The 56,713-nt window shown below is 62.1% G+C and carries 50 protein-coding genes (1 of these 50 cut by a window edge); 23 read left to right on the forward strand and 27 right to left on the reverse strand.

Annotated elements, in window-relative coordinates; translation table 11 throughout:
• The first annotated feature begins 186 nt into the window (after positions 1-186).
• From AC1RT4_RS17735 to AC1RT4_RS17745, 3 genes are all read left to right on the forward strand, one after another.
• Entirely contained in the window at positions 187-3,462 is a 3,276-nt protein-coding gene (locus AC1RT4_RS17735; RefSeq protein ID WP_493086632.1) for a transglutaminase family protein, read from the forward strand.
• A gap of 88 nt (positions 3,463-3,550) precedes the next feature.
• Positions 3,551-6,037: a circularly permuted type 2 ATP-grasp protein gene (locus AC1RT4_RS17740; protein WP_493086634.1), complete on the forward strand. Its 2,487-nt coding sequence runs from the start codon at positions 3,551-3,553 to the stop codon at positions 6,035-6,037.
• Positions 6,037-6,927 (forward strand): transglutaminase family protein, encoded by an 891-nt coding sequence (locus tag AC1RT4_RS17745; protein WP_493086636.1) that lies wholly within the window; start codon positions 6,037-6,039, stop codon positions 6,925-6,927. Before AC1RT4_RS17740 ends, AC1RT4_RS17745 begins: the two co-directional genes overlap by 1 nt.
• A 64-nt stretch (positions 6,928-6,991) precedes the next feature.
• On the opposite strand, the gene AC1RT4_RS17750 is transcribed toward AC1RT4_RS17745, so the two are convergent.
• A complete protein-coding gene (locus AC1RT4_RS17750) occupies positions 6,992-7,171 on the reverse strand; it encodes a hypothetical protein (protein WP_007950694.1) in 180 nt (59 codons plus the stop codon).
• A gap of 68 nt (positions 7,172-7,239) precedes the next feature.
• Entirely contained in the window at positions 7,240-7,827 is a 588-nt protein-coding gene (locus tag AC1RT4_RS17755; RefSeq protein ID WP_273901521.1) for a cytokinin riboside 5'-monophosphate phosphoribohydrolase, read from the reverse strand.
• Between the two features lie 341 nt (positions 7,828-8,168).
• Between AC1RT4_RS17755 and azu the strand changes: the two genes are divergently transcribed.
• Positions 8,169-8,615 carry an azurin gene (azu, locus tag AC1RT4_RS17760; RefSeq protein WP_064593127.1) on the forward strand — a complete coding sequence of 149 codons (447 nt, stop codon included), beginning with the start codon at positions 8,169-8,171 and terminating at the stop codon, positions 8,613-8,615.
• A 55-nt stretch (positions 8,616-8,670) separates the two neighbouring features.
• On the opposite strand, the gene nadE is transcribed toward azu, so the two are convergent.
• The 3 genes from nadE to AC1RT4_RS17775 all read right to left on the reverse strand — a co-directional run bounded on the left by nadE (position 8,671) and on the right by AC1RT4_RS17775 (position 11,739).
• Positions 8,671-9,498, reverse strand: a complete 828-nt coding sequence (gene nadE, locus AC1RT4_RS17765) for an NAD(+) synthase (protein WP_007950678.1) — start codon at positions 9,496-9,498, stop codon at positions 8,671-8,673.
• 4 nt (positions 9,499-9,502) lie between these two features.
• Positions 9,503-10,726, reverse strand: coding sequence for a nicotinate phosphoribosyltransferase (gene pncB / locus AC1RT4_RS17770; protein ID WP_085685119.1), 1,224 nt, complete (start codon positions 10,724-10,726; stop codon positions 9,503-9,505).
• Positions 10,727-10,833: 107 nt separating this feature from the next.
• Complete coding sequence (locus AC1RT4_RS17775; RefSeq protein ID WP_007950669.1) at positions 10,834-11,739, reverse strand: LysR family transcriptional regulator; 906 nt, start codon at positions 11,737-11,739, stop codon at positions 10,834-10,836.
• A 161-nt stretch (positions 11,740-11,900) separates the two neighbouring features.
• Here AC1RT4_RS17775 and amaB point away from each other — a divergent pair, with 161 nt between their 5' ends.
• The 9 genes from amaB (at position 11,901) to AC1RT4_RS17820 (ending at position 22,750) form a co-directional block, all read left to right on the forward strand.
• A complete protein-coding gene (gene amaB, locus AC1RT4_RS17780) occupies positions 11,901-13,391 on the forward strand; it encodes an L-piperidine-6-carboxylate dehydrogenase (RefSeq protein WP_127796763.1) in 1,491 nt (496 codons plus the stop codon).
• A gap of 89 nt (positions 13,392-13,480) precedes the next feature.
• Positions 13,481-14,764 (forward strand): L-pipecolate oxidase, encoded by a 1,284-nt coding sequence (amaA, locus tag AC1RT4_RS17785; protein ID WP_493086640.1) that lies wholly within the window; start codon positions 13,481-13,483, stop codon positions 14,762-14,764.
• 364 nt (positions 14,765-15,128) lie between these two features.
• On the forward strand, positions 15,129-16,262 hold the full coding sequence (locus tag AC1RT4_RS17790; protein ID WP_007950664.1) for an ABC transporter substrate-binding protein: 1,134 nt from the start codon (positions 15,129-15,131) through the stop codon (positions 16,260-16,262).
• 146 nt (positions 16,263-16,408) lie between these two features.
• Entirely contained in the window at positions 16,409-17,323 is a 915-nt protein-coding gene (locus tag AC1RT4_RS17795) for an ABC transporter permease subunit (protein ID WP_007950661.1), read from the forward strand.
• Between the two features lie 3 nt (positions 17,324-17,326).
• Entirely contained in the window at positions 17,327-18,628 is a 1,302-nt protein-coding gene (gene livM / locus AC1RT4_RS17800) for a high-affinity branched-chain amino acid ABC transporter permease LivM (RefSeq protein WP_007950660.1), read from the forward strand.
• On the forward strand, positions 18,625-19,497 hold the full coding sequence (locus AC1RT4_RS17805; protein WP_007950657.1) for an ATP-binding cassette domain-containing protein: 873 nt from the start codon (positions 18,625-18,627) through the stop codon (positions 19,495-19,497). The genes livM and AC1RT4_RS17805 overlap by 4 nt, the downstream gene beginning before the upstream one ends.
• Positions 19,494-20,210 (forward strand): ABC transporter ATP-binding protein, encoded by a 717-nt coding sequence (locus tag AC1RT4_RS17810; RefSeq protein WP_007950655.1) that lies wholly within the window; start codon positions 19,494-19,496, stop codon positions 20,208-20,210. The genes AC1RT4_RS17805 and AC1RT4_RS17810 overlap by 4 nt, the downstream gene beginning before the upstream one ends.
• 739 nt (positions 20,211-20,949) lie before the next feature.
• A complete protein-coding gene (locus AC1RT4_RS17815) occupies positions 20,950-21,714 on the forward strand; it encodes an SDR family oxidoreductase (protein WP_011332209.1) in 765 nt (254 codons plus the stop codon).
• Positions 21,715-21,844: 130 nt separating this feature from the next.
• The gene (locus AC1RT4_RS17820; RefSeq protein WP_493086644.1) at positions 21,845-22,750 is read left to right on the forward strand and encodes a cation diffusion facilitator family transporter; all 906 of its coding nucleotides are present in this window, start codon (positions 21,845-21,847) and stop codon (positions 22,748-22,750) included.
• Between the two features lie 39 nt (positions 22,751-22,789).
• On the opposite strand, the gene AC1RT4_RS17825 is transcribed toward AC1RT4_RS17820, so the two are convergent.
• The 7 genes from AC1RT4_RS17825 to AC1RT4_RS17855 all read right to left on the reverse strand — a co-directional run bounded on the left by AC1RT4_RS17825 (position 22,790) and on the right by AC1RT4_RS17855 (position 27,944).
• A complete protein-coding gene (locus tag AC1RT4_RS17825) occupies positions 22,790-23,917 on the reverse strand; it encodes an AGE family epimerase/isomerase (RefSeq protein WP_493086646.1) in 1,128 nt (375 codons plus the stop codon).
• A 100-nt stretch (positions 23,918-24,017) separates the two neighbouring features.
• Complete coding sequence (locus AC1RT4_RS17830; RefSeq protein ID WP_493086648.1) at positions 24,018-24,590, reverse strand: HupE/UreJ family protein; 573 nt, start codon at positions 24,588-24,590, stop codon at positions 24,018-24,020.
• Between the two features lie 27 nt (positions 24,591-24,617).
• A complete protein-coding gene (gene ureG, locus AC1RT4_RS17835; RefSeq protein WP_007950645.1) occupies positions 24,618-25,232 on the reverse strand; it encodes an urease accessory protein UreG in 615 nt (204 codons plus the stop codon).
• Between the two features lie 22 nt (positions 25,233-25,254).
• Positions 25,255-25,929: an urease accessory protein UreF gene (locus tag AC1RT4_RS17840; protein WP_039766717.1), complete on the reverse strand. Its 675-nt coding sequence runs from the start codon at positions 25,927-25,929 to the stop codon at positions 25,255-25,257.
• A complete protein-coding gene (ureE, locus tag AC1RT4_RS17845) occupies positions 25,926-26,426 on the reverse strand; it encodes an urease accessory protein UreE (RefSeq protein ID WP_007950631.1) in 501 nt (166 codons plus the stop codon). Before ureE ends, AC1RT4_RS17840 begins: the two co-directional genes overlap by 4 nt.
• Before the next feature lie 204 nt (positions 26,427-26,630).
• Positions 26,631-27,263, reverse strand: coding sequence for a TetR family transcriptional regulator (locus tag AC1RT4_RS17850; RefSeq protein ID WP_007950628.1), 633 nt, complete (start codon positions 27,261-27,263; stop codon positions 26,631-26,633).
• Between the two features lie 174 nt (positions 27,264-27,437).
• On the reverse strand, positions 27,438-27,944 hold the full coding sequence (locus AC1RT4_RS17855) for a hypothetical protein (protein WP_127796770.1): 507 nt from the start codon (positions 27,942-27,944) through the stop codon (positions 27,438-27,440).
• 382 nt (positions 27,945-28,326) lie between these two features.
• On the opposite strand from AC1RT4_RS17855, the gene AC1RT4_RS17860 reads away from it, so the two are divergent.
• Positions 28,327-30,402 (forward strand): AsmA family protein, encoded by a 2,076-nt coding sequence (locus AC1RT4_RS17860; RefSeq protein ID WP_085609210.1) that lies wholly within the window; start codon positions 28,327-28,329, stop codon positions 30,400-30,402.
• 65 nt (positions 30,403-30,467) lie between these two features.
• On the opposite strand, the gene AC1RT4_RS17865 is transcribed toward AC1RT4_RS17860, so the two are convergent.
• Both AC1RT4_RS17865 and AC1RT4_RS17870 read right to left on the reverse strand, forming a co-directional pair.
• A complete protein-coding gene (locus AC1RT4_RS17865) occupies positions 30,468-30,998 on the reverse strand; it encodes a ferritin-like domain-containing protein (RefSeq protein WP_064379129.1) in 531 nt (176 codons plus the stop codon).
• Between the two features lie 98 nt (positions 30,999-31,096).
• A complete protein-coding gene (locus tag AC1RT4_RS17870; protein ID WP_493086652.1) occupies positions 31,097-31,999 on the reverse strand; it encodes a LysR substrate-binding domain-containing protein in 903 nt (300 codons plus the stop codon).
• Positions 32,000-32,118: 119 nt separating this feature from the next.
• Between AC1RT4_RS17870 and AC1RT4_RS17875 the strand changes: the two genes are divergently transcribed.
• From AC1RT4_RS17875 to AC1RT4_RS17885, 3 genes are all read left to right on the forward strand, one after another.
• The gene (locus tag AC1RT4_RS17875; protein ID WP_085609212.1) at positions 32,119-32,757 is read left to right on the forward strand and encodes an FMN-dependent NADH-azoreductase; all 639 of its coding nucleotides are present in this window, start codon (positions 32,119-32,121) and stop codon (positions 32,755-32,757) included.
• A complete protein-coding gene (locus AC1RT4_RS17880) occupies positions 32,758-33,063 on the forward strand; it encodes a DMT family transporter (protein ID WP_007950617.1) in 306 nt (101 codons plus the stop codon).
• A 91-nt stretch (positions 33,064-33,154) separates the two neighbouring features.
• The gene (locus AC1RT4_RS17885; RefSeq protein ID WP_493086655.1) at positions 33,155-34,045 is read left to right on the forward strand and encodes an alpha/beta fold hydrolase; all 891 of its coding nucleotides are present in this window, start codon (positions 33,155-33,157) and stop codon (positions 34,043-34,045) included.
• Here AC1RT4_RS17885 and AC1RT4_RS17890 read toward each other — a convergent pair.
• Positions 34,042-34,935 carry a DMT family transporter gene (locus AC1RT4_RS17890; protein ID WP_273897073.1) on the reverse strand — a complete coding sequence of 298 codons (894 nt, stop codon included), beginning with the start codon at positions 34,933-34,935 and terminating at the stop codon, positions 34,042-34,044. The two genes, AC1RT4_RS17885 and AC1RT4_RS17890, sit on opposite strands and share 4 nt — an antisense overlap.
• Before the next feature lie 98 nt (positions 34,936-35,033).
• On the opposite strand from AC1RT4_RS17890, the gene AC1RT4_RS17895 reads away from it, so the two are divergent.
• The 3 genes from AC1RT4_RS17895 to AC1RT4_RS17905 all read left to right on the forward strand — a co-directional run bounded on the left by AC1RT4_RS17895 (position 35,034) and on the right by AC1RT4_RS17905 (position 37,309).
• Entirely contained in the window at positions 35,034-35,828 is a 795-nt protein-coding gene (locus AC1RT4_RS17895; RefSeq protein ID WP_045121624.1) for an AraC family transcriptional regulator, read from the forward strand.
• A gap of 63 nt (positions 35,829-35,891) precedes the next feature.
• Entirely contained in the window at positions 35,892-36,197 is a 306-nt protein-coding gene (locus tag AC1RT4_RS17900) for a PsiF family protein (RefSeq protein WP_064379136.1), read from the forward strand.
• A 98-nt stretch (positions 36,198-36,295) separates the two neighbouring features.
• Positions 36,296-37,309: an AI-2E family transporter gene (locus tag AC1RT4_RS17905; protein WP_493086658.1), complete on the forward strand. Its 1,014-nt coding sequence runs from the start codon at positions 36,296-36,298 to the stop codon at positions 37,307-37,309.
• A gap of 50 nt (positions 37,310-37,359) precedes the next feature.
• On the opposite strand, the gene AC1RT4_RS17910 is transcribed toward AC1RT4_RS17905, so the two are convergent.
• Positions 37,360-38,634, reverse strand: coding sequence for an Hsp70 family protein (locus tag AC1RT4_RS17910; protein WP_493086660.1), 1,275 nt, complete (start codon positions 38,632-38,634; stop codon positions 37,360-37,362).
• Between the two features lie 293 nt (positions 38,635-38,927).
• Between AC1RT4_RS17910 and AC1RT4_RS17915 the strand changes: the two genes are divergently transcribed.
• Together AC1RT4_RS17915 and AC1RT4_RS17920 are read left to right on the forward strand one after the other, a co-directional pair.
• Entirely contained in the window at positions 38,928-39,878 is a 951-nt protein-coding gene (locus AC1RT4_RS17915; protein ID WP_007950610.1) for a DnaJ C-terminal domain-containing protein, read from the forward strand.
• A gap of 23 nt (positions 39,879-39,901) precedes the next feature.
• Positions 39,902-40,207: a chaperone modulator CbpM gene (locus AC1RT4_RS17920; protein WP_007950609.1), complete on the forward strand. Its 306-nt coding sequence runs from the start codon at positions 39,902-39,904 to the stop codon at positions 40,205-40,207.
• Positions 40,208-40,211: 4 nt separating this feature from the next.
• Here the strand turns inward: AC1RT4_RS17920 and AC1RT4_RS17925 are convergent, their stop codons facing one another.
• Positions 40,212-41,339, reverse strand: coding sequence for a sensor histidine kinase (locus AC1RT4_RS17925; RefSeq protein ID WP_493086666.1), 1,128 nt, complete (start codon positions 41,337-41,339; stop codon positions 40,212-40,214).
• Between the two features lie 179 nt (positions 41,340-41,518).
• Between AC1RT4_RS17925 and AC1RT4_RS17930 the strand changes: the two genes are divergently transcribed.
• On the forward strand, positions 41,519-48,544 hold the full coding sequence (locus tag AC1RT4_RS17930) for an NEL-type E3 ubiquitin ligase domain-containing protein (protein ID WP_493086670.1): 7,026 nt from the start codon (positions 41,519-41,521) through the stop codon (positions 48,542-48,544).
• A 49-nt stretch (positions 48,545-48,593) separates the two neighbouring features.
• Here AC1RT4_RS17930 and ureC read toward each other — a convergent pair whose 3' ends face one another.
• The 10 genes in view from ureC to urtB are tightly spaced (at most 43 nt apart) and all read right to left on the reverse strand, a layout consistent with a single transcriptional unit that may run on beyond the window.
• The gene (ureC, locus tag AC1RT4_RS17935; protein ID WP_474733317.1) at positions 48,594-50,294 is read right to left on the reverse strand and encodes an urease subunit alpha; all 1,701 of its coding nucleotides are present in this window, start codon (positions 50,292-50,294) and stop codon (positions 48,594-48,596) included.
• Between the two features lie 36 nt (positions 50,295-50,330).
• Complete coding sequence (locus AC1RT4_RS17940; RefSeq protein WP_493086674.1) at positions 50,331-50,636, reverse strand: urease subunit beta; 306 nt, start codon at positions 50,634-50,636, stop codon at positions 50,331-50,333.
• Entirely contained in the window at positions 50,636-51,169 is a 534-nt protein-coding gene (locus tag AC1RT4_RS17945; RefSeq protein ID WP_493086676.1) for a GNAT family N-acetyltransferase, read from the reverse strand. The genes AC1RT4_RS17940 and AC1RT4_RS17945 overlap by 1 nt, the downstream gene beginning before the upstream one ends.
• A 5-nt stretch (positions 51,170-51,174) precedes the next feature.
• On the reverse strand, positions 51,175-51,708 hold the full coding sequence (locus AC1RT4_RS17950) for a GNAT family N-acetyltransferase (protein WP_493086678.1): 534 nt from the start codon (positions 51,706-51,708) through the stop codon (positions 51,175-51,177).
• Between the two features lie 9 nt (positions 51,709-51,717).
• Entirely contained in the window at positions 51,718-52,020 is a 303-nt protein-coding gene (gene ureA, locus AC1RT4_RS17955) for an urease subunit gamma (RefSeq protein ID WP_007950602.1), read from the reverse strand.
• Positions 52,021-52,054: 34 nt separating this feature from the next.
• Positions 52,055-52,894: an urease accessory protein UreD gene (locus AC1RT4_RS17960; RefSeq protein WP_493086680.1), complete on the reverse strand. Its 840-nt coding sequence runs from the start codon at positions 52,892-52,894 to the stop codon at positions 52,055-52,057.
• 43 nt (positions 52,895-52,937) lie between these two features.
• The gene (urtE, locus tag AC1RT4_RS17965; RefSeq protein WP_007950600.1) at positions 52,938-53,636 is read right to left on the reverse strand and encodes an urea ABC transporter ATP-binding subunit UrtE; all 699 of its coding nucleotides are present in this window, start codon (positions 53,634-53,636) and stop codon (positions 52,938-52,940) included.
• A 13-nt stretch (positions 53,637-53,649) separates the two neighbouring features.
• Positions 53,650-54,519 (reverse strand): urea ABC transporter ATP-binding protein UrtD, encoded by an 870-nt coding sequence (urtD, locus tag AC1RT4_RS17970; protein WP_007950599.1) that lies wholly within the window; start codon positions 54,517-54,519, stop codon positions 53,650-53,652.
• Positions 54,516-55,595 carry an urea ABC transporter permease subunit UrtC gene (gene urtC / locus AC1RT4_RS17975; RefSeq protein ID WP_493086682.1) on the reverse strand — a complete coding sequence of 360 codons (1,080 nt, stop codon included), beginning with the start codon at positions 55,593-55,595 and terminating at the stop codon, positions 54,516-54,518. Before urtC ends, urtD begins: the two co-directional genes overlap by 4 nt.
• Positions 55,595-56,713, reverse strand: the 3' portion of a protein-coding gene (gene urtB / locus AC1RT4_RS17980; protein ID WP_493086684.1) for an urea ABC transporter permease subunit UrtB. 384 nt of this gene lie beyond the right edge of the window; 1,119 of the gene's 1,503 nt are visible here — the last part of the coding sequence; the start codon falls outside the window, past its right edge — the gene reads right to left on this strand; the stop codon is at positions 55,595-55,597. The genes urtC and urtB overlap by 1 nt, the downstream gene beginning before the upstream one ends.

Consider the following 56,713-nt stretch of genomic DNA (forward strand, 5'->3'; position numbering starts at 1 on the left):
CAACCTTCGGGTTGGCGTTTTGCGTTGTGCCTCGCAACATTTGCGTGCAACTGTGGCAAACCATTTCACCGCATCGCCCGATTTTGGTGCTGTACTGCCCTAAGCATTCCGGGAAAGCGCCCAAGCCTCTGCATGGCATAAGTCTTGCGCGCTTTCGAATACGCTTGGGCTCGCAGGAGGCACGCCGTGTCGATTCATGTCGCATTGCATCACGTCACGCATTACCGCTACGACCGCGCTGTCGAACTCGGCCCGCAGATCGTGCGTCTGCGCCCGGCTGCCCACAGCCGCACGCGGATTCTGTCTTATTCACTGAAAGTCTCGCCCGAGCAGCATTTCATCAACTGGCAGCAGGATCCTCAGGGCAACTACCTCGCACGGCTGGTGTTCCCCGAGAAAACCGCCGAGCTGCGGATCGAGGTCGACCTGCTGGCAGAGATGGCGGTGTTCAACCCGTTCGACTTTTTCCTCGAACCCTACGCCGAGAAAATCCCCTTCGCCTACGCCGCCGATGAGCGCAAGGAGCTGGCGCCGTACCTCGAAACCCTGCCGCTGACGCCGAAATTCAAGGCCTATCTGGACGCCATCGACCGCACGCCGTTGCCGGCCGTGGACTTCCTGGTGGCGCTCAACCAGCGTCTGAGCGAAGACATCAATTACCTGATTCGCATGGAGCCGGGAGTGCAGACCCCGGAGCACACCCTCGAACACGCCTCCGGCTCTTGCCGGGATTCGGCGTGGCTGCTGGTGCAACTGCTGCGCAATCTCGGGCTGGCGGCGCGTTTCGTCTCCGGTTATCTGATTCAACTGACCGCCGACGTGAAAAGCCTCGACGGCCCGTCCGGCACCGAAGTGGACTTCACCGACCTGCACGCGTGGTGCGAGGTGTATCTGCCCGGCGCCGGCTGGATCGGCCTCGATGCGACGTCGGGGCTGTTCGCCGGGGAAGGGCATATCCCGTTGGCCTGCAGTCCCGATCCATCGTCGGCGGCGCCGATCAGTGGCTTGGTAGAGCCTTGCGAATGCGAGTTCAGTCACGAAATGTCCGTGGAGCGAATCTGGGAAGCACCTCGGGTCACCAAGCCCTACACCGATGAACAATGGCTGGCGATCCAGGCGCTGGGCCGGCAGATCGATGCCGACCTGCTGGAAGGCGACGTGCGCCTGACCATGGGCGGCGAACCGACTTTCGTGTCCATCGACGACCCCGACGGTGCCGAATGGAACACCGCCGCGCTGGGCCCGGACAAGCGCCGGCTCTCCGCCGAACTTTTCCAGCGCATGCGCAAACATTACGCGCCCAAGGGGCTGGTGCATTTCGGTCAGGGCAAGTGGTATCCGGGCGAGCAACTGCCGCGCTGGTCGCTGAATTGCTACTGGCGCCGCGACGGCGTGCCGATCTGGCACAACACCGCATTGATTGCCGATGAACAGCAGGATTACGGCGCCACGGGTGAACTGGCCGGGCGCTTTCTGGCGAGTGTCGCCGAACGCCTGAAACTGCCGACACGCTTCGTATTCCCGGCCTACGAAGACCATTTCTATTACCTCTGGCGCGAGGGCGCCTTGCCGAGCAACGTCAGCGCCGAAGACTCGCGCCTGGAGGAACCGCTGGAACGTGCGCGACTGCGCAAGGTGTTCAGTCAGGGGCTGGACAAGGTCATCGGCCAGGTGCTGCCGCTGGCGCGCACCGCCAAGGGCGATCAATGGCAGAGCGGGCGCTGGTATCTGCGCGATGAACATTGCCGGTTGGTGCCGGGAGATTCGCCGCTCGGCTATCGCCTGCCATTGGGCTCGCAGCCCTGGGTGAAGGCCGCGGAGTATCCGTTCATTCATCCAAACGATCCGAATCAGGACTTCCCCGAGCTGCCCGAAACATCGCAGTTCAACGAACACGGTGAGCCCGCTCCGGCGGACGATCGTGTGCCGAAGATCGACGAGTCCGCCGACTGGCTGACCCGCACCGCGTTCTGCGCCGAGGCCCGGGAAGGCCGGTTGTACCTGTTCATGCCGCCGCTGGAGCGGGTCGAGGATTATCTGGAGCTGGTGGCCGCCATCGAAGCCACCGCCGAGGAGCTGCATTGCCCGGTATTGCTGGAGGGCTACGAGCCGCCGAGCGATCCGCGCCTGAGCAATTTCCGCATCACCCCGGATCCCGGCGTCATAGAGGTCAACGTGCAGCCTTCCGCGACGTGGGACGAGTTGGTCGAGCGCACCGAATTTCTGTACGAAGAAGCGCGCCAGACCCGACTGTCCACTGAGAAATTCATGGTCGACGGACGACACACCGGCACCGGTGGCGGCAACCATTTCGTCCTCGGCGGCGCGACACCGGGCGATTCACCGTTTCTGCGCCGTCCGGATCTGCTGCGCAGCCTGATCAGCTACTGGCACAACCATCCTTCGCTGTCCTACCTGTTTTCCGGCCTGTTCATCGGCCCGACCTCTCAGGCACCGCGAGTCGATGAAGCGCGCAACGATGCGTTGTATGAGCTGGAAATCGCTTTCGCGCAGATGCCGGCGCCTGGAGAGGAATGCCCGCCGTGGCTGGTGGATCGGCTGTTGCGCAATCTGCTGATCGACGTCACCGGCAACACCCATCGCGCGGAGTTCTGCATCGACAAGCTGTATTCACCGGACGGCGCCACCGGGCGCCTCGGTCTGCTGGAGTTGCGTGCGTTCGAGATGCCGCCCCATGCGCGCATGAGCCTGGCTCAGCAGCTGTTGTTGCGGGCGCTGGTGGCGCGGTTCTGGCGCGAGCCTTATGCGCCGCCGAAACTGGTGCGCTGGGGCACGGAGCTGCACGACCGCTTCCTGCTTCCGCATTTCATCGAGCAGGACTTTGCCGACGTCATCGTCGAACTCAACAACGCCGGCTATCCCCTGCGCGCCGAATGGTTCGCGGCGCATCTCGAGTTTCGTTTCCCCAAGGTCGGCGACTACGCCGTCAACGGTATCGAGCTGGAATTGCGTCAGGCCCTTGAACCCTGGCATGTGCTGGGCGAGGAGGGCGCGGCGGGCGGTACGGTGCGCTACGTCGACTCATCGCTGGAGCGCTTGCAGGTCAAGCTTACGGGGCTGCCGCCGCAGCGTTATCTGCTGACCTGCAATGGCATCCCGGTGCCGTTGCAACCGAGCGGGCGGGTGGGCGAGTTTGTCGCCGGCGTGCGTTTCCGCGCGTGGCAACCGGCCAACTGCCTGCAACCGACGATCCCGGTGCATGCACCGTTGGTGTTCGACTTGCTTGATACCTGGATGCAACGCTCGCTGGGCGGCTGCCAGTACCACGTCGCGCACCCGGGCGGGCGCAATTACGAAACGCTGCCGGTCAACGCCAACGAAGCGGAGAGCCGGCGCATGGCGCGTTTCTTCCGCATCGGACATGCGCCGGGGAAACTTCCGATACCCAATGTCGAAACGAACGACGAACTACCGATGACACTCGATTTACGACGTTTCTGAATCAGGCACGACGCCCGGATTTTTCGTATATCCGGGCGTCATGTGCCTGCGTTAGTCTGACCGTTCCTTGCCGGCTGCCGAGCTTTCCATGCCTGACCTGCTTGACCGCTACCCGCTGACAGCGGGCACCTATCACGAACTGCTCGACGACAGCGGGGCGGTGCGCCCGCACTGGCGGCGACTGGTCGACCAATTGCAGCGCAGCACCCCGGCGCAACTGGTGCAGCGTCAGGCGTTGCTGACCCGGCAGATTCAGGAAAACGGTGTCACCTACAACGTCTATGCCGACCCCAAGGGCGCGGATCGTCCGTGGGAGCTGGATCTGCTGCCCCATGTGATCGCCGCCGATGAGTGGCAACAACTGTCGGCCGGAATCGCCCAGCGTGCACGTTTGCTCAATGCGGTGCTGGCGGATCTGTACGGCCCGCAGCAGTTGATCCGCGAAGGCTTGTTGCCGGCGGAGCTGGTGTTCGGCCACAACAATTTTCTCTGGCCCTGTCAGGGCATTGCACCACCGGACGGGGCCTTTCTGCATCTGTATGCCGTGGATCTGGCGCGCACGCCGGACGGGCGCTGGTGGGTGACGGCGGATCGTACCCAGGCGCCATCGGGCGCCGGTTATGCGCTGGAAAACCGCACCATCGTGTCCCGCGCCTTCCCCGAGTTGTACCGGGATCTGAAAGTCCAGCATCTGGCCGGTTTCTTCCGCACCTTGCAGGAAACCCTGGCCCGTCAGGCTCCCTGCAACGATGACGCGCCGCTGGTGGTGTTGCTGACCCCGGGGCGTTTCAACGAAAGCTATTTCGAGCATCTCTATCTCGCCCGTCAGCTCGGTTATCCGCTGGTGGAGGGTGGCGACCTGACGGTGCGTGATGCCACGGTCTACCTGAAAACCCTCAGCGGCCTGCGCCGGGTGCACGCGATCATGCGTCGGCTCGACGATGATTTCTGTGATCCGCTGGAATTGCGCACGGATTCGGCGCTCGGCGTTCCGGGATTGCTGGAGGCGGTGCGTCAGGGCCGGGTGCTGGTGGCCAATGCACTGGGCAGTGGCGTGCTGGAGTCGCCGGGGCTGCTGGGTTTCCTGCCGAAGATCAATCAGTACCTGTTCGGCGAAGAGCTGATCCTGCCGTCCATCGCCACGTGGTGGTGCGGCGAAGCGCCGGTGTTGGCCCAGGCCCTGGAGAAACTGCCGGAGCTGTTGATCAAACCGGCGTTCCCGTCGCAAAGCTTTACGCCGGTGTTTGGCCGGGATCTGAGCGAAAAACAGCGTGAAAGTCTCGCCGCGCGCATGCAGGCCCGCCCTTATGCCTATGTCGCGCAAGAACTCGCCCAGTTGTCCCAGGCGCCGATCTGGCAGCCCGAGGACGGGCAACTGCAACCCCGGGCGATCGGCATGCGCATGTACGCGGTGGCCAGTCACGACGGTTATCGGGTGCTGCCCGGTGGCCTGACCCGGGTCGCGGCCGAAGCCGATGCCGAAGTGGTGTCGATGCAGCGCGGTGGCGCGAGCAAGGACACCTGGGTGCTGGGGGATCGGCCGCCGAGCGGTGAACAGTGGAAAGCCCAGCGCAACATCGGCGTGCCTGATCTGGTGCGCCGCGATCCGTACCTGCCGTCGCGGGTGGTGGAGAATCTGTTCTGGTTCGGCCGTTACTGCGAGCGTTGCGACGACAGCGCGCGGCTGCTGCGGATCATGCTCGCGCGTTACGTCGACGGTGATGACCCGCAAGCCCTGCAGGCTGCCGTGGATCTTGGCGAGCGGCTGATGCTGCTACCGGACGAAGGTGAACTGCCGGAGCGCTTGCTCGCGGCACTGCTCGGCGAGGACTGGTCGTTCAGCCTGCGCTCCAACCTGCAACGCTTGCAGTGGGCGGCATCGCAAGTGCGCGGCAAGCTGTCCCGGGAAAACTGGCAGGCGCTGGTGGAACTGCAACGCGAGGCTTCGGAGCTGGACACCGACGAGCCGGATTTCGGCGAGCTGCTGGATTTTCTCAACCGGCTGGTGATGTCGCTGGCGGCGCTGTCCGGGTTTGCCCTCGACGACATGACCCGTGACGAAGGCTGGCGCTTCCTGATGATCGGCCGGCGGATCGAGCGCCTGCAATTTCTCAGCAGCAGCCTCGCGGGGTTCCTGCGTGGCGCTGGCGCGTTCGATCAGGCCGGACTTGAGTGGTTGCTGGAGCTGGGCAACAGCAGCATCACCTATCGCTCCCGTTATCTGGCGGTGGCGCAGTTGATTCCGGTGCTCGACCTGTTGCTGCTGGATGAGCAGAACCCCCATGCGGTGCTGTTCCAGTTGAAGCTGGTGACTCGCACCCTGAAGCGGCTGAATGATGACTTCGGTGTGCCGAGGGAGGCAGGATTGCCGCCGCTGGTCGAACGTCTGGCGCGCTTCGACCTGAGCTGTCTGGAGAATCCGCTGTTCGGCGAATCCAGCGTACGCGCGGCCCTCGACGGTCTGGCGGATCTGTTGCAGGAAATCGCCGACGCCAGCAGTCAGGTTTCGGATCGTCTGGCCCTGCGCCATTTCGCCCATGTCGATGATGTCAGCCAGCGCACGGTGTCCGTCTGATGAGTGCCCATTACCAGATCCTTCACGACACCTGCTATCGCTACGACAGCCCGGTGTCCCTGGCCCAGCAACTGGCGCATCTGTGGCCGCGCGAATGCGAGTGGCAGCGCTGCACCGAGCAGCAACTGCTGATCACTCCGGAGCCGACCACCCGCCGTGACGAGCAGGATGTGTTCGGCAATCCGCTGACTCGCCTGGCCTTCGAACGGCCCCACGATGAATTGCAGGTCAACGCACGGCTGACGGTCGAAGTGCTGGCGCGACCTGTGGTGGATTTCCATCAGTCGCCGGCCTGGGAACTGACCCGTAACGCGCTGACCTACAGCAGCCAGCCGCTGTCCGCCTCGTTGCTGGAAGCTTGTCGCTATCGATTCCAGTCGCCCTACGTGCACCTGAAGCGCAGTTTCGTCGAGTTCTCGGAGAGCTGTTTCCCGGCTGGCAGGCCGTTGATGCTGGGCGTGCAGGCCCTGATGCAGAAGATCTTCAGCGAATTCACCTTTGACGCCGAAGCGACGCAAGTCGCGACGCCGCTGGTGGAAGTGCTGGAGCGTCGGCGCGGGGTCTGTCAGGACTTCGCGCACCTGATGCTCGCCTGCGTGCGATCACGCGGGTTGGCGGCGCGTTACGTCAGTGGCTACCTGCTGACCCAACCGCCACCGGGGCAGCCACGGTTGATCGGCGCCGACGCTTCCCATGCCTGGGTCTCGGTGTTTTGCCCGGTGCTGGGCTGGGTGGATTTTGATCCAACAAACAATGTGCAGCCGGCACTGGAGCACATCACCCTGGCCTGGGGCCGGGATTTTTCCGATGTCTCGCCGTTGCGCGGGGTGATTCTGGGGGGAGGGAGCCATGATCCGGAGGTGCGGGTCACGGTGATGCCGCTGGAGTAAGTGCGATCCATCGTGGGAGCCAGTCAGCTCCCACAATGGAGGGTGTTCAATTTCGCGATTCAGCTCAGGCGTCGGGTGCCTGGTCTTTCGGTGCCTCAACATCATCATCGGTCGCCACTTCACCGTCAGGGTTCAGTGCCGCTTCTTCAGCCATCTGTTTCTTGCGCTGAAGCTTTTCCTCTTTCTTCTGTTCCTTGGCCAGGTCACGTTGACGTTTGGCGAAGGAGTAATTGGGTTTGGCCATGGGCGATCCTCTGGGGTCGAAGGTGAGGTTGAGCGGCGCGTATTCTGCCCTGTATCGGTGCCCGGCGGTTAACCGGGTTTCTGGTCGACCCATTTTGGCGTGACGGTGGGCTTCCAGTGGTCGAGGGCTTCGAGCAGCGTTTGTGGCGATTCACTCACTTGCAGCATGTCACGGTGCGGCGCGCGAACGAAGCCTTCGCCGACGATGTGATCGAGAAATGCAGTGAGTTTGCTGTAGAAACCGTTCACTTCCAGCAGGCCCAGCGGCTTGCCGTGGTAGCCGAGTTGGCCCCAGGTCCAGACTTCGAACAGCTCCTCCAGGGTGCCAAGGCCACCGGGCAGGGCGATGAACGCATCGCTGAGTTCAGCCATCCGCGCCTTGCGCGCGTGCATGCCGTCGACCACTTCCAGGCGCGTCAGGCTTTTGTGGCCGATTTCCTTGTCCATCAGGCTCTGCGGGATGATGCCGATCACTTCGCCACCGGCCGCCAGCGCGGCGTCCGCGACAATCCCCATCAGGCCGACGGCGCCACCGCCGTAGACCAGCGTCAGCTTACGCTCGGCGAGAGCTGTGCCGAGGGCGATGGCGGCTTCGGTGTACGCCGGGGTGGTGCCAGCGTTGGCACCGCAAAATACACAAACGGATGTGAGAGACATGCCTTCCTCCTGGGTCAATCGGTCACAGGGTAATGGCTGGCACGCCTTGATCCAAGGGCTAGACTTCGCGTTTCGGGGTTTCATAGGTGCCGCTGGCACCACAGGCGTAGGCGGCGAGCAGACTGCACAACAGGCTGTTGAAGGACATGACGGATGCTCCAGATGGACGTTGAGCCCTGAAGATACGGCCCGGCCAATCGTCTGGCTGTTAGATTGTTTCGATGAGTGTCATAGCCTGAAAGTTGTATACAATTTTTGACTCAAGTCATAGGAACTTGCGAAGATTTCAGGCAGTCTTCCAACCATTCGTGTTTTTGTTAACCCTGCCTTGGAGATTCACCATGTTTTCCAAAGTTGTTGCGGTATCCCTGCTGGCGCTGGCCAGCAGCCAATTGATGGCTGCCGAGTGCAAAACCACCGTTGATTCCACTGATCAGATGTCCTTCAACACCAAGGCCATCGAAATCGACAAGAGCTGCAAGACCTTCACCGTCGAGCTGACCCACTCCGGCAGCCTGCCGAAGAACGTCATGGGCCATAACCTGGTGATCAGCAAAGAAGCCGACATGCAGCCGATCGCCACCGACGGCCTGGCCGCCGGCATCGACAAGAACTACCTGAAGGACGGTGACGAGCGCGTTATCGCTCACACCAAGATCATCGGCGCCAAGGAAACCGACTCGGTGACCTTCGACGTGTCCAAGCTCAAGGCTGACGAGAAGTACGGCTTCTTCTGCTCGTTCCCGGGCCACATCTCGATGATGAAAGGCACCGTGACCCTGAAGTAAGCAACACAAGGTCAAAAAAAAGCGTCCCGAAGGACGCTTTTTTTATGCCCCGGATTCAAGGCGCAAACGGCATGACCCGCTTGTGATGAGTCTTTTTGTAGGTGTTGACGATGATGTCGAACGCTTCCTGACGCACCGGCTCGCCGTGCAGGAACGCGTCGATCTCGGCGTAGGTCACGCCGTGGGACGCCTCGTCCGGCTTGCCCGGCGACAGGTCTTCCAGATCCGCCGTCGGCACTTTTTCCACCAGCGATTCCGGTGCGCCGAAGCTGCGGGCGATGGCGCGAACCTGGTTTTTCACCAGACCGCTGAGCGGGGCCAGGTCGCAGGCGCCGTCACCGAACTTGGTGAAGAAACCCATCACCGCTTCCGCCGCGTGGTCGGTGCCGATCACCAGGCCATGGGCCGCGCCGGCGATCGTGTACTGGGCGACCATGCGCATCCGCGCCTTGGTGTTGCCGAGCACGAAATCCACCGATACCGCGTGCTTGCCTTCGAAAGCTGCGACTTCGCTGGCCAGGGATTTCACCGCCGGGCCAATGTTGACGGTATGGCGCTCGTCCGGGGCGATGAAGTCCACCGAAGCCTGGGCGTCGTGTTCATCGAACTGCACGTCGTACGGCAGGCGCACGGCGATGAACTTGTAGGCCTCGTCACCGGTGCGCTCGCGCAGTTCACGCATGGCGCGCTGGGCCAGCAGCCCTGCGGTCAGCGAATCGACCCCGCCGCTGATGCCCAGCACCAGGGTCTTGAGCCCGGAACTGGTCAGGCAATCCTGGATGAAGGTGATGCGTCGGGCGACTTCCGCTTCGAGGGCCTGGTAATCGGCGAACGGCGGCTGAACGTTGAGCTGTTCAGCAATCTCACGCTGTACGGCTTGCATGAATTCACTCCTTGCTAGAAAGGCTGGAAACGGCAGGAACCTGGAAAACGTGTCGCAAATAGGCGACGAAATTCGGGTCTTTGCAGTGAGTCTTGCCTGGCTCGTCGGAGATCTTCGCCACCGGTTGGCCGTTGCAGGCGGTCATTTTAAGCACGATGCTCATCGGTTCGACACCCGGAATGTCACAGGTCAGGTTGGTGCCGATGCCGAAGCTGACATTGATCCGGCCGCGCAGCGCCCGGAAGATCTCCAGCGACTTGGGCAGCGTCAGACTGTCGGAGAACACCAGGGTCTTGCTCATCGGGTCGATGCCGAGCTTGTGATAGTGGGCGATGCATTTTTCGCCCCACTGCACCGGATCCCCGGAGTCATGACGCAAACCGTCGAACAGCTTGGCGAAGAACAGATCGAAGTCGCCGAGGAACGCGTCGGTGGTGATGCAGTCGGTCAGGGCGATCCCCAGCAGGCCGCGATATTCGCGGACCCAGCAATCGAGGGCGGCGATCTGGCTGTCGATCAGCCGTGGGCCGAGTTGCTGGTGGGCCATGATCCACTCATGAGCCATGGTGCCCAGCGGTTTCATGTCCAGTTCGCGGGACAAGTGCACGTTGCTGGTGCCGACGAAACGCCCAGGGAAATCGTGCTTGAGCACGTTCACCACTTCTTCCTGCACACGGTAGGAAAACCGCCGGCGTGTGCCGAAATCGGCGACCTGCAACTGCGACAGCTCCTCGGCCGAGGCGTTGGCGGTCAGCCAGTCGAATTTTCGGTAAAGCTGTTCGCGGGCCTGTTCCAGCACTGTTTCACGGTAGCGATAGCGGTTGCGCACTTCGCTGACGATCGCCAGCAGCGGCACTTCAAACAGGATCACATGCAGCCACGGCCCGCGCAGGCGGATGAACAGCTCGCCGTTCTCGATGCCGGTGTGCAGGTAGCGCAGGTTGAAACGGAACAGACCGAGGAAGCGCAGGAAATCCGGCTTGAGGAACGAGATGCGCTCGAGAAAACTCAACTGATCGGCGCTCAGACTCAACTCGGCCAGACGCTCGACCTGGAAGCGGATCTCCGCCAGGTACGGGCGTAGATCTTCACTGTTACGGCAACGGAACTCCCATTCGACTTCGACGTTGGGGTAGTTGTGCAGCACCGCCTGCATCATCGTCAGTTTGTAGAAGTCGGTGTCGAGCAGGTTCTGCACGATGCGATCGGCAAACACACTCTCGCTCATAACGGGGTCTCCAGACGGGCCGCGCTTTGGCGCGGTATCAATCAATGGCGCTAGTGGCGCATATCCGGGGTGGGGATTGCCAGCGATTTTTATCCCGGCGCAGCGCCTCAGACCGCATCGGGACTGTCGATCTGCTCCAGCATCCATTTCACGAAATCCCGCACTTTGGGCACTTCTGCCGCGTGTTCCGGGTAGGCCAGGTAATAGGCATCGGTGCTGGGCATTGCATGCTGCCAGGGAATGACCAGTTTGCCGTCGGCCAATTCCTCTTCCACCAGAAACCTCGGCAGCAGGGCGACGCCGCAGCCGACCTGCGCGGCGCGGATGCACATATAAAAGGTTTCGAAACGCGGGCCGTGGTAGCTGTGTTCGGTCTGGTAGCCCTGGCTGTCGAACCAGTCGTGCCACGCTTGCGGGCGCGAAGCATTCTGCAGCAGGACCAGATCGGTGAGCTGCGTTGGATCAGTCAACGGAGTATCCGGCAGGCTGCTCGGCGCGCAGACCGGCACCAGCTCTTCGCCGAACAGCTTCAGGCATTCGGTGCCGGGACGTGAGCCCTGGCCGAAATAGAACGCCAGGTCGCTGCGCCCTTGCAGCAGGTCATCGGCCTCCTGCTCGTTGCACAGGTCCAGATGAATCGACGGATGACGCAAACGCCAGCCCTTTAGGCGCGGCACCAGCCAGCGGGCGCCGAAGGTCGAGGGCGTGGAGACGCGCAGGACTTCGGTTTCGCCGCCGTAGGAACGCAGGTAATGGGTCGACATCTCGACCTGGGTCAGGATTTTTCTGACTTCCACCAGATACAGATCGCCAGCCGGGGTCATCTGCAAACGGCGGCGTACCCGACGAAACAACAAGTGCTGCAGCAATTCTTCGAGCTGCGCCACCTGCTTGCTGACAGCGCTCTGGGTCAGGTTCAGTTCCTCGGCGGCCCGGGTGAAACTCAGGTGCCGGGTCACGGCCTCGAAGCACTGCAACGCGGTGATCGACGGCAAGTGGCGTTTGTTCAGCATGGGCGATCCTTTTCTTGTCTTTCTGCGCAGCATGAATAAACGGAATGATATCTCGCGTAAAGGTCGTTTGTTGCACAGCCTTCCTGACGCTACAACTAAAGGTCTGCCCGGTCGTGAAATCGCGCCCGCACACATTCAGTTTTTTGCTTGAGGAGTGACCCATGGTTGCCGCATTGCTTGATCGTCTAGGTGTGAACCCGGCCCTGTACCAGAACGGCAAAGTGCCGGTGCATTCGCCCATCGACGGCAGCCGCATCGGCGCCGTGAACTGGGAAGGCCCCGCCGAAGTCGAGCAACACATCAGTCGCGCAGATCATGCGTTCGAACAATGGCGCAAGGTGCCGGCCCCGCGTCGCGGCGAGCTGGTGCGTCAGTTCGGCGAAGTCCTGCGCGAGTACAAGAATGATCTTGGCGAACTGGTTTCCTGGGAGGCCGGCAAGATTACTCAGGAAGGCCTGGGTGAAGTGCAGGAGATGATCGACATCTGCGATTTCGCCGTCGGCCTGTCCCGCCAGTTGTACGGCTTGACCATCGCCTCCGAGCGTCCGGGCCACCACATGCGTGAAACCTGGCACCCGCTGGGCGTGGTCGGCGTGATCAGTGCGTTCAACTTCCCGGTCGCGGTGTGGGCGTGGAACACCACGCTGGCGCTGGTCTGCGGCAACCCGGTGGTGTGGAAACCGTCGGAGAAAACCCCGCTGACCGCGCTGGCCTGTCAGGCGCTGTTCGAGCGTGTACTGAAGAATTTCAGCGATGCTCCGGCGCACCTGAGCCAGGTGATCATCGGTGGCCGTGATGCCGGCGAAGCGCTGGTGGATGACCCGCGTGTCGCGCTGATCAGCGCCACGGGCAGCACCCGCATGGGCCGCGAAGTGGCGCCGAAAGTCGCCGCACGCTTTGCCCGCAGCATTCTCGAACTGGGCGGCAACAACGCGATGATCCTCGGCCCGAGTGCCGATCTGGACATGGCCGTGCGCGCCATTCTGTTCAGCGCCGTCGGCACCGCCGGCCAGCGTTGCACCACGTTGCGTCGCCTGATCGCCCATGAGTCGGTGAAGGAAGAAATCGTCACCCGTCTCAAAGCCGCGTACTCCAAGGTCCGCATCGGTCACCCGCTGGAAGGCAATCTGATCGGCCCGCTGATCGACAAGCACAGCTTCGAAAACATGCAGGACGCGCTGGAGCAGGCGTTGAGCGAGGGCGGCCGGGTGTTCGGCGGCAAGCGCCAACTGGAAGACCAGTTCCCGAATGCCTACTACGTGGCGCCGGCCATCGTTGAAATGCCGGAGCAGAGTGATGTGGTGTGCAGCGAGACCTTCGCGCCGATCCTGTACGTGGTCGGTTACAGCGATTTCGAAGAGGCACTGCGCCTGAACAACGCAGTACCGCAAGGCCTGTCGTCGTGCATCTTCACCACCGATGTGCGCGAGGCCGAGAAATTCATGTCGGCGGTCGGCAGCGACTGCGGCATCGCCAACGTCAACATCGGCCCGAGCGGCGCGGAAATCGGCGGCGCGTTTGGCGGTGAAAAAGAAACCGGTGGTGGTCGTGAGTCGGGGTCGGATGCATGGCGCGCTTACATGCGCCGGCAGACCAATACCGTGAACTACTCGCTGGAGTTGCCGCTGGCGCAGGGCATTACCTTCGACTGACAGTTTTCTCAAAGCTATTGATCGTTCCCACGCTCTGCGTGGGAACGATCTTTTAGGTGTGTTTGGCAGGTTTCTGTTGGAGTCTGGCAATGCCGTTACGCGAAGAATGTCTGTGGGAAAAACTCACGCCGCAACGACCGGATAACTCGGCGCTCAGGGGCGAGGTCAAAGTCGATGTCTGCGTGATCGGCGCCGGGTTTACCGGGCTGTCGGCGGCGCTGCATCTGTTGGAAAAGGGCAAGAGCGTCTGCGTGCTCGAAGCCCATCGCGCCGGGCATGGTGGCTCCGGGCGCAACGTCGGGCTGGTCAACGCCGGGATGTGGATTCCGCCGGACGAGATCGAGGCCGGCTTCGGCGAGGCGGTCGGCAGTCAGCTCAACCGCATGCTCGGTGCGGCGCCGGCGCTGGTGTTCAGCCTTGTGGATAAATACAACATCGATTGCCAGTTGCGCCGCGAAGGCACCCTGCACATGGCGCACAACGCCAAGGGTGAGGCGGATCTGCGCAGTCGCGAAGAACAGTGGAAACGCCGGGGTGCGCCGGTCGAACTGTTGACCGGCAAAGCCTGTGAACAGGCGACCGGTACACAGAAGATCGCCGCCGCATTGCTCGACCGGCGCGCCGGTACGCTCAATCCGATGGCTTATGTCACCGGGCTGGCCAACGCTGTCATCAGCCTGGGCGGGCAGATGTTCGATCACTCTCCGGTCGCGCGTCTTGAGCGTCAGGGGCAGAAATGGTCGGTGCAGACCGAGCAGGGTTCGGTGCTCGCCGAACAGGTAGTGATCGCTTCCAACGCCTACACCGAAGGCGACTGGACCGAACTCAAGCGCAACTTCTTCCCCGGTTACTACTATCAGGTCGCTTCGGTGCCGCTCACCGAAGACGCCGCCCGTGAAATCCTCCCGGGCGGGCAGGGCTCGTGGGATACCCGCCAGGTGCTTAGCAGTATTCGCCGTGACAAGGATGGGCGTCTGTTGCTGGGCAGTCTCGGCAACGGCAATCAGAAACCGACCTGGTTTCTCAAGGCCTGGGCCGACCGGGTGCAGCAGCATTACTTCCCCAACCTCAAGCCCGTCGAGTGGGAATGCACCTGGACCGGGCGCATTGCTTTTACTCCCGATCATTTGATGCGCCTGTTCGAGCCGGCGCCGGGACTGGTGGCCGTCACCGGTTACAACGGTCGTGGCGTGACCACCGGCACCGTGGTCGGCAAGGCCTTCGCCGATTACCTGTGTAACGGAAATCCTCAGGCGTTGCCGATTCCCTTCGCACCGATGCAGCCCCTGGCGGGTGTGGGCTTGCGCAGTTGTCTGTACGAGGCCGGGTTCTCGCTGTATCACGCGGGCCAGTGCCTGCGGATCGTCATTTGAGTGTTGAAAATTGTTGCGTAACGCGGCGCTTTTGCGCGTAGCGACTAGCCTGTAATGGTGCGGGTTGTAGCAGTCCCGCACCAGCAGTGTGCAGTTCGGTGACGCGGGCTGTTACAGGCTGGTTGCACGTCGTTTGGCGCCGCGGTTGCAATGATGGCGCGTGCGGGTTGCGCCTGAAAAAATAATTGGTTTCACCTTCCGCGGTTTAGACGGTTGCACGCCCAATGAAAATGGGAACGAAACAGTCGAAATAACAAGAAAGCAGCGACTTTTTGAAGAATAAAAAACCGATGGCACGGCCCTTGCTCTGAGCATTCAAGTGAAGTCGCAGTGCCAACTAAAAAAAACCTTGGAGCACCACCTCATGTCCCAGACGTTTTACAAGAAAGGCTTTCTGGCCCTCGCAGTGGCTACTGCGCTGGGTGTTTCTGCGTTTGCACAAGCTGATGTGAAAATCGGTGTGGCGGGTCCGATGACGGGCGCCAACGCGGCATTTGGCGAACAGTACATGAAAGGGGCACAAGCGGCGGCCGACGCGGTCAACGCGGCGGGCGGCGTCAACGGGGAGAAAATCGTCCTGGTCAAGGGCGATGACGCTTGCGAACCGAAACAGGCGGTGACGGTCGCCAAGGACCTCACCAACCAGAAAGTCGCCGGTGTGGTCGGCCACTTCTGCTCGTCCTCCACCATCCCTGCGTCCGAGATCTACGACGAAGCCGGCATCATCGCGATCACCCCGGGTTCCACCAACCCGCAAGTGACCGAGCGCGGCCTGAGCGCCATGTTCCGTATGTGCGGCCGTGACGACCAGCAAGGCATCGTTGCCGGCGACTACATCGTCGACGTGCTCAAGGGCAAGAAAGTGGCCGTGCTGCACGACAAGGACACCTACGGTCAGGGCCTGGCCGATGCGACCAAGGCTCAACTGGAAAAACGCGGCGTGAAGCCGGTGCTGTACGAAGGCCTGACCCGTGGCGAGAAAGACTTCAGCGCCGTGGTCACCAAGATCCGTGCGGCCGGTGCCGACGTGGTCTACTTCGGCGGCCTGCACCCGGAAGCCGGTCCACTGGTCAAGCAATTGCGTACCGAAGGCCTGAAAGACGTGAAGTTCATGTCTGACGACGGCATCGTGACCGACGAACTGGTGACCACCGCTGGCGGCCCACAGTACGTCGACGGCGTACTGATGACCTTCGGCGCCGACCCGCGCATGCTGCCGGACAGCAAAACCGTGGTGGACGCGTTCCGCAAGGCCGGCACCGAGCCTGAAGGCTACACCCTGTACGCCTACGCTTCGGTTCAGGCACTGGCTGCCGGTTTCAATGGCGCCAAGTCCAACAAGGGCGAAGACGCTGCCAAATGGCTGAAAGCCAACCCTGTGAAAACCGTGATGGGCGAGAAGACCTGGGACGCCAAGGGCGACCTGAAAGTCTCCGACTACGTGGTTTACCAGTGGGACAAGGACGGCAAATATCACCAGCTGGAAAAACAGAAGTAAGGGCTGACGCGATCGGCTGACCTCTGCAGAACACCTGCGGGGGCCAGCCCGGTCGTGGCTGACATTGCTCCGACGTAAATCTGTATTTTTCCTAGAAGAACCGCGCGCCCCCGGGTGTGCAGGTTCTCACTGCGTGAGATTGCGTTATGGATGGTATTTTCCTGCAGCAACTGGTCAACGGCCTGACCCTCGGGTCGGTCTATGGCCTGATCGCCATCGGCTACACAATGGTCTACGGCATCATCGGCATGATCAACTTCGCCCACGGCGAGGTTTACATGATTTCCGCTTACCTCGCGGCAATCAGTCTGGCTCTGCTGGCTTACTTCGGTATCGAATCCTTCCCGCTGCTGATGCTCGGCACACTGGTCTTCACCATCGTCGTCACAGGGGTGTATGGCTGGGTCATCGAACGCATCGCCTACAAACCACTGCGCAACTCCACCCGACTGGCACCGCTGATCAGCGCCATCGGTATCTCCCTGATCCTGCAAAACTATGCCCAGATCAGCCAGGGCGCCCGTCAACAGGGTGTTCCGACACTGCTCACCGGTGCCTGGCGCATCGACGTCGGTTCGGGCTTCGTCCAGCTGACCTACACCAAGATCTTCATTCTCGTCGCGGCGTTCGTCGGGATGGGCCTGCTGACCTACGTGATCAAGTACACCAAGCTCGGCCGCATGTGCCGCGCCACCCAGCAAGACCGCAAGATGGCCTCGATCCTGGGGATCAACACCGACCGGGTGATTTCCTATGTGTTCATCATCGGTGCAGCGATGGCGGCCCTGGCCGGCGTGCTGATCACCATGAACTACGGCACGTTCGACTTCTACGCAGGCTTCGTCATCGGCATCAAGGCATTCACCGCCGCAGTGCTTGGCGGGATCGGCTCGCTGCCTGGCGCCATGCTCGGCGGGATCATCCTCGGGATCTCCGAGTCGCTGTTCTCGGGCCTGGTCAACTCCGACTACAAAGACGTGTTCAGCTTCTCGCTGCTCGTACTTGTTCTGGTCTTCCGGCCTCAGGGCCTGCTGGGCCGTCCTCTTGTGTCGAAGGTGTAAGCGATGTCTTCAACCACTACAAAATCCATCGATGTCAAAAAAAGCCTGGTTGAGGCGATTCTCGCCGGTCTGATCGCCCTGATCGTGTTCGGGCCGATTGTCGGCGTGGTCCTCGACGGCTACAGCTTCAACCTCGAACCGACCCGCGTGGCGTGGATCATCGCCATCGTCATGGCTGGCCGCTTTGCCCTCAGCCTGTTCCTGCAAACCCCCAAGGGCCTGCGCATCCTCGAAGGATTCGAGAGCACCGGTTCCGGCGTGCATGTGCTGCCCGCCGATCACAAATCCCGCCTGCGCTGGATCATCCCGCTGCTGATCGTGCTGGCCGTGGCCGTGCCGTTCGTGTCCAACTCCTACCTGCTGGGTGTGGTCATCCTCGGTTTGATCTACGTGCTGCTGGGTCTGGGGCTGAACATCGTGGTCGGTCTGGCCGGCCTGCTCGACCTCGGTTACGTGGCGTTCTACGCCATCGGCGCCTACGGTCTGGCGCTCGGTTATCAGTACCTCGGCCTGGGCTTCTGGACCGTGCTGCCGCTGGCGGCGATCACCGCCGGGCTGGCCGGCTGCATCCTCGGTTTCCCGGTGCTGCGCCTGCACGGCGACTACCTGGCGATCGTGACCCTGGGCTTCGGTGAAATCATTCGTCTGGTGCTCAACAACTGGCTGTCCCTGACCGGTGGCCCGAACGGCATGCCGGCGCCACTGCCGACCTTCTTCGGTCTGGAATTCGGCAAGCGGGCGAAGGATGGCGGGGTACCGTTTCACGAGTTCTTCGGCATCGCCTACAACCCGGACGTGAAGTACTACTTCATCTATGCGGTGCTGTTCCTGGTGGTGCTGGCGGTGCTGTACATCAAGCATCGTCTGGTGAAGATGCCGGTCGGCCGCGCCTGGGAAGCCCTGCGTGAAGACGAAATCGCCTGCCGCTCGATGGGCCTCAACCACGTGCTGGTCAAACTCTCGGCGTTCACCATCGGTGCATCCACCGCCGGTCTGGCGGGTGTGTTCTTCGCCACTTACCAAGGCTTCGTCAATCCGACCTCGTTCACCTTCTTCGAATCGGCATTGATCCTCGCCATCGTGGTGCTCGGCGGCATGGGCTCGACCATCGGTGTGGTGATCGCAGCGTTCGTGCTGACGGTTGCCCCGGAACTGCTGCGCGGTTTCGCCGAATACCGCGTGTTGCTGTTCGGGATCCTGATGGTGTTGATGATGATCTGGCGACCTCGCGGGCTGATCCGCATCAGCCGCACCGGGGTCACTCCACGCAAAGGTGCCATTCACTATGAGAGGACTGCGCCATGAGTGAAGTCGTACTCTCTGTTGAAAAACTGATGATGCACTTCGGTGGCATCAAAGCCTTGAGCGATGTCAGCCTGAAGGTCAAACGCAACTCGATCTTCGCTCTGATCGGCCCCAACGGCGCCGGCAAGACCACGGTGTTCAACTGCCTGACCGGGTTCTATAAAGCCTCCGGCGGCAAGATCGAACTCAACGTGCGCGGCCAGCAGACCAACGTCATCCAGCTGCTGGGCGAGTCGTTCAAACCGACCGACTTCGTCTCGCCGAAAAACTTTGCCAGCCGTCTGTATTACAAGATGTTCGGCGGCACCCATCTGGTGAACCGCGCGGGCCTCGCCCGGACGTTCCAGAACATTCGCCTGTTCAAGGAAATGTCGGTGCTGGAAAACCTGCTGGTGGCCCAGCACATGTGGGTCAACCGCAACATGCTGGCCGGCATCCTCAACACCAAGGGCTATCGCAAGGCCGAAAGCGACGCGCTGGACTGCGCGTTCTACTGGCTGGAAGTGGTGGATCTGGTGGACTGCGCCAACCGTCTGGCCGGTGAGCTTTCCTATGGCCAGCAACGCCGTCTGGAAATCGCCCGGGCCATGTGCACGCGGCCGCAGATCATCTGCCTCGACGAACCGGCCGCCGGCCTCAACCCTCAGGAAACCGAAGCGCTGAGCGCGATGATCCGGCTGCTGCGCGACGAGCACGATCTGACCGTGGTGCTGATCGAACACGACATGGGCATGGTAATGAGCATTTCCGATCACATCGTGGTGCTGGACCACGGCATCGTCATCGCCGAGGGCGGGCCGGATGCCATTCGTAACGATCCGAAAGTGATCGCTGCCTACCTGGGCGCCGACGAAGAGGAAGTCGTATGACGCAACCCATCCTCGAACTCAAGGATCTGGACGTGTTCTACGGCCCGATCCAGGCCCTCAAAGGCGTTTCGCTGCAGATCAACGAAGGGGAAACCGTCAGCCTGATCGGCTCCAACGGTGCCGGCAAATCCACCCTGCTGATGTCGATCTTCGGCCAGCCACGGGCGGCGGGCGGGCAGATCCTTTATCAGGGCGTGGACATTACCCACAAGTCATCGCACTACATCGCCTCCAACGGCATCGCGCAATCGCCGGAAGGGCGGCGGGTGTTCCCCGACATGACCGTCGAGGAAAACCTGCTGATGGGCACCATTCCGATCGGCGACAAGTACGCCAAGGAAGACATGCAGCGCATGTTCGAGCTGTTCCCGCGGCTCGAAGAGCGCCGCACTCAGCGTGCCATGACCATGTCTGGCGGCGAGCAACAGATGCTCGCCATCGCCCGGGCGCTGATGAGCCGACCCAAGCTGTTGCTGCTGGACGAGCCGAGCCTGGGCCTGGCGCCGATCGTGGTGAAACAGATCTTCGCCACCCTGCGGGAACTGGCGAAAACCGGGATGACCATTTTCCTCGTCGAGCAGAACGCCAACCATGCGTTGAAACTGTCCGACCGGGCGTACGTGATGGTCAACGGCGAGATCCGCCTGACGGGCACCGGCAAGGAGCTGCTGGTGAACGAGGAGGTGCGTAACGCTTACCTCGGCGGTCACTGATCGTTTGGAGTTGTCCACAAGCCCCGATGCGTGAGTGTCGGGGCTTTTTTGCGCCTGCTTGTTCGCTGAAAACCAGGACTTTCGGGAAATTGTGGAAAACAAAATCGCCAACCTGCCAAAGCGCGACATAAAGCCGCTGCAAATGGCTGTTTTTCCACAGTTTTGACTTGTCCCCGTTTGCTGTGGAGCTGGCTGTGAATAACGTGGGTGTAGCTGGCTGAAAGCCTTTGAATCCGTGGCTTGCAGCGCTGTGGTTGTTTTTTGAACAGTGTGTTTTTGCTGAGGGGCAGGCCTGTTTGTCAACCTTTTTATGGGGACGCAAAACAGCGCGAATGGCTGTGGTCAATCCTGTGGATAAGTCTGTGATTAAACTCTGGAAAGACTCGGCTAAGGGCCGTAATTGCTGGCCTCGCGCAATCATGGCCATGACCGGCCGGTCGTGCAAAATGCCCTGCCCGGCACAACTGGTTGTTCAGGGTCAAGCGAAAAACTTTGCAAATCGCCCGCAAAGCCTTGTGTAGCGCGGCTTTGCGCTTTTCCACTTGCCCCCGGAAACTGTGGAAGGGCTTGTGGATAACGTGCGTGCACATGGCTACAGGCCACGGCGCATATGGCGTAGCGGCCATTGATCAATTAATGAGCAGGATTCGGTGGTTGCCGGTTAAAGCGGGGCCGGGCATGCTGCCCGCTGATTTTCTATTCCAATGGCTGCCCCGGCGGCCGAAGCAAGGAGAACACGATGTCCAACACCCTGTTTATCACCGGCGCGACCTCCGGTTTTGGTGAAGCCTGTGCCCGTCGTTTTGCCGAGGCCGGCTGGAAACTGGTGCTGACCGGTCGTCGTGAAGAACGCCTCAACGCGCTGTGCGCCGAGCTGTCGAAGCAGACCGAAGTGCATGGCCTGGTGCTGGACGTGCGTGATCGCAAGGCGATGGAGGAGGCGATTGCCAACCTGCCGCCGTCGTTCGCCAAACTGCGTGGCCTGATCAACAACGCCGGGCTGGCGCTGGGCGTGGACCCTGCACCGAAGTGCGACCTCGACGATTGGGACACCATGGTCGACACCAACGTCAAAGGCCTGATGTACAGCACTCGTCTGTTGTTGCCACGCCTGATCGCCCACGGTCGTGGCGCCGGCATCATCAACCTCGGCTCCATCGCCGGTAACTACCCGTACCCGGGCAGCCACGTTTACGGCGCGACCAAGGCGTTCGTTAAACAGTTCTCGCTGAACCTGCGTTGCGACCTGCAGGGCACTGGCGTGCGCGTCAGCAACATCGAGCCGGGCCTGTGCGAGAGCGAGTTCTCGCTGGTGCGTTTCGCCGGTGATCAGGCGCGTTACGACGCGACCTACGCCGGTGCCGAGCCGATCCAGCCGCAGGACATCGCCGAGACGATTTTCTGGGTGCTGAATGCGCCGGCGCACATCAACATCAACAGCCTTGAGCTGATGCCGGTGAGCCAGACCTGGGCCGGTTTTGCCATCGAGCGTAACAAGGCTTGATACGGTTTTGCCCTCTTCGCCAGTCTGCTGGCGAAGAGGGCAAATCGGCCAAATTCTGGCAGTAAGGTAGACTCACTCCTCAACAACCCCACCGCACCCTGCGGTTTTCAAGGTTTTTCGAGGAGTCAAAGTGAGTAACCGAGGTGAGCAGTCGCTGCTCAAACAATCGACCATCCTGATGTTGGCCGTGTCGATCGCCGGGATCGTCACCGGTTTTGTTTCGGGTTCCCAGTCCATCCTGTTCGATGGCTTTTTTTCGCTGATTGCCACCTTCATCAAAGTCCTGATGCTGATCACCGCGAAGCTGATTGCCAAGCAAAGCAACCAGCGCTTCCAGTTCGGTTTCTGGCATCTGGAGCCGATGGTGCTGCTGATCGAGGGCAGTTTCCTGCTGCTGATCGCGATCTACGCGTTTCTCAACGGCGTGTTCGGCATCATCAACGGCGGTCGTGAGATCGAACTGGGGCTGGTGATCATCTACGCGGCGGTATTCACCGTTGTCGAGTTCGCCTACTTCTTCTACGTCCGGCACCGCAATCGCAAGCTCAAGTCGAGCCTGATCCAGTTCGACAACATCAGCTGGCTGGTGGACGCGATGCTGTCGGTGGGCCTGTTGATCAGTTTCCTCGCGGCGTTGCTGCTCAAGTCCCAGGGTTATGGCGAGTGGGCGAAGTTCGTCGACCCGCTGATCCTCATCGTGCTGGGCCTGACCATGCTGCCGCCGGCCTTCAAGATCCTTGGCCCGGCGCTGCGTGACGTGCTCGGTATTGCGCCGGACACGCTGGATGAGCAGGTGCGCGAGGTGATGGAGGCGGCGAAGGTCGAGCATGGTTTCGACGATTACGTGTCCTATGTGCAGAAGCACGGGCGGGCGCGGTTTATCGAAATTCATGTGGTGTTGCCGGCGGATTACCGGCTGCAGAGCGTCGGCCAGCTGGATGTGCTGCGGGAGGAGATTTCCGCGAAGCTGGGCAAACCGGACGCGGCGCGCTGGCTGACCATCAGCTTCACTGGCGACAGGAAGTGGATTGCCTGATGTTTCGGGGCGAGGGAGCAGGCTCCCTCGCCACAGATGTCAGCTCAGATAGTCAGCGATGCCGCGATAGCAGGTCGCCAAGTGATACGGCGTGGTCGACGGCATGTCCTTGCGGCTGACCTCGCCCTGATCGTCACGGCACTCGTGCCAGCCGCCGGCGTGCAGGAAGCGCTGTTGCAGCGCCTGCAACTGGCGCAGCACCGCGCTTTCACTGCCCGGACGCAAGGTCAGGGCGCGCAGGTATTCGGCCTGGGCCCAGATACGCTGGGTCGAATCCTTCCCGTGTCCTTGCGGATCGAGCATGGCCAGCACCGCACCGGTGTCGGCCTCGACGCCCTGTTGTTCGGTGAAGGCAAACGCACGATCCAGTGCCGCGTGCAGCTTCGAACCGCGCAACAGCGGCGAGGATTCCAGCAGGAAATGCCATTCGAACTGATGCCCCGGCTCAAACCAGTTATCCACAGCTCCCAGCGGCTTTTCCATCAACACGCCCTGTTGCGGTTCGATGAAGCGTTTGTGCATGGCTGTGCATAACTCGCTCAGCGCCTGCCGGGTCTGGGGATCTTCGCGCACGGCCAGCGTGGCCAGGAAGGCTTCGGCCAGGTGCATCAGCGGGTTTTGCAGCGGGCCGGTTTCCAGCGTGATCCAGTCGCGGTCGAGGCAGGCTTCGTAGAGGCCGTCGCCCGTTGCGAATCGTCGGCCGATCACTTCCAGCGCGGCGTTCAGGGTCGATTCCACCAACGGTTCGCGAGACTTGTCCCAATAGTGGGCGCAGGCGAACAGGATAAAGGCGTGGGTATAGAGGTCCTTGCGCTGATCCAGCGGTTTGCCCTGCGGATCGATGCTGTAGAACCAGCCGCCGTGCTCGGCATCATGAAAGTGCCGTTGCAGGGAGCGAAACAGCGCAGCCGCGCGGACTTCGGCGTTATCCACAACCCCGATCAGGCTGGAAAACAGGTACAGCTGCCGTGCGCAGGCCATCGCTCGGTAGCGCTGCGGTGGCAGCGGCTGATGCGCGGCGTCCAGCGCCTCGTAAGGCAACGCCATGTCGGCGTTCCAGCCCGGTCCTTGCCAGAGGGGCACGATCACGTTCAGAAAGTGCTGTTGCACTTCACCGAACAGGGCGGTCAATTCAGGCAGGGAGGTGGAGCGGGAAGCGTGGGGCATGGGCGGACGTCGTCACGGCAGGGGCGATTGCGCGACATGGTAGCAGAGAGTGGCGATCGATCGTTCCCGCGCCATGCGCGGGAACGATCAGAGGTGCCATTCAGCCGGCCAGCAACCACGCGCCCGTCACCGCCGAAGCCGCTCCGGCCAGTCGTACCAGCGGCGCGGCCGCCTGAGGCAGAAAACGCACGACGGCATAACCCGCCGCATGCAGGGCCGCCGTCGCGACCACGAAACCTGCGGCATATGCCCAAGGGCTCGACATGTCCGGCAACTCCAGGCCGTGGGCCACGCCATGGAACAACGCAAACAGCGCCGTTGCCGCCACCGCCATCACCAGTGGTGGACGCACCGCCAGTGCCACCGCCAGACCCAGCGCCAGCACCGAGGCGGCAATCCCGCTTTCCAGCGCCGGCAATTCCAGCCCTTCAAACCCGAGCAAACCGCCGATCAGCATGGTGCCGACGAAGGTGCAGGGCAACGCCCAGCGTGCCGCGCCTCGCTGCTGCGCCGCCCACAGCCCGACGGCCACCATCGCCAGCAAATGGTCGAGGCCGCCGATCGGGTGGCTGATGCCGGCCACCAGCCCAGAGTCGCCGTGGCCGGGGTGGGCGAAGACCAGAGCGGGTGTCAGCAGCAGTGCGACGGCGCCGAGAATGCGTTTGAGTGTCATGAATAAGCTTCCTTGTTGATCAGTGAATCAGGCTGCGGTCAGCAGGCCCTGGCGTTCGATGAAGGCGATGATGTCTTCCAGGCCCTGACCGGTTTTCTGGTTGCTGAACACGAACGGCTTGCCGTTGCGCATGCGTTGGGTGTCGCTGTTCATCATCTCCAGCGAGGCGCCGACCAGTGGCGCGAGGTCGATCTTGTTGATCACCAGCAGGTCGGATTTGCAAATGCCGGGCCCGCCCTTGCGCGGCAGCTTGTCGCCGGCCGAAACGTCGATCACGTAGATGGTCAGGTCGGACAGCTCCGGGCTGAAGGTTGCTGACAGGTTGTCGCCACCGGACTCCACCAGAATCAGGTCCAGCCCCGGAAAACGCCGGTTCAGTTGATCCACCGCTTCGAGGTTGATCGAGGCGTCTTCGCGTATCGCCGTGTGCGGGCAGCCACCGGTTTCCACGCCGATGATGCGCTCCGGCGCCAGCGCTTCGTTGCGCACCAGAAAATCGGCGTCTTCGCGGGTGTAGATGTCGTTGGTGACTACGGCCAGGTTGTAGCGCTCGCGCAGGGCCAGGCACAGGGCCAGGGTCAACGCGGTCTTGCCGGAACCGACCGGGCCGCCGATGCCGACGCGCAGGGGTTGTGTGTTCATGTGATTCTCCAGATAAAAGGCCCTAGGAACGGAACAGACGGCTGTACTGGCGCTCATGGGCCATGCACGCCAGGGACAGACCGAACGCGGCGCTGCCGAGGTGTTCGGGATTGATTCGGGTGGCGTCCTGCTGCGCCTGTTGCAGCAGCGGCAGCAGTTCGCTGGTCAGACGCTGGGCGGCTTGCTGGCCCAGCGGCAGGGTTTTCATCAGCACCGCGAGCTGGTTTTCCAGCCAGCTCCACAGCCACGCGGCGAGAGCGTCCTGCGGGCTGATCTGCCAGGCGCGGGCCGCCAGTGCCCAGCACAGGGCCAGGTGCGGCTCGGCGCAGTGTTCGAGAAAGTCCCGCGCGGGCTGATCGAGTTCGGGCAGGCCGTTGAGCAATTGCTGCAACGAGTAGCCCATCTGCCGGCTTTCCAGATGCAGTTCGCGGGTTTCGCGGCTGGCGCGGTGGCTTTCGCAGAGCTTGCGCAATTCATCCCAGTGTTCGTCCGCGGCGGCCTGGCAATGGGCGAGCAGCATGGGCGCTTCGAACCGCGCGAGGTTGAGCAGCAATTGATCGCTGATCCAGCGGCGGGCGCTGTCCGGGCTGTCGACGCGGCCGTTATCCACAGCCATTTCCAGGCCCTGGGAATAGCTGTAGCCGCCAATCGGCAATTGCGGACTGGCCAGGCGCAGCAGCGCCCAGGCCGGGTTCACAAACGGACGCCGAACTGATGGAGTTTCGGCGCGTAGTTGAAGTCTTCGTCACCGTGCCGCGAATGGTGATGGCCGCCACCGTAGGCGCCGTGTTCCGGCTGGAACGGCGCTTCGATCGATTCCACGGCGGCGCCGAGCTGTTCAAGCATCGCCTTGAGCACGTAATCGTCGAGCAGGCGCAACCAGCCGTCACCGACTTGCAGCGCCACATGGCGATTGCCCAGGTGATAGGCCGCACGGGTCAGTTCAAAGGCGTTGGCGCAGGTGACGTGCAGCAATTGTTCGGGGCGGGCGCAGACCCGGACGATCCGGCCATCTTCGGCTTGCAGGCATTCGCCGTCATACAGTGGAGGCTGACCGCGCTCCAGAAACAGTCCGACGTCTTCGCCTTCGGCACTGAAACAGCGCAGGCGGCTTTTGCTCCTGGCTTCGAAGGTCAGGTGCAACTCGGCGGCCCAGACGGGTTGGGGGTCGATTCTGCGATGAATCACCAGCATCGGAAAGCTTCCAGCAGTGGACAATGCTCAGGCTAGAGCAAGGGGCTTGCCAATCGGACGAAGCGTAGGAAAACCCTGTCGGAGACGAGTGGATGTTTCAAGATGTTGCAGGATTGTGGGGTGTTTTGGTGCATGAAGTTTTTTACATGCACCAATTTGCGGCGCAAAAAAAATCGCAGCTTCAGGCTGCGATTTTTTGCTTTCTCACTCGGTACTGCCGAGTCCTTGCCAGTGCTTCAACCCGATAAAGATGAAGCGCAGCTGCTGGGTGATCTTCGCCTGTGGCGTCAGATGTTCGGGCAACGCTTCGGCGGGCGGGTCGATGATGTCCGGCAGGGTGGCGAACACCGACTTGACGATCAGGTCGGCCATCACGCTCAGGCCCTCGCGATTGAGGTGCTGGAGCTTGGGCATCAAGGCCAGATCCGCCGCCAGGTCGGAGCTGATGTCCTCCCGCAAACGGCCAATGGCCTGACGCACCGGCAACGATCCGCCGTACTGCTCGCGGGCCAGAAACAGGAATTGCGAGCGGTTGGCGCTGACCACGTCGAGGAAGATCCGCACCGACGCATCGATGATGCCGCCCATGACGAATTCGTTGTGGCGTACCAGGCGGATGGTTTCGCGGAAGGTCTGACCGACTTCGCTGACCAGTACCAGGCCGAGTTCGTCCATGTCGGCGAAATGCCGATAGAAACCGGTGGGCACGATGCCGGCGGTTTTCGTCACTTCACGCAGGCTCAGGCTGCCGAATCCTCGGCCGCTTTCCATCAAGTGGCGGGCAGCGTCCATCAGGGCGTTGCGGGTCTGTTGTTTCTGTTCGGCGCGGGGCAGCATCGCAAGGGTGTGTTCTTAGGCAAGACAAGCGCCGCACTCTAGCAAATCGGCTTTGTCGGCGTCGAACGGCAGCGGGGGAGATGGAGCAGGGAAATCGCGACTTCTTTATACAGGCTGTTGAAAAGTCAAAAGCCCAATCCGGGGATTGGGCTTTTTTTCCAGGCCGCCATGGGCTTAGCTCAAAGCACTGTTGCGTTCGATCACACGGTCACCACCACCTTCGGCCAAAGTTTGACCTTGTGGGGTTTTGTCGTAGCCGTCAGCAGCCAGGGTTTGACCTTGTGGAGTGCGGTCGCCGCCGTCAGAAGCCAGAGTCTGGCCTTGTGGGGTACGGTCGCCACCGTCAGATGCCAGGGTTTGACCTTGTGGAGTGCGATCCGAACCGTCTTGAACCAGACCTTTCTCTTCCAGACGATCACGGCCGCCTTCAGCTACGGTTTGACCCTGTGGGGTTTTGTCATAGCCATCTTGAACCAGACCTTTTTCTTCCAGACGGTTGCGACCGTTTTCAGCCAGGGTCTGGCCTTGTGGAGTGCGGTCCGAGCCATCAGCGGCAACAGTTTGGCTGAACACCGAGTGGCTGGATTTCACTTGCGGGGTAGCCTGTTCGGCAGCTGGCAGGGCGAAAGCGGTGCTGGCCAGCATCGAGAGGGTAAGACTGAACAGAAGTTGGCGTTTCATGATGGGTTGCTCCTTGGGAGGGCGATAAAGTGGGTACGAGGGCAATGCTACTCTCGATAAGTCGATATAAAAGTTCATAAACACAATGGTAATAATCAACAGAATTGATTGTTCGCTTGGGAGGCTCTAGCTCGGGCGTTTCAGGCGGGCGGTTTTGCACTGCGGTGGGTATTTTCCACCCACTCGCGCCCCGCAAAAGTGCGGGGCCGGTAACGCCAACTCGACCGATCGGTCAGAATGGCGACCGTTTTTTCCCCTCGATGGGGCTTTGGATTAAACCTGCGGGCTGTTTGTCAGTCACAGATTTCATGAGGGCCATCACGGCCCGTCGTTTCAGCTGCGTCGTGCCAATGGATGCAGTCGTCTTCAGGAGCTTTGTGCAATGACGCGCACGCGTAAAATCTTCGCCTGGACCTTCGCCACCCTCGTGCTGCTTCTGGCAGTGCTGGTGTTGATCATCGTGTTCTTCGACTGGAACCGGATCAAACCGCCGCTCAACGCCAAGGTTTCGGAAGAACTGCATCGACCGTTCGCCATCAACGGCAACCTGTCGGTGGTCTGGCGGCGTGAACTCGACGAGGGCGGCTGGCGCGCCTGGGTGCCGTGGCCGCACGTGGTGGCCGAAGACCTGACGCTGGGCAATCCGGACTGGTCGAAGCAGCCGCAGATGGTCACCCTGAAAAGGGTCGAGCTGCGCATCTCGCCACTGGCCTTGCTGGCGCAACGGGTGACGATCCCGCGTATCGACCTGACCGAACCCAATGCGCAATTGCAGCGCCTGGCCGACGGCCGCGCCAACTGGACCTTCAAGTTCGATCCCAAGGACCCGAATGCCGAGCCGTCGAACTGGGTGGTCGACATCGGCGCCATCGGTTTCGACAAGGGCCACGTCACCTTGGATGACCAGACCCTCAAGACCAACCTCGATCTGTTGATCGATCCGCTGGGCAAGCCGATTCCGTTCAGCGACATCGTCGGCGACAAGGCCGCGAAAACCGCACAGGACAAGGGCGGTGCACCGCAGGATTACGCCTTCGGCCTGAAAGTCACCGGCCAGTACCACGGCCAGAAACTCGCCGGCCAGGGCAAGATCGGCGGTCTGCTGGCTCTGCAGGACGCGAGCAAACCGTTCCCGTTGCAGGCCCAGGCGAAGATCGGCGATACCAGCGTCGAACTCGCCGGCACCCTGACCGATCCGCTGAACCTCGGTGCCCTCGACCTGCGCCTGAAACTGGCGGGCGCCAGCCTCGGCAATCTGTATCCGCTGACCGGCGTGACCCTGCCGGACACCCCGCCGTACGCCACCGACGGCCATTTGATCGCCAAGCTGCATGAGCCGGGCGGGGCGCAATTTCGCTATGAACAGTTCAACGGCAAGATCGGCAGCAGCGACATCCATGGCGATCTGGCCTACGTCGCCAGTCAGCCACGGCCTAAGCTGAGTGGCGCGCTGCTGTCCAATCAACTGCTTTTTGCCGACCTTGCGCCGCTGATCGGTGCCGACTCCAATGCCAAGCAGAAGGCCCGTGGCGGCGAAAGCAAGCAGCCGGCGGACAAGGTGTTGCCGGTGGAGGAGTTCAAGACCGAGCGCTGGCGTGACATGGACGCTGACGTCGAATTCACCGGCAAGCGCATCGTCCACAGTGAGGAACTGCCGTTCACCGACCTCTATACCCACCTGAAACTCAACGACGGCGAACTGAGTCTGGAGCCGCTGCGTTTCGGCGTGGCCGGCGGCAACCTCGACGCGCAGATCCGCCTCAACGGGCGCACCGAACCGCTGGAAGGCCGGGCCAAACTGACCGCGCGCAAGTTCAAGCTCAAACAGCTGTTCCCGACCTTCGAACCGATGAAGACCAGTTTCGGCGAGCTCAACGGTGATGCCGATATCGCCGGTCGCGGCAACTCGGTGGCCAAACTGCTGGGCGGCGCCAACGGCAACCTGAAGATGCTGATCAACGACGGCGCCATCAGTCGCGAGTTGATGGAGCTGGCGGGGCTCAACGTCGGCAACTACGTGGTCGGCAAGATCTTTGGCGACAAGGAAGTGAAGATCAACTGCGCGGCCGCGGACTTCGACATCAAGACCGGCCTGGCGAGTACGCGGCTGTTTGTGTTCGATACGGAGAACGCAATCATCTACATCGACGGCACGGCGAACATGGCCACCGAGCAACTGGATCTGACGGTGACGCCGGAATCCAAGGGCTGGCGTTTGATTTCCCTGCGTTCGCCGTTGTACGTGCGCGGCAAGTTCATCAAGCCGGATGCCGGGGTCAAAGCGGTGCCGCTGATTCTGCGCGGGGCGGGGATGGTGGCGCTGGGTGTGATCGCTGCACCGGCGGCGGGACTGCTGGCGCTGGTGGCGCCGAGTGGTGGCGAGCCTAACCAGTGCGCGCCGTTGCTGGAGCAGATGAAGGCGGGCAAGGCACCGGTGACGGTCAAACCCACCAAGTAATCGCTGCAACTCAGATCGTTCCCAAGCAGAGCGTGGGAACGATCGGTCAGCGGGGTTAGCGGGGATTAGAGGTCTTTCAGGATATCGGCCATGTCATCCGCATGCTCTTCTTCCTGAGCCAGGATGTCTTCGAAGATCCGGCGCGTGGTCGGGTCCTTTTCACCGATGTACTGGATGATCTCGCGATAGCTGTCGATAGCGATCCGCTCGGCCACCAGGTCTTCGTAAACCATTTCCTTCAAGGTGTTGCCGGCCACGTATTGCGCGTGGGACATCTTCGACAGCAGGTCAGGGTTGAACTCGGGCTCGCCGCCCAGTTGCACGATGCGCTCGGCGAGACGGTCGGCATGTTCGGCTTCCTGAGTGGCGTGCTCGAGGAACTCGTCGGCGGCGACGTTGGCTTTCAGGCCGTTGGCCATGAAGTAGTGGCGCTTGTAGCGCAGGACGCAGACCAGTTCGGTGGCCAGCGATTCGTTGAGCAGGCGTAGCACTTCTTCACGGTTGGCGCTGTAGCTTTCGGTCACAGCGCCATTTTCCACGTGCTGGCGTGCGCGCTCGCGCAGGGTTTGAACATCAGACAAATGCAGGTCACTCATTTCAGTCTCCTGGAGGCTAATCCGATTGGCGTCACGTTCTGCTGACGTGATCGTTACCAGGTTGTGAGTGACGGACGCTGCAAAAAGTTTTGTCGGATTCAGCGTGGGACATGCCCGGAAAGCTGCGCCTCTTCGCGCAGCCAGGCAAAAAACGCTTTCACCGGTGGATGGCGCTCACGGCCCGGTACGCAAAGCGCGCTGTAACCGGCGCCATCGACCTGCACCTCGCCCTGGTATGGCACCAGCAGTCCGCTGGCGACACTTTCCGACACCAGAATATTGCTCGCCAGCACCAGGCCCTGTCCGGCGATGGCCGCTTGCAACGCGTAATGCTCTTCGTCGTATTCGCGGACGGCCGGATGCTGATTCAACCAGTTCTCGCCTGACTGCGCGCACCATGCCTCCCAGCCGTGGGCGTAGAGCTTCGAGTTGTGCCAGCGCACGCTGATCAACGCCGGGGTGCGACGGGCGGCCAGCGCCACTTGCTCCGGCGAGCCGTACACGCCGAACGACTCATCGAACAGGCACAACCCGTAGAGGTTCGGGTAGTCGTCGAGGCTGTAGCGCAGCACCAGATCGACGCTGGCGTCCTGATGCAGGTCGATCACTTCGCAATGGGTGTCGAGTCGCACATTGATGTTCGGATGCTTCGCGTAAAACCGCCCCAGTCGCGGCACCAGCCACAGCGCGGCGAATGCGGCGGTGGTCGACAGCGTCAGGCTGCTGCCGCTGCGTTGCGGGCGCAGGGTGTCGACGCTTTGCGCCACTTCCAGAAACGCGCCATGCAGGCTGCGAAACAGCCGTTCGCCGCCCTCGGTCAGGCGCACCTGACGCGGCAGGCGTTCGAACAGCGCCACGCCGAGCCAGTCCTCCAGCGTGCGGATCTGATGGGAAATCGCCGTCGGCGTCACCGCCAGTTCTTCGGCGGCCGCCTTAAAGCTCAGCAGGCGTGAGGCGGATTCGAACGCGCGCAGGGCGGTCAGGGGCAAGGCTGCGAACATGAAAGCTCCACGGATGAAATCAATTCATCCCGACTGATTTTTGCTCATTTGAGGCAACGACTGAATGGCAGCAATCTGGCGCCACACAGTCACTCAAGTCTAGTCCCAAGGAGATTCAGATGAGCAAAATTCTTGCGATCCATGCCAGCCCTCGTGGTGAGCGTTCCCATTCGCGGCGTCTGGCGGAAAGTTTTCTCAGCGCCTGGCAAGTCCGTCATCCACAGGCTCAGGTCACCCGACGTGAGGTTGGGCGGGCGTTGATTCCGGCAGTGAATGAAGCGTTTGTCGCGGCGGCGTTTTATCCGGAGCCCGAGGCTCGGCCGCTGACGATGCAGGCCGATCTGGCGCTCAGCGATCAACTGGTGGGCGAGTTGTTCGATCACGATCTGTTGCTGATTTCCACGCCGATGTACAACTTCAACGTGCCCAGCGGCCTGAAGGCCTGGGTCGATCAAATCGTCCGTCTGGGTCTGACGTTCGACCATACCCTGGACAACGGCATCGCCCAGTACACGCCGCTGCTGCACGGCAAAAAGGCGTTGATCGTCACCAGTCGCGGCGGTTTCGGATTCGGCCCGGGCGGTGAGCTGGAGGCGCTTAACCACGCCGATCCATGGCTGCGCACCGCGCTGGGCTTCATCGGCATCAACGACGTCACGGTGGTCGCGGCCGAGGGCGAGGAATCCGCCGAGCGCACCTTCGCGGTGTCGGTGGCCGAGGCCGAGCAGCGCTTGCTCGATCTCGCCCGGGAGTTCTAGGTGGCCTGGCTGTTTCTGCTGATCGCGGCCGGGTTCGAGGTCACCTTCGCCATGGGCATGAAGTACGCCGAGGGTTTCACCCGGCTCTGGCCGTCGCTGATCACCGTGGTTGCGGCGGTGGGCGGGATCTACTTCCTGACCCTGGCGATGCGCGAGTTGCCGGTGAGCATCGCTTATCCGATCTGGACCGCCATCGGTTCGCTCGGCACGGTGTTTCTCGGTTTCGCGCTGCTGGGCGAGAGCCTGACGCTGGTGAAGTTGCTGTCGGTGGGGCTGATTGTGGCGGGGGTGGTGGGGCTGAAGTAGGCTGGTCGTGGAGTTGTCATCATCGAGGAGGATGCTTGGCGGGCGTTTTGCACGCCCTGCATCCACTCACCGACCACAAGGATGTTTGCCCATGTCGCAAGATTCGGCCACACGTTATCCACTGGTGCTGGTGCCGGGAATGCTCGGTTTCATCCGTCTGGTGCTGTACCCGTACTGGTACGGGATCATCAAAGCGTTGCGCCGGGGTGGTGCGACGGTGATTGCGGTGCAGGTGTCGCCGCTCAATTCCACCGAAGTACGCGGCGAGCAGTTGCTGGCGCGCATCGATGAAATCCTGCGTGAGACCGGCGCGGCCAAGGTCAATCTGTTCGGCCATAGCCAAGGCTCGCTGACGGCGCGTTATGCGGCGGCCAAGCGTCCGGATCTGGTGGCCTCAGTCACGTCGGTGGCCGGGCCCAATCACGGTTCGGAACTGGCCGACTATCTGGCGAAACACTATCCGGCGGACAGCGCCAAGGGCCGCATTCTGGAAGCGCTGTTGCGTTTTGTCGGCTGGCTGATGGCGCTGCTGGAAACCGGTTACCACGGGCCGAAACTGCCGGTGGATATCCACGCCTCGCACCATTCCCTGACCACCGAAGGCGTGGCGCTGTTCAACCAGCGTTATCCACAGGGTCTGCCCGAAACCTGGGGCGGGCACGGGCCGGAAGAGGTCAACGGCGTGCGTTATTACTCGTGGTCCGGCACCTTGCAGCCGGGCAAGACCGATCGCGGCGGCAACCTGTTCGACGGCACCAACCGCAGTTGCCGGTTGTTCGCCAAAACCTTCGTGCGTGAGCCGGGGCAGTGCGACGGCATGGTCGGACGCTACAGCTCGCACCTGGGCACGGTCATCGGCGATGACTACCCGATGGATCACTTCGACATCGTCAACCAGTCGCTGGGTCTGGTTGGCAAAGGCGCGGATCCGGTGCGGCTGTTCGTCGAGCATGCCGCGCGGTTGAAAGCCGCCGGGGTCTAGGCGGCGCTCGGGGTGCGGGAGCGACCGAGGACGGTGGTCCAGCGCTCGGAAAGAATCACCCCGCCCAGCGTCAGCAAGCCACCGACCAGGTGATACATCGCCAGTTGTTCCTTCAATACCACCGCTGCAATCAGCGCGGTGATCAACGGCAGCAGGTTGAAGAACAGCGTGGTTCGGCTTGGCCCCAGACGCTGTACGGCCTGCATCCACGCCAGCGGTGCGAGCATCGAGGCCAGCAGGCACGCGTACAGCACCAGCGGAATGTTCTGCAGGGTCAGGCCGGTTTTCGGCGACGCGGCGTACAGCGGAAACAGCACCACCACCGCCACCAGCACCTGCAAATACAGCAACACCAGCGGCGGCAGGCGCAGCTGCCATTTTTTCAGCAGGGTGCTGTAGATCGCATAGGCGAGGGTGGCGATCAGCATCATCGCGTCGCCCAGGTTCACCCCGTGTTGCAGCAGTGCGCCGAGGCTGCCGGACGACACCACCACCAGCACACCGGCGAATGAAAGTACGGCACCGACCAGCGCGCCGGCGGTCAGGCGCTGGCCGAGGCTGATGATCGCCATGGCCAGCGACATCAGCGGCATCAGCGAGAGGATGATGCCCATGTTGGTGGCGCTGGTCATGGTCGCGGCGAAGTAGGCCAGGCTCTGGTAGACCGCCATGCCGAGCACGCCGAGGATGAAAATCTTGCCCAGGTTCGGGCGGATCTGCGGCCAGTGCGCAATTACTTTTTTGAGCATGAACGGCGTGAACAGCAGACCGGCGAGCAGCCAGCGGTAGAAGCCGATCTCGGCGGGAAAGATCGCGCCAACGGCCAGCTTGTTGATCACGGTGTTGCCGGCCCAGATAAAAATCGCCAGCAGGGGAAACGCGTATTGCATGGGAGGAGAAACCAGTACGTTGATGAACGATGATTATCCCCTGTCTGGATGCAGGCCTATACTGCGAACCGGACAACCCGCCCCTGATTCCGGACAGCATGAACAGTAAACACATCGATCTGCTGGATTTCAGCGAACTGCCGTCGGCGGTGTATTTCCGCTATGCCGACTTCAACGCCCATGAATACGCCGCGCCGCACCGCCATCCGTGGGGCACGCTGGAGTACGCGGCCCACGGCGTGCTGCACATGGATGTCGATGGCAGCCGCTTCATGTCGCCGCCGCAATACGCGGTGTGGGTGCCGCCGCAGGTCGAGCACAGTTTCTACAGCCATCAACCGGTCAACTATCGGGCGGTCTGTCTGGCGCCGGATGTCTGTTCCGATTTGCCGGCGCAGGCCTGCACCCTGGCGATCAGCGACATTCTTAAGGCGATCCTCAAGGACTTCGCCGCTCGCGATGTGAAGATTCCGGCGTTTGAAGCTGACCAGCGTCTGGCCCAGGTGCTGGTGGATCAACTGCGCCAGGCGCCGGTTCACCAATGCTATCTGCCCTACGCCAGCAGCCCCGGATTGCTGACCATCCTCGAAACCCTGCAGGCCGAGCCCGGCAACAACGAACCGCTGGCGCACTGGGCGGCGCAAGTGCATGTCAGCGAGCGCACCCTTGCCCGGCAATTTGTGCGGGAGCTGGGGATGAGTTTCGGCGAATGGCGCCAGCGGCTGCGTTATCTCGCGGCGATCGAGGCGCTGGAGTCGGCGCGCAGTGTGCAGGAGATCGCGTTCGACCTTGGTTACAGCAGCGGCTCGGCCTTCATCGCCATGTTCGCCCGGCAGGCCGGATGCACGCCGGAGCAATACCGGCGCAGCCATCTTGAAGGCAGGAAGGTGTAACAAGCTTTGACTACACTCAGCCGGAGGCCGCCTCCATCGAGGCGGCGCCAAGGAGAAAACTCCATGAAGATGCTGCGTGTCCCTTTGTTGATGATCGGTCTGCTGCTGTGCTCCCAGGGTTTCGCCGCCACGGCGCAACAGAACAAGATGACCACCTGCAACGCCGACGCCACGGCCAAGAGCCTCAAGGGTGACGAGCGCAAAGCCTTCATGAGCACCTGCCTCAAGGCAGCGCCGGCGGCCAACGACGCCAAGGCGTTGACCCCGCAGCAGGAAAAGATGAAAACCTGTAATGCCGATGCCAAGACCAAGGCGCTGACGGGGGATGCGCGCAAGACCTTCATGAGTGATTGCCTGAAGAAAAAATAAGATCGACAGATCGCAGCGAGCGGCAGGGCATCCGCTCGCTTCGGCGCCGGATCGCTGGCAGACTGCCAATCCTTTTACGCCGTTCGTTTTGAGGCTGTATGCCAACGTTTTCTGAGCGTCATGTAGTGTTCTGGGTCAGTTGCATCATCATTTTCGGCGGTCTGTTGCTGGTGTTGCCATTGCGTTTGCTGCCCAGCCTGCTGGCCGGGTTGCTGGTGTTCGAACTGGTCAACATGCTCACCCCGCAACTGCAACGGCTGATCGAAGGCCGGCGCGCGCGCTGGCTGGCGGTGGCGCTGCTGGGCACGCTGGTGGTGAGTGTGCTGACGCTGATCTTCGCCGGTGCCATCAGCTTCCTGCTGCATGAGGCGGAAAACCCCGGCGCTTCCCTCGACAAATTCATGGGCGTGGTCGACCGCGCGCGCGGGCAGTTGCCGCCGTTCATCGACGCCTACCTGCCGGCCAGCGCTGCCGAGTTTCGGGTGGCCATCGGCGACTGGATGAGCAAACACCTGGCTGACCTGCAACTGGTGGGCAAGGACGCGGCGCACATGTTCGTGACGCTGCTGATCGGCATGGTGCTCGGTGCGATCATCGCCTTGCAGCGCGTGCCGGACGTCACCAAGCGCAAACCCCTGGCGGCTGCGTTGTTCGACCGTCTGCACCTGCTGGTTCAGGCGTTTCGCAACATCGTGTTCGCGCAGATCAAGATTTCCCTGCTCAACACCTTCTTCACCGGGATCTTCCTGGCGGTGATCCTGCCGCTGTTCGGGATCAAGCTGCCGCTGACCAAGACCCTGATCGTGCTGACGTTCCTGCTCGGTCTGCTGCCGGTGATCGGCAACCTGATGTCGAACACGCTGATCACCATCGTCGGCCTGTCGCTGTCGATCTGGGTGGCGATTGCGGCGCTGGGCTACCTGATTTTTATCCACAAGCTGGAATACTTTCTCAACGCGCGCATCGTCGGCGGGCAGATCAGTGCCAAGTCCTGGGAGTTGCTGCTGGCAATGCTGGTGTTCGAGGCCGCGTTCGGCCTGCCGGGAGTGGTGGCTGGGCCGATTTATTACGCGTATCTGAAGAGTGAGTTGAAGCTGGGCGGGATGGTTTAGAAGCCGCAATGATCGTTCCCACGCTCTGCGTGGGAACGATCATCGTAGTGTCAGTTGATCGAACCGTAACGTTTCATGGCCTCGATCGCCAGACCACTACCAATGCTGCCAAAGATATTGCCTTCCACATGCCGCGCGTTCGGCAGCATCGCCGAAACGCTGTTGCGCAGTGCCGGAATACCGCTCGAACCACCGGTGAAGAACACCGTATCGACCTGACCCACCGCCACGTTGGCGTCGGCCAGCAACTGGGTGACGCTGCCGCGCACGCGCTCGAGTTGCGAATCGATGGCCGACTCGAACAACTCCCGGGTCAGTTCCACGCTCAGGCCCGACTCGATGCGGTCCAGCGGCACATGACGGCTGTCGTTGTGGGTCAGCTGGATCTTGGTTTCTTCCACTTCCATCGCCAGCCAGTGCCCGGCGCGCTGTTCGATCAGCTTGAACAGACGATCGATGCCGCCGGTGTCCTCGATGTCGTAGCGCATGCTGCCCAGGGCCAGGGTCGATTTCTGCGAGTACACCGAGTTGATGGTGTGCCAGGTCGCCAGGTTCATGTGGTGACTGGTCGGCATGAACGCACCGCTTTTCATGCGGCTGCCGTAGCCGAACAGCGGCATCAGGCCTTGCAGGCTCAACTGTTTGTCGAAGTCGGTCCCGCCGATGTGCACACCGCCGGTGGCAAGGATGTCGTCGTGACGGTTATCCACACCGCGACGCTCGGGGGACAGGCGCACCAGCGAGAAGTCCGACGTACCACCGCCGATGTCGACGATCAGTACCAGCTCTTCCTTCTCGATGGTCGACTCATAGTCGAAGGCCGCGGCAATCGGCTCGTACTGGAACGAAACGTCCTTGAAGCCGAGCTTGCGCGCCACTTCCACCAGGGTGTCTTCGGCTTCCTGGTCGGCCAGCGGATCGTCGTCGACGAAGAACACCGGACGGCCCAGCACCACTTGCTCGAACTCACGACCGGCGGCAGTTTCCGCGCGGCTCTTGAGCTGGCCGATGAACAGACCGAGCAAGTCCTTGAACGGCATCGCGGTGCCGAGGACGCTGGTGTCGTGCTTGATCAGCTTGGAACCGAGCAGGCTCTTGAGCGAGCGCATCAGCCGGCCTTCGTAGCCTTCCAGGTACTCGTGCAGCGCCAGACGGCCGTAAACCGGGCGGCGCTCTTCGATGTTGAAAAAGACCACCGACGGCAGGGTGATCTTGTCGTCTTCCAGCGCGATCATCGTTTCCACGCCGGGGCGCAGCCAGCCGACGGTGGAGTTGGACGTGCCGAAGTCGATGCCGCAGGCACGGGCTGGAGAGGCGTCTTTCATGGTCTTTCGGTTCCGGTCAAAAAAACGGCCGCGCAGTGTATGTCAGTGCGCGACAGATTCGAAGGCCGGTCATCTGCTATTTCACGACTAAGCTTGCTTGAAACTCGCCGCTTTGCCCCAAACTTGCTGGCATGGGCCGGCAGACATACCGGCGGTCGCAAGAACCGCCGTCCACTGCCGATAAACTTCTGTTGCGCCACCCGGTCACAACCTTGAGATCGGTCAACCAGCCTTGCGCGAATCGGCGCATGCTGGCATCGGCGCGAAATCGATAACGGATGGTGATTCCTTCGATGGACTTCAAAGACTATTACAAGATACTCGGCGTGGAGCCGACGGCTGACGACAAGGCAATCAAGGCTGCCTATCGCAAGCTGGCGCGCAAATACCACCCCGATGTCAGCAAGGAAAAGGACGCCGAGGCCAAGTTCAAGGACGCCTCGGAAGCCTATGAAGCGCTGAAAAGCGCCGACAAACGCGCCGAATACGACGACCTGCGCCGTTACGGCCAGCACGGTCAGCCGTTCCAGGGCCCACCGGGCTGGCAGAGCCGTGGCGGCTTCGGCGGCGGCGGTGGCGACACCGGTGACTTCTCGGACTTCTTCAGTTCGATCTTCGGCAATCGCGGCCCCGGTTTCGGTGGCGGCGCTGGCCGGCAATCCCGCAGCGCCGGACGGCGAGGGCAAGACGTGGAACTGGAACTGCCGATCTTTCTGGAAGAGACGCTTTCGAACGAATCGAAAAAGATCAGCTTCCAGGTGCCGCAATACAACGGTTCGGGCCAGCACGTCAGCAACACCAGCAAGAGCCTGAACGTGAAGATCCCGGCGGGCGTGACCGACGGCGAGCGCATCCGCCTCAAAGGCCAGGGCGCACCGGGCATCGGTGGCGGCGCCAATGGCGATCTGTACCTGACCATCCGTTTCGCGCCGCACCCGAAATTCGACGTTGAAGGCGAAAACCTGATCATCACCTTGCCGCTGGCACCGTGGGAGCTGGCGCTGGGCGCCGAAGTGGCCGTGCCGACCCTGACCGGCAAGATCAACCTCAAGGTCCCGGCCGGCAGCCAGAACGGCCAGCGCATGCGTGCCAAGGGCCACGGTCTGCAGAACAAGGCCGGCGAACGCGGTTACCTGTTCGTCCAGCTCAAGGCCGTGATGCCGAAAGCCAACGGCGATGACGTCAAGGCGCTGTGGCAGGAACTGGCGAAGAAAGCCGCCTTCAATCCGCGCGAGAACTTCTGATACTGACGACGGAGTAGCCCATCATGAGCAGCCCCCTGATCGTTCAACTGGACATGGCAGAATTCTGTGAGGCGGCCGACCTGTCGGACGTCTACGTGATCGAAATCGTCGAACACGGCATCCTCGAACCTCAGGGCGCGCAGCCCCGGGAATGGCGCTTCACCGACTATGAACTGGCCCTGGCCAAACGCGCCGCCAAGCTGCGGCGCGACCTTGACCTGGAATGGGAAGGCGTCGCCCTGGCGCTGGACCTGCTGGAAGAAGTGCAGGAGCTGCGGGCCGAGAACCGCATGCTCCGTCAGCGTCTGGCGCGGCTGGTGGTCGAGTAGCGCTTCAAACCTGCCTGGGCAGCGTCACGCTGAACAGCGTTCCGTCGGCTTCGCTTGAACTGACCTCGATCGCCCCGCCGTGGGCGGTCACCACTTCCTTGACGATGAACAGGCCCAGACCGAGGCTGGTCGACGGCTGGCCGAGTTCTTCGTCGGCACTGCGCACCAATGGATCGAAAATCGTGCCGATGGCCTCTTCGGGGATAGGGTTGCCGTAGTTGTGCACGGTCAGCAGCACGTGCCTGGCTTCTCCCTTCAACGTCACGATCACTTCGCGCGGATCGGCGCCATGCTGCAAGGCATTGCCGATCAGGTTCTGCAGCAGTTGATCGATTCGTCCGGGATCCCAGGCACCACGGGTGTCGCCCTCGGTTTTCAGAGTCGGATCGCATTCCGGATTGCCGGCGCAGGCTTCGGCAATGGCTGCTCGCGCCGCGTCGGCCAGGTCCATCGGTGCCGGTTCGATCGGCAGGCTCTTGCCCAGGCGGCTGCGTACCAGTTCCAGCAGGTCGCTGACCATCGCCGCCATGTGCCGCGCGCCTTGCTTGATGTTCAGCGCACAGGACAGCGCATCGCCTTCCAGCGCTGTTTTGCGCATCAGCAATTCGGTGGACATGCTGACCGCTTGCAGCGGTGCGCGCAGGTCGTGACCGAGGATCGCGAGGAAAATGTCGCGCGAGCGGTTGACCTGCTCGGCGTAGGCCGCCGTCGATTCGGCGAGGGCTTCATCGATGGCTTCGTTGAAGCGGATCATGTCCTGAAAGTACGCCATGTCCGGCGATTCCAGACTGTTGACCCAGAGGCGAATCACGCAGGCCCGCAGGTGGCGGAATTCCGAAGTCATCTGTACCAGATCGAAGCCGACGGTGTGCCGCAGCTCGCCATGGCTGGCGCCGGCCTTGTCCAGGCTCGGGGTTTTCTCCGGGCCTTCGCCCTTGGCCTTGGCGATTTGTTCGCGGGCGGTCTGTGCGGTGTCCATGTCCCGCGCGGCGGCCAGCAGGATGGCCTTGGCATGATCGCGCAACGCCGCCTGATCCATGGTGTCGGCCGCCGGCGTGATCGTGCGGGCGAACTGCTCCCATTCCTCGACGATGTGATCCGCGTGTTGCCTGATGAAGTCGGATAAACGCATGACCGGGTTCCTGGAAAATCAAGGCGGGGCGTGTCGAATAGTAGTCCGTTTGGGCGGGAAAGAAAGCGCCGTTCGGGGGTGAAACTTCTACTGACAAGACGCCGTATCCCCAGACATATGTACCGCAGGCCAGAACCGGCACCATGGTCTGCTTTCGTTCCATTTCCAGGAGCGAAACCATGTCCGAAACCCCTGTCATCGAACCTTCGCCAGACAGCATTGCACCGCCCGCCGGGCCGGTGGTTTCACAGAGTCTGCACGGTGCGTTTCTCGCACATTCGAGCCCTGACTGGTTGATCGACGCACCGGCGCGACAGCGCGAAGCCTTGAAACAGGCTGATGTCGCCGTGCCTGACTGGTACCGGCGCGCGTCACGCGACCAGCGCAAGGCGGCAGGCGATGCGGTGGCCGCCAGCGTCGCTGCCCAGGCACGCCTGGACCAGGCCATGTCGGGCTTTCAGGATGTCGACAGCTTCGCCGCGCCACTGCTGGTCAAGGCTCTCAAGGACCGCTTCAACGTGACGCTGGACGTCAACATGACCTGGCTGGTGCTGAACAAACCGGTGGAGGCAGGGATCTTCGCCATCGAAATCGATCGTTTCGAAGTCCTGAGACTGCCGTTGTTGCAGGCGGCGCTGCACAACTTCGAAGCCCGAGAGTGTCATCCCGGTTTTTTTCATCGCAGTTCAGGTTTTCATGGCGAGACGGCTGTGGAGGGCACGCTTGCGCCGTTGAGCACGCAACTGACCGTCGAGCAGTTCACCGGCCTGTGCCGTTCGCTGGACATCGGGGCGAAATATCAGCAGTACCTCAAAACCTTCCTGTATCCGGGGGAGGCGCTGCGCGAAACCTTCATCGACGCGCACAGGAGCGCGCTGCGTGCGGCTGCAGAACTGGCGCTGATCAAAGGCGATATCGGACCCGAGGACTACACCTCGATGCGCGCGATCCTCAACGGCGACCTGGCCCCGCGCCAGGGTCGTCGGCAGATCTGGTTCCGTGACCTGGGGTTGATGGGCCGGCGCATGACCGGCTGCGTGATGTTCACGATCTGCGAGAAGTATCGGTACAGCGACGATGCGATTCTGTATATCCCGGGTGATCCCGAGCACCCGCTCAAACGCTACAGCGGCGGGGACATCGCCGCGATGTTCAAGCGGCGCTTCACCGCGCGGGACGCCACCCAGGCCCATCCGGCGGAACCGAATGCCTACCAGCGGTTTTTCAGCCGGTTCGTGGCCTATGCCGACCGGCCGCGCTACTTCAACCAGTTCACCGATGACACACCGAACCGCACCTTCACGCAAAGGCTGGCGCCTTACGGACCGCTGCTCAACGAGATTTACAAGGTACTCAATCCAATCACGGGGGCGCTGATCGGGATCAAGGAGTTACCGCCAACGGCGCCGGTCGAGCAAGTACCCAATGCCGATCCGTATCTGAATCCGGTCGACCTGTCTCGCCGGGGCGGCGGGCTCTGGTCGGACAACGCCGACCTGTGGCAATACCAGTTCGAGCAACACCGCGACCGGCTGATCGCAGACGCTCGCAGTCACGCCGTGCCCACGGCGGATGTCGACGCAAAAGTGCGTTCAGAGAAGCTCGCCGCGTTGTTGAACATCGGCATGCTGGTGCTGACGGGCGTCTCGATGTTCGTGCCGGTGCTGGGCGAAGTGATGATGGTGGTAATGACCGGGCAACTGTTCGAAGAAACCTTCGAAGGCGCCATCGAGTGGAGCGAAGGTGATCGCAAGGACGCCAGGGCGCATCTGCTCGATGTCGCAGAAAACCTGGCATTGATGGCCGTGATGGCGGGCGCCGCCAAGGGCCTGGTGAAACTGACGGCGGCCAGGTCGGTACCAGTCATCGAAAACCTGCACCCGGTCGAGTTGCCCGATGGGGCCTCCCGCTTGTGGAAGCCTGATTTGAGCGGCTACGAGAGCCCGCTCCTGCTGGAACCGCACGCGGTACCGAATGAGTTGGGGCAATACCGGTTGGGAGACAAAACCTGTATCCGCTTTGACGGCAAGGCCTACCAGCAGAGCTATGACGAATCACTCAAAGCCTGGCGTATTGAGCACCCAAGCGATCCGCACGCTTTCCAGCCCCCTCTGACGCACAACGGCGCCGGCGCCTGGCGGCATACCTTGGAGCGCCCGCAAGACTGGGACCGATTGACTCTGTTACGCCGTATCGGCCACAGCACCGATACCTTCGCCGACACACAGTTGCTGACGCTGGCCGACGTCGCGGGTGTCAGCGACAACGCCTTGCGCAAGATGCACCTGGACAACGCCTTGCCGCCGCCAGAACTGATGGACGCCATGGGCTTGTTCCGTGCCGAGCGCGATGCCGGGGTGATCGTCGAGCAGGTAGCGGGCGCGCAAGACATCGACGGTCGCTATCTGCAGGTGGTGCCGCTGCTGCCCGACATGCCGCGCTGGCCGTGGGGGCGACAATTGCAAGTCTACGACTCACCCGACTTTTCAGGTTCCGCTCGCCGTTTTGGCAGCCGTCGCGGGGGCAAGGCGCCGATCCGGGTGAGTCGCCAGGAGATCCTGGACGGCGCACTGCCGGCACGGATTCTGGCGTCGCTGGATGAACCCGAAGTCGTGCGCCTGCTCGGTGGCGAACCGGCACGGGTTCAAGCCTTGCGAGTCCAAGAGTTCGCCAGGCAGATAGCCGACTTCGCCGACACACACAAACCGGCCCTGTTCGAAAGCCTCATGCGCGGCAGCGACCCCGTCGCCCCCCGAGTGGCCAGGCTGCAACGCATCCAGCCCGGTCTGAGCGAGGCCGCAGCCCGTGCCGTATTGCGTCAGGCGGATGCCGTAGAACTGGCTCGCCTGGACGGGGCCGGGCAGGTTCCGTTGCATTTGCACGAACTCAGTCGCTGGTATGCCGGTGAAGGGCGCCTGACCCGGGCCATGGCCGGGTTGCACAGCGACACCATGGCCTCGGACGACAGCGCCCGACTGGCGTTGCATACATTGAGCAGGTTGCCGGGCTGGCCCGCTAACGTCCGACTGGAACTGCGCCAGGGCAGTATCAGCGGCCCGTTGGTGGAGTCCATTGGCAGCGAGACCGCGCCGCAGCGCAAGTACCTGGTGAAGAACGGTTCAGCGTGGCAAGCCTTCAATGACCGTGCGGAAACGCTCAACAGTGTGCCGGTCAAGAGTGACAACTTTTACGCCTCGCTGATGCACGCCCTGCCCGATGAAGCGCGGCGCTCGATAGGGCTGCCGCATGTGGGGCAACACGCCGAACTGCAAACCGCGATCGTGGATTTCGCACTCGCCCACCGTCGCGAATCCGCACAGATGCTTCGAGTCGCTTCCGCCCCCGGGCCCTGGTTCAAGCCACCACAACGGATCGCCTCCGGGTTGCTCGGGTACCCGGCCAGCGGCGAGGGGCCGGGCGTGGATCCGGTGCTGGTCAGTCACGTCGAGAATCTCTACGGACTGGACGGCAATCAGGCCCGTAGTTTCATTCTTGAGCAGTGGCGGCTGGGAAAGACCGACCAGCAGATCTATCACCTGCTCCAGAACCGGCTCAAGGAATGGCAAGACCTGGAAAGCACCCTTGAACAATGGCTGCTGTCGCAAGACCTGCGTCTGCATGCCAACCGTGACGACTTCATCAACGTGGTGCACAACATCAAGGAGTGCTGGCGCAGCGCGCCGTTGGCCGCACACAGCGCAGAAGCGGCGCGCGTCACGATCTTCAGTGCGGCACCGTTGCCGCCGTTGCCGGCCAGCTTCGCCCACGTACGTGAGTTGAACCTGCGCGCGCCGTTGGTCGCCGATACCCTGTCAGCGTTTCCCAACGTGGAGAAGCTGACACTGATCGCCGGTGTCGCAGAGTTCGACAGGGTGCACGCGGTATTGAAAACGCTGCGCCACATGAGCCGCCTGAAACTGTCGACACCCATTACCGGACAAGTCGCCTCCAGGCTGCGGGAGCTGACGCGACTCGAAGAGCTGGAGCTGCATTGCACCAGCAACGGCGTCAGCCCGGTGTTGCCCGTGACGCTTGACGTCAGTGGCATGCGCCAGTTGCGCAAGCTGGAAATCGCCAGCGTGCAGATGCACCAGTGGCCACGCGGTGTTCTGGATTTGCCGCGGCTTGAGCGCTTGAACCTGCGCAGGACAGCGATCAATACCTTGCCGATGGAAATCTACGAAGGCCACCAGCGCCTGTTGTCCGGTTTATCGCTGGACTGGGCGAAATTCCCGCGCCGGGTATTCAAGCCGATCTACGAATTTGTCCGCAGTCAGCCGCGACACCTGATCGATCTGGACGAGATGGTCAGCGACTACTGCCGTGGCGAGCTCAAGCGGTTCGTGGGCATGGAACCGAACCTGTTCGATGTCCTGAGCAACGGGTTCAAGGCACAGTGGCCGGATGTCGCCAGCCGGCTCGCAGCGATTGAAACCTTGAGCGACCAGTACAGCGAACTCAACAGGCTGGAGGAATGGGTCGGTCCCGAGCCGACGGTGTTCAACGGTGGCGTCATCCGTTCGGCAGTGGCCGAAGCCTTGAAGGCCAGTTGGCGTGGCGGGCTGTTCCAGCGTTATGGCGCACGTACCGAAAGCGTGTTTTTCAACCTGTATGTGAGTCTGCCCAACGATGCCTCGGTGCTGGATATTTCCGGTGCCCCGGTAGAGACCCTGCCGACGTTGTCCGCCGCAGGTTTCAGCCATGTCAAAAGTCTGCACCTGGCAGGGTTACAGGCGCCGGTCGAGCAACTGCGCGGTTTCATCGGCACTTTTTCAGGCGTCGATACCCTGGACTTGAGTCATTGTGGCGTGAATGAATTGCCACTGCAGGCAGATACCCTGCCGGCACTCGAATACCTGAACCTGCACAACAATCCTCTGACCCGTGTCGATGTCAGCGGCATGAATCGCCTGAAGGCGCTGGATCTGAGCGCGACGGCCCTGCGCGAATGGCCGGTCGGGGTCGAAGACTTGCCCGGATTGACCTGGCTGGATGTCAGCGACAGCCAGCTCACCTCGTTGCCGCAGACGCTGCTGACGCGCGACACGCTGCTGCTCGATACCAGCCTCACTGGCAACCCGTTGAGCGAGGAGAGTGAAACGGCCCTTGCCACTGCGCGCCAGCGGATCGAAGACAAATTGGGTCTGCGCTCCGGTTCGCTGCAACGCTTCGCCCTGGAGGAACCGCGCCATCGCACACCGCCCACGGAAACCGGCTCGGTAATCGCCCGGCGGCTGTTGCCATTGCCGCCGCTGCCCGCAGGCGATGGAACCAGCGGATTTGTTGTGCGATTACAACGCCTGCGCCCCGAATACGACACGCCTGGCGCAACAGCGTCGATTGAGCGGATGCGCAGCGCCGGGATGGACGAGATCCGGATCAATGCCCGGATCGAGCACTGGGAACAGACGTTCGAATCACTGACCCGGCGCCTGAATGACTGGTTGTTCACCCATGAGACCCGTGGCATGGACTGGGTCATATCGTCGCGAAGCCGGCAGATAGCTGCGCAGCGCATCCTGCAATGCTGGCGCTACGGCACGTTCGACTGGAATGGTGTGGCCGACATGGAGTTGAGTCTCGATGGTTTGCAGGTGGGCAATCTGCCCGAGTTACCGGAGGCCATGCCATCTGTGGACCGACTGAATCTGTCAGGGGTCAGACTGTCTGCCGAAGGCTCCAACGGATTTCTTGGCGCCTTCACTCAAGTGCGCCGGCTGAACCTTTCCGGCAACCACCTGCAAATCATCCCCGAACCTGTCAGGCAGATGCGTCAGCTGAGGCGTCTGGAGCTGTCGCTGACGGGGCTGGCGGACTCCGCTCCGTTGTACCCGGTGCTGACGGAACTGCCGCAATTGGAGTGGCTGGGGTTGAGCCACAACAGCCTGCGCACCTTCAGCGTTACGGGCCTCGGCCGCCTGGAACGCCTGGACCTGCGTGACAACCTGCTCACGCAATGGCCCGAGGGCGCGCTGCAATCGGAGCATTTGCAGGCGATTGACCTGAGCAACAACGAAATTCCGTCGATTCCTGACGAGCTGTATGACGACACTCATGCCGCGCTGCTCGCCGGCAGCAACCTTGCGGAAAACTACGAAATATCCCAGTCGAGTCTGCTCCGTCTGCGCGAGTACGCCGATGCGCATGGACGACACGATGTACTCGGCCTGACGTACGCCGAAATCGACCGGATGATCGATGATCTGGATAGCTCCACAGACAGTGATATCGAGCTTGCAGACAGTGAGATGGAACCGGATGAAGTGGTGCCCGCACTCGACGAAAACGTGCTCGATCAGCAGGTCACACCGTGGGTCGAAAACATGACGCCCGAGGATGCCGGGCGTTGTCGGGCCATGTGGCAGCGGTTAGCCGCGGAACCGGACAACGCAGCCTTTTTTCATCTGCTTTCGCGGATGCCGGACACCGAGGAGTTCCGGGTATTTCGCGCTGACCTGACCCGCCGGGTCTGGGAAATCGTCGAGGCAGTCGATGGCAGCCAGGAGTTGCGCGACGTGCTGTTCTCCATGGCCAGAACGCACACGACCTGCGTCGACGGACGAACCCTGGCGTTCAGTGAAATCGAGGTCAAGGTGTATGAGTACAACGCCTTGCGACACTTGCAGCCAGGTCTTGCGGCTAAAGGGCGCGTCTTGCTCGACTTGTCCCGTCAGCTGTTTCGCCTGGGGGAGGTGGAAAAACTCGCTGCACGCAACATTGGGCGTCACGCCGATCCGGCGGAAGTGCGTCTGCAATATCGAATCGGTCTGACTTCAGGTTGGGAGGACGGTCTGCAACTGCCGGGGCAGCCCAGCCATATGCGCTTTGCCCGGCCGATCAGGGGCGAGGAGTTGATGACTGCCCGCAACGCGATTGTGAAGGCCGAAAAAAGCGAGACGTTCTATGAAGAACTGATCAGCCGCGATTACTGGGTGCAGTACCTGACCGAGAAATACCCGGATGAGCTCGGCGCACTCAAGCACAGCGCAGATGAAAAGCTGCAACGACTTGAGGATGAATATGAGGACGTGACCAGCACGGCGTACCAGGAGGCGGTGCAGATGCTGGAGGTCGAACGCAGTATCGAGCGCAACCAGCAACTGATTGCTCTGTCGCGCCTGGAAACAGGCGAGCCGGTGACGGTCAGTCTCGAGGGTGAGCAACCCGGCCCTTCGCGTTATACGATGGACGCTTCAACGCGCTGAAGCACTGCCAGCCCCGGTCGTCGAAAGCCTCGACGACCGGGGCGCTGACTCAGAACAGAAAGTAACGCTGCGCCATCGGCAGGGTTTCGGCCGGTTCACACCAGAGCAACACGCCGTCGGCCTTGACCTGATAGGTCTGCGGGTCGACGTCGATGTTCGGCAGGTAATCGTTGTGGATCAGGTCGGTTTTCTGCACGTCACGGCAACCTTTGACCACGGCGATTTTCTTCTTCAGGCCTAATGCTTCGGGCAGTCCCGATTCCTGCGCCGCCTGACTGATGAAGGTCAGGCTGGTGGCGTGAAGCGAGCCACCGTAACTGGCGAACATCGGGCGGTAGTGCACCGGTTGCGGGGTCGGGATCGACGCGTTGGCGTCGCCCATCAGGCTGGCGGCGATGGCGCCGCCCTTGAGGATCAGCGTCGGTTTCACGCCGAAGAACGCCGGGCGCCACAGCACCAGATCGGCCCACTTGCCGACTTCCACCGAACCCACTTCATGGCTGATGCCGTGGGTGATCGCCGGGTTGATCGTGTACTTGGCGATGTAGCGTTTGGCGCGGAAGTTGTCGTTGCCTTCGCCGTCCTGCGCGAGCGGGCCGCGCTGCTTTTTCATCTTGTCGGCGGTCTGCCAGGTGCGTGTGATGACTTCGCCGACGCGGCCCATGGCCTGGCTGTCGGAGCTGATCATCGAGAACGCGCCGAGGTCGTGGAGGATGTCTTCGGCGGCAATGGTTTCGCGGCGGATGCGGCTTTCGGCGAACGCCACGTCTTCGGCAATGCTCGGGTCGAGGTGGTGGCAGACCATCAGCATGTCGAGGTGTTCGTCGATGGTGTTGCGGGTGAACGGCCGGGTCGGGTTGGTCGAACTCGGCAGCACGTTGGCGAAACCGCAGGCCTTGATGATGTCCGGCGCATGGCCGCCACCGGCACCTTCGGTGTGATAGGTGTGGATGGTCCGGCCCTTGAACGCGCCGAGGGTGGTTTCGACGAAACCGGACTCGTTGAGGGTGTCGGTGTGGATTGCCACTTGCACGTCGTACTGGTCGGCGACGCTCAGGCAGTTGTCGATGCTCGCCGGGGTGGTGCCCCAGTCTTCATGCAGCTTGAGGCCGATGGCGCCGGCCTTGACCTGTTCGATCAGAGGCTCCGGCAGGCTGGCGTTGCCCTTGCCGGTGAGGCCGATGTTCATCGGGAACGCATCCGCTGCCTGGAGCATCCGCGCCAGGTGCCACGGCCCAGAGGTGCAGGTGGTGGCGTTGGTGCCGGTGGCAGGTCCCGTGCCGCCGCCGATCATGGTGGTGACGCCGCTCATCAGCGCTTCTTCGATCTGCTGCGGGCAGATGAAGTGGATGTGGGTGTCGATGCCGCCGGCGGTGAGGATCATGCCTTCACCGGCGATCACTTCGCTGCTGGCGCCGATGGCGATGGTCACGCCGGGCTGCACGTCCGGGTTGCCGGCCTTGCCGATGGCGGCGATGCGTCCGTCCTTGAGGCCGACGTCGGCCTTGACGATGCCCCAGTGGTCGATGATCAGCGCGTTGGTGATGACGGTGTCGACCACTTCGGCCGCCAGTAACTGGCTCTGGCCCTGGCCGTCGCGGATCACTTTGCCGCCGCCGAATTTCACTTCTTCGCCGTAGGTGGTGAAGTCCTGTTCGACCTCGATCCACAGCTCGGTGTCGGCCAGGCGCACCTTGTCGCCGACGGTGGGGCCGAACATGTCGGCGTAGGCTTGTCTGGAAATCTTCATCTAGCGTCCTTCAGAGAAATAACGGTACACGCGGACTCAGAGGTCACCCATGACCCGTCCGGCAAACCCGAACACCCGCCGGTGCCCGGCGTAATCCACCAGTTCCACTTCGCGGCTCTGGCCCGGCTCGAAACGCACCGCCGTGCCTGCCGGAATGTTCAGGCGCATGCCACGGCTGGCCGCGCGGTCGAAGGTCAGGGCGTCGTTGGTTTCGAAGAAGTGATAGTGCGAGCCGACCTGGATCGGCCGGTCGCCGCTGTTCGCCACCTTCAGGCTGACGGTGCGACGACCGACGTTGAGTTCGATGTCGCCGGACTGGATCCGGTATTCGCCGGGAATCATCAGTTCGCTCCTTGCAGGACTTTGTAATAGAGGGCCGTCGGGCGGTAGGTGCCGTTCGGGTCGCAGGCGTAATCGGGAATTTCCCCGGCGCGGGTGTAACCCAGGGCCTTGTAGAAATCTTCGGCGGGGGAGCCGGCCTCGGTGTCGAGGTAAAGCATGCCGCGCTTGTATTGGCGGGCTGCCAGCTCAAGCGCTTCCATCAACTGCTGGCCGAGGCCGCGCCGCCGGGCGTGTTCGCGCACCAGCAGTTTTTGCACCTCGGCGCGGTTGAGGCCGTTGGCTTTCTGGCACAGGCTCAACTGGACGCTGGCCTGCACCTGTTCGTCCTTGACCACCACCCACAGCAAGACGTTGCCCTTGTTCAGGTTGTCCTGCACATCGTCGAAATAGGCGCGGGCCTGCGCGGCATCGAGATCGGCCATGAAGCCGACGCTGGCGCCATAACCCACGGCGTCGAGCAGCAGGTCGATCAGGCCCTGACGATAGTGCGCAAAACTTTCAGCATTGACGCGTCGCAGTTGGGCGGGGTTCATCGGTGTCACTCCTTGTGGGCGGGCGGCGGCTCCGCGCCAGGATTGAGGGTCAGTTGCATGAAGGTCAGGTCGAGCCAGCGGCCGAACTTGGTGCCGACTTGCGGCATCTGCCCGGTGGTGATGAAACCGGCGCGTTCGTGCAGGCGGATCGATGCGGCGTTGCCGCTCTCGATGGCGGCGACCATCACGTGCTTGTCGCAGGTCTTCGCGCGTTCGATCAGCGCGGTCATCAGCTGCGGGCCGAGGCCGTTGCCGCGCTGGTCGCTGCGCACGTAGACCGAGTGCTCGACGGTGTGGCGGAAACCGTCGAACGGCCGCCAGTCGCCGAACGAAGCGTAGCCGAGGGTGGTGTTGTCGGCGTCGACGATCACCAGGATCGGATAACCCTGGGCCTGGCGCGCACTGAACCACGCTTGACGGTTGCCGAGATCGACCGGGGATTCGTTCCAGATCGCCGTGGTGTTGAGCACGGCGTCGTTGTAGATGTCGCGGATCGCCGGCAGGTCGGCGTGCAGTGCATCGCGAATGGTGTAAGTCATGGTGCGGCCTCAGACGATCGGTTGGTGGACGGTGACCAGTTTGGTGCCGTCGGGGAACGTCGCTTCGACCTGGATCTCCGGGATCATTTCCGGGATGCCTTCCATCACCTGATCGCGGGTCAGCAGGGTGGTGCCGTAGTGCATCAGCTCGGCCACGGTCTGGCCGTCACGGGCGCCTTCGAGCAGCGCTGCGGAGATGAAGGCCATGGCTTCCGGATAATTGAGCTTCACGCCACGGGCCAGTCGCCGCTCGGCAACGAGGCCGGCGGTGAAGATCAGCAGCTTGTCTTTTTCGCGTGGGGTCAGGTCCATCGTTTGAAATCCATTGTCGGCAGTTGAAGAAAAATCAGGTATTCCAGATTCGGGGAGGCAGGGCTTCACGGCCGAGCAACACAGGCCTGAGCAGTCGCCACAGATCGATCAACCACCCACGCGCCAGCAACGCTTCACTGGCCAGGCAACGGGCGACCAACAGACCGGGCAACTGCGTCAGATCCCCGCGCACGTCGTGGCCCAACGAACGGCAGCGCTCCAGCAGTTCAGCATCGACTTCACCGGTCACCAGCAACGTCGCAAACACCGGATTGCCATCCAGCCCGATCGGCGAATCCAGCAATCCGTCATCACCGACGATGCGCTGGCGTTCATGCCACAACAACCGCCCATCACGGCGAATATCCAGATGCGCCTGAAAATGCCCGAGGTCGAAACGCTCGCCACTGGCTGGACGCCCGAGTGCCACCACGTCCCAGTAGAACAGCCGCGCATCGCCTTCAAGCTCGATCGAGGTCGTGAGTTCAGCCTGGGCGGCGCTGTAGACGATGGTCTCCTGAGGTAGCCATTCCAGTGTCGCGCCATCGGCGACATGCAGGTTCAGCGACTGATAAGCGGGCCCCGCCGCGCGATACCACTTGGCCGCGCCGGGGCTGGTGATCTGTGCCCAGGCGCCTTGTTCGACGCGGGCGCTGATGTCCAGCCGGTCACCGCCGGCGATCCCGCCCGGCGGGTGGACGATGATGTGCTGGCAGACCTCGGGCCCTTCGGCGTAAAGATGTTTTTGCACCCGCAACGGGCCGAGGTGGCGGCGTCGGGTCGGCCGCGTGCAATCGCCGAAGCGGGCGTAGGCCAGCTCCAGCTCGGCGTGCCAGCTCGGGGTAAACAGGGCAGTCGCAACAGGTAAGTTCATGTTTTCTGATTATCGTTAGGACGCTACAGATTAGACCGTAACCTCAAATAGTCACCAGCCCGCGTACACCTTCGGCTTCCATATTTTCGCCACGGCCCTGCTGCACGATCTCGCCCCGGGACATCACCAGGTACTGATCGGCCAGTTCGGCGGCGAAATCGTAGAACTGCTCCACCAGCAGAATCGCCATGTCGCCACGGGCCGCGAGCTTCTTGATCACTGCGCCGATTTCCTTGATCACCGACGGCTGGATGCCTTCGGTGGGTTCGTCGAGGATCAGCAACCGTGGGCGGCTGGCCAAAGCGCGGCCAATCGCGAGCTGCTGTTGCTGCCCCCCGGACAGATCGCCGCCGCGCCGCTGTTTCATTTGCAGCAGCACCGGGAACAGCTCGTAGATGAACGCCGGAACCTCTTTGGCTTCGCTGCCGGGGAAACGCGACAGGCCCATCAGCAGATTCTCTTCCACGGTCAGCCGGCCGAAGATCTCCCGGCCCTGCGGCACGTAGGCGATCCCGGCGTGCACCCGTTGATGCGGCTTGAACGTGGTGATCGGTTTACCTTCCCAGTTCACCGCGCCTTCCTTGGCCGGCAACAGGCCCATCAGGCATTTGAGCAGCGTGGTCTTGCCCACGCCGTTACGGCCGAGCAGGCAGGTCACTTCGCCGACCTTCACGTCAAAGCTCAGGCCGCGCAGGATGTGGCTTCCGCCGTAGTACTGGTGCAGCTTGTCGACTTGCAGCATGTTCAATTCCTCTTCAGCGGCCGAGATAGACTTCGATCACGCGCTCGTTGTCCTGCACCTGTTCCAGTGAGCCTTCAGCCAGTACGCTGCCTTGGTGCAACACGGTGACGTGGTCGGCAATCGAGCCGACGAAACCCATGTCGTGTTCCACCACCATCAGCGAATGCTTGCCCGCGAGCGACTTGAACAGCTCGGCGGTGAACTCGGTTTCGGCGTCGGTCATGCCCGCCACCGGTTCGTCGAGCAGCAACAGCTGCGGGTCTTGCATCAGCAACATGCCGATTTCCAGAAACTGTTTCTGCCCGTGGGACAGCAGCCCGGCCGGACGGTTGACCGAAGTGGTCAGGCGAATCGTGTCGAGCACTTCGCTGATCCGGTCTTTCTGCTCGCCGCTCAATTTCGCCCGCAGGCTGGCCCACACCGACTTGTCGGTTTTCTGCGCCAGCTCAAGGTTCTCGAACACGCTCAACGCTTCGAACACCGTCGGTTTCTGGAACTTGCGCCCGATGCCGGCCTGGGCGATCTGCACTTCGCTCATCTGCGTCAGGTCGAGGGTTTCGCCGAACCACGCCTTGCCGTGGCTCGGCCGGGTCTTGCCGGTGATCACGTCCATCAGCGTGGTCTTGCCCGCGCCGTTGGGGCCGATGATGCAGCGCAGTTCGCCGACGCCGATGTACAGGTTCAGATTGTTCAGCGCTCGGAAGCCGTCGAAGCTGACGCTGATGTCTTCCAGGGTCAGGATCGTGCCGTGACGGGTGTCGAGGCCCGGACCGACGCGTTGCCCGAGGCCGATCGAGTCGCGGCTGGTGCCTTCGTCCTTGTTGGGCTCCACCGGGAAAAAGGCCGGTTCCAGCATGAATTCAGCGCTCGCCGTGACTCTCATGATTCACCTCGTTTCTTCAGCAGACCGATCACGCCTTTGGGCAGGTACAACGTCACGACGATGAACAGCGCGCCGAGGAAGAACAGCCAGTATTCGGGGAAGGCCACGGTGAACCAGCTCTTCATGCCGTTGACCACACCGGCGCCGAGCAGCGGGCCGATCAGGGTGCCGCGCCCGCCAAGGGCCACCCACACGGCGGCCTCGATCGAGTTGGTCGGCGACATTTCGCTCGGGTTGATGATCCCCACCTGCGGCACGTACAGCGCACCGGCCAGACCACATAACACTGCACTCAAGACCCAGACGAACAGCTTGAAACCCCGTGGGTCGTAGCCGCAGAACATCAGGCGGTTTTCCGCATCGCGAAGCGCTGTCAGCACCCGGCCGAACTTGCTGCGCGCCAGCCGCCAGCCAATGAACAGGCTCGCCACCAGCAACAGTACCGTCGCCAGAAACAGCACCGCACGAGTGCCGGGTTCGGTGATGCCGAAACCGAGGATCGTGCGGAAATTGGTGAAGCCGTTGTTGCCACCGAAGCCGGTCTCGTTGCGGAAAAACAGCAGCATCCCGGCGAAGGTCAGGGCCTGGGTCATGATCGAGAAGTACACGCCCTTGATCCGCGAACGGAAGGCGAAGAAACCGAACACCAGCGCCAGCAATCCCGGGGCGAACACCACCAGGCACATCGCCCAGAGGAAGTTGCCGGTGCCGCTCCAGTACCACGGCAATTCGGTCCACGACAGGAAGGTCATGAACGCCGGCAAGCCATCGCCGGCGGCCTGACGCATCAGGTACATGCCCATCGCATAACCGCCGAGGGCGAAGAACAGACCGTGGCCCAGCGACAAAAGACCTGCGTAACCCCAGACCAGATCCAGTGCCAGGGCAACGATGGCGTAGCAGAGAATCTTGCCGACCAGTGTCAGGGTGTAAGCGGAAACGTGCAGCGCACTTTCCGCCGGCAACAGCGACAGTAGCGGCAGGGCGATCAGCAAGGCGAGAACCACCGCGCCGACAGCGAGAGTTACTTTGGGGCCGGCCTTTTGTGTGGCCGTGACTAGTAGAGGCTGGTTCATCAGTCGATCACCCGTCCTTTCAGTGCGAAGAGGCCTTGCGGACGTTTCTGGATGAACAGAATGATCAGCGCGAGGATCAGGATCTTGCCGAGCACCGCACCGATCTGCGGTTCGAGAATCTTGTTGGCGATGCCCAGGCCGAACGCGGCGAACACGCTGCCGGCCAGTTGGCCGACACCGCCGAGCACCACCACCAGGAACGAGTCGATGATGTAGCTCTGGCCGAGGTCCGGGCCGACGTTGCCGATCTGGCTCAGGGCCACGCCACCGAGTCCGGCGATGCCCGAGCCGAGGCCGAAGGCGAGCATGTCGACGCGCCCGGTGGGCACGCCGCAGCAGGCGGCCATGTTGCGGTTCTGGGTGACGGCGCGCACGTTCAGACCGAGGCGAGTCTTGTTCAGCAGCAGCCAGGTCAGCACCACCACGAACAACGCGAAGGCGATGATCACGATGCGGTTGTACGGCAGCACCAGATTCGGCAACACCTGAATCCCGCCGGACAGCCACGCCGGGTTCGCCACTTCAACGTTCTGCGCACCGAACACCAGACGCACCAGCTGAATCAGCATCAGGCTGATGCCCCAGGTGGCGAGCAGGGTTTCCAGTGGGCGGCCGTAGAGGTGACGGATCACCGTACGCTCCAGGGCCATGCCGATGGCAGCGGTGACGAAGAACGCCACCGGCAGCGCGATCAGCGGATAGAACTCGATGGCATTCGGCGCGTAGCGCTGGAACATCAGCTGCACGACGTAGGTCGAGTAGGCGCCGAGCATCAGCATCTCGCCGTGGGCCATGTTGATCACGCCGAGCAGGCCGAAAGTGATCGCCAGACCCAGCGCCGCGAGCAACAGAATCGAACCGAGGGACATGCCGCTGAAGGCCTGGCCGAGCAGTTCGCCGACCAGCAGTTTGCGCTTGACCTGGGCGAGGCTGGTTTCGGCGGCGGTGCGCACGTTGGCATCGGTTTCGACGCCGGGTTCGAGCAAACCTTCGAGGCGAGTGCGGGCCAGCGGGTCGCCGGTTTCACCGAGCAGACGCACGGCCGCCAGGCGCACCGCCGGGTCGGTGTCGACCAGTTGCAGATTGGCCAGCGCCAGGCTCAGGGCGGCGTGGACGCT

Source organism: Pseudomonas sp. GW821-FHT11D10 (assembly GCF_058808435.1).

What these genes read in the sequence shown, in the direction of transcription:
- ureC (WP_474733317.1), bottom strand. Translation starts at nt 50,294, where the DNA reads ATGAAGATTTCCAGACAAGCCTACGCCGACATGTTCGGCCCCACCGTC.
- AC1RT4_RS17745 (WP_493086636.1), top strand. Translation starts at nt 6,037, where the DNA reads ATGAGTGCCCATTACCAGATCCTTCACGACACCTGCTATCGCTACGAC.
- AC1RT4_RS17900 (WP_064379136.1), top strand. Translation starts at nt 35,892, where the DNA reads ATGAAGATGCTGCGTGTCCCTTTGTTGATGATCGGTCTGCTGCTGTGC.
- urtE (WP_007950600.1), bottom strand. Translation starts at nt 53,636, where the DNA reads ATGCTGCAAGTCGACAAGCTGCACCAGTACTACGGCGGAAGCCACATC.
- AC1RT4_RS17755 (WP_273901521.1), bottom strand. Translation starts at nt 7,827, where the DNA reads ATGTCTCTCACATCCGTTTGTGTATTTTGCGGTGCCAACGCTGGCACC.
- AC1RT4_RS17860 (WP_085609210.1), top strand. Translation starts at nt 28,327, where the DNA reads ATGACGCGCACGCGTAAAATCTTCGCCTGGACCTTCGCCACCCTCGTG.
- AC1RT4_RS17870 (WP_493086652.1), bottom strand. Translation starts at nt 31,999, where the DNA reads ATGTTCGCAGCCTTGCCCCTGACCGCCCTGCGCGCGTTCGAATCCGCC.
- ureE (WP_007950631.1), bottom strand. Translation starts at nt 26,426, where the DNA reads ATGCTGGTGATTCATCGCAGAATCGACCCCCAACCCGTCTGGGCCGCC.
- amaA (WP_493086640.1), top strand. Translation starts at nt 13,481, where the DNA reads ATGCCGTTACGCGAAGAATGTCTGTGGGAAAAACTCACGCCGCAACGA.
- urtC (WP_493086682.1), bottom strand. Translation starts at nt 55,595, where the DNA reads ATGAACCAGCCTCTACTAGTCACGGCCACACAAAAGGCCGGCCCCAAA.
- nadE (WP_007950678.1), bottom strand. Translation starts at nt 9,498, where the DNA reads ATGCAAGCCGTACAGCGTGAGATTGCTGAACAGCTCAACGTTCAGCCG.
- AC1RT4_RS17790 (WP_007950664.1), top strand. Translation starts at nt 15,129, where the DNA reads ATGTCCCAGACGTTTTACAAGAAAGGCTTTCTGGCCCTCGCAGTGGCT.
- amaB (WP_127796763.1), top strand. Translation starts at nt 11,901, where the DNA reads ATGGTTGCCGCATTGCTTGATCGTCTAGGTGTGAACCCGGCCCTGTAC.
- AC1RT4_RS17910 (WP_493086660.1), bottom strand. Translation starts at nt 38,634, where the DNA reads ATGAAAGACGCCTCTCCAGCCCGTGCCTGCGGCATCGACTTCGGCACG.
- AC1RT4_RS17750 (WP_007950694.1), bottom strand. Translation starts at nt 7,171, where the DNA reads ATGGCCAAACCCAATTACTCCTTCGCCAAACGTCAACGTGACCTGGCC.
- AC1RT4_RS17865 (WP_064379129.1), bottom strand. Translation starts at nt 30,998, where the DNA reads ATGAGTGACCTGCATTTGTCTGATGTTCAAACCCTGCGCGAGCGCGCA.
- azu (WP_064593127.1), top strand. Translation starts at nt 8,169, where the DNA reads ATGTTTTCCAAAGTTGTTGCGGTATCCCTGCTGGCGCTGGCCAGCAGC.
- AC1RT4_RS17850 (WP_007950628.1), bottom strand. Translation starts at nt 27,263, where the DNA reads ATGCTGCCCCGCGCCGAACAGAAACAACAGACCCGCAACGCCCTGATG.
- AC1RT4_RS17905 (WP_493086658.1), top strand. Translation starts at nt 36,296, where the DNA reads ATGCCAACGTTTTCTGAGCGTCATGTAGTGTTCTGGGTCAGTTGCATC.
- AC1RT4_RS17915 (WP_007950610.1), top strand. Translation starts at nt 38,928, where the DNA reads ATGGACTTCAAAGACTATTACAAGATACTCGGCGTGGAGCCGACGGCT.
- AC1RT4_RS17740 (WP_493086634.1), top strand. Translation starts at nt 3,551, where the DNA reads ATGCCTGACCTGCTTGACCGCTACCCGCTGACAGCGGGCACCTATCAC.
- AC1RT4_RS17855 (WP_127796770.1), bottom strand. Translation starts at nt 27,944, where the DNA reads ATGAAACGCCAACTTCTGTTCAGTCTTACCCTCTCGATGCTGGCCAGC.
- AC1RT4_RS17775 (WP_007950669.1), bottom strand. Translation starts at nt 11,739, where the DNA reads ATGCTGAACAAACGCCACTTGCCGTCGATCACCGCGTTGCAGTGCTTC.
- livM (WP_007950660.1), top strand. Translation starts at nt 17,327, where the DNA reads ATGTCTTCAACCACTACAAAATCCATCGATGTCAAAAAAAGCCTGGTT.
- pncB (WP_085685119.1), bottom strand. Translation starts at nt 10,726, where the DNA reads ATGAGCGAGAGTGTGTTTGCCGATCGCATCGTGCAGAACCTGCTCGAC.
- AC1RT4_RS17805 (WP_007950657.1), top strand. Translation starts at nt 18,625, where the DNA reads ATGAGTGAAGTCGTACTCTCTGTTGAAAAACTGATGATGCACTTCGGT.
- AC1RT4_RS17890 (WP_273897073.1), bottom strand. Translation starts at nt 34,935, where the DNA reads ATGCAATACGCGTTTCCCCTGCTGGCGATTTTTATCTGGGCCGGCAAC.
- ureG (WP_007950645.1), bottom strand. Translation starts at nt 25,232, where the DNA reads ATGAACACACAACCCCTGCGCGTCGGCATCGGCGGCCCGGTCGGTTCC.
- AC1RT4_RS17830 (WP_493086648.1), bottom strand. Translation starts at nt 24,590, where the DNA reads ATGACACTCAAACGCATTCTCGGCGCCGTCGCACTGCTGCTGACACCC.
- urtD (WP_007950599.1), bottom strand. Translation starts at nt 54,519, where the DNA reads ATGAGAGTCACGGCGAGCGCTGAATTCATGCTGGAACCGGCCTTTTTC.
- AC1RT4_RS17875 (WP_085609212.1), top strand. Translation starts at nt 32,119, where the DNA reads ATGAGCAAAATTCTTGCGATCCATGCCAGCCCTCGTGGTGAGCGTTCC.
- AC1RT4_RS17815 (WP_011332209.1), top strand. Translation starts at nt 20,950, where the DNA reads ATGTCCAACACCCTGTTTATCACCGGCGCGACCTCCGGTTTTGGTGAA.
- AC1RT4_RS17810 (WP_007950655.1), top strand. Translation starts at nt 19,494, where the DNA reads ATGACGCAACCCATCCTCGAACTCAAGGATCTGGACGTGTTCTACGGC.
- AC1RT4_RS17940 (WP_493086674.1), bottom strand. Translation starts at nt 50,636, where the DNA reads ATGATTCCCGGCGAATACCGGATCCAGTCCGGCGACATCGAACTCAAC.
- AC1RT4_RS17945 (WP_493086676.1), bottom strand. Translation starts at nt 51,169, where the DNA reads ATGAACCCCGCCCAACTGCGACGCGTCAATGCTGAAAGTTTTGCGCAC.
- AC1RT4_RS17925 (WP_493086666.1), bottom strand. Translation starts at nt 41,339, where the DNA reads ATGCGTTTATCCGACTTCATCAGGCAACACGCGGATCACATCGTCGAG.
- AC1RT4_RS17920 (WP_007950609.1), top strand. Translation starts at nt 39,902, where the DNA reads ATGAGCAGCCCCCTGATCGTTCAACTGGACATGGCAGAATTCTGTGAG.
- ureA (WP_007950602.1), bottom strand. Translation starts at nt 52,020, where the DNA reads ATGGACCTGACCCCACGCGAAAAAGACAAGCTGCTGATCTTCACCGCC.
- AC1RT4_RS17825 (WP_493086646.1), bottom strand. Translation starts at nt 23,917, where the DNA reads ATGCCCCACGCTTCCCGCTCCACCTCCCTGCCTGAATTGACCGCCCTG.
- AC1RT4_RS17795 (WP_007950661.1), top strand. Translation starts at nt 16,409, where the DNA reads ATGGATGGTATTTTCCTGCAGCAACTGGTCAACGGCCTGACCCTCGGG.
- AC1RT4_RS17950 (WP_493086678.1), bottom strand. Translation starts at nt 51,708, where the DNA reads ATGACTTACACCATTCGCGATGCACTGCACGCCGACCTGCCGGCGATC.
- AC1RT4_RS17895 (WP_045121624.1), top strand. Translation starts at nt 35,034, where the DNA reads ATGAACAGTAAACACATCGATCTGCTGGATTTCAGCGAACTGCCGTCG.
- AC1RT4_RS17930 (WP_493086670.1), top strand. Translation starts at nt 41,519, where the DNA reads ATGTCCGAAACCCCTGTCATCGAACCTTCGCCAGACAGCATTGCACCG.
- AC1RT4_RS17885 (WP_493086655.1), top strand. Translation starts at nt 33,155, where the DNA reads ATGTCGCAAGATTCGGCCACACGTTATCCACTGGTGCTGGTGCCGGGA.
- AC1RT4_RS17960 (WP_493086680.1), bottom strand. Translation starts at nt 52,894, where the DNA reads ATGAACTTACCTGTTGCGACTGCCCTGTTTACCCCGAGCTGGCACGCC.